The sequence below is a fragment of the Leclercia sp. Colony189 genome (genome assembly GCF_009740165.1).
Lineage (GTDB): Bacteria > Pseudomonadota > Gammaproteobacteria > Enterobacterales > Enterobacteriaceae > Enterobacter.
In genome coordinates this window covers 630,634-688,304 of record NZ_CP046557.1, presented here as the reverse complement: position 1 = coordinate 688,304, position 57,671 = coordinate 630,634, and the positions used below count along the sequence as shown (strand labels likewise).

At 52.5% G+C, this 57,671-nt stretch carries 51 protein-coding genes and 5 pseudogenes (2 of these 56 only partly in view); 46 read left to right on the top strand and 10 right to left on the bottom strand.

Annotation, left to right across the window (positions count from 1 at the left end; translation table 11 throughout):
• Together GNG29_RS03280 and GNG29_RS03275 are read left to right on the top strand one after the other, a co-directional pair.
• Nucleotides 1–602 carry the 3' portion of a GntR family transcriptional regulator gene (locus GNG29_RS03280; protein WP_103178151.1) on the top strand. It extends 313 nt beyond the left edge of the window, so only the last 602 of its 915 coding nucleotides appear in the window; the start codon falls outside the window, past its left edge; its stop codon occupies nucleotides 600–602.
• Between the two features lie 207 nt (nucleotides 603–809).
• Nucleotides 810–2,171 (top strand): MFS transporter, encoded by a 1,362-nt coding sequence (locus GNG29_RS03275; RefSeq protein ID WP_156653881.1) that lies wholly within the window; start codon nucleotides 810–812, stop codon nucleotides 2,169–2,171.
• A gap of 112 nt (nucleotides 2,172–2,283) precedes the next feature.
• On the opposite strand, the gene tsr is transcribed toward GNG29_RS03275, so the two are convergent.
• A complete protein-coding gene (gene tsr / locus GNG29_RS03270) occupies nucleotides 2,284–3,948 on the bottom strand; it encodes a methyl-accepting chemotaxis protein (protein WP_103178149.1) in 1,665 nt (554 codons plus the stop codon).
• An 85-nt stretch (nucleotides 3,949–4,033) separates the two neighbouring features.
• On the bottom strand, nucleotides 4,034–4,474 hold the full coding sequence (gene hpaR / locus GNG29_RS03265) for a homoprotocatechuate degradation operon regulator HpaR (protein ID WP_103178148.1): 441 nt from the start codon (nucleotides 4,472–4,474) through the stop codon (nucleotides 4,034–4,036).
• A 272-nt stretch (nucleotides 4,475–4,746) separates the two neighbouring features.
• On the opposite strand from hpaR, the gene hpaG reads away from it, so the two are divergent.
• The 8 genes and pseudogenes from hpaG to hpaA all read left to right on the top strand — a co-directional run bounded on the left by hpaG (nucleotide 4,747) and on the right by hpaA (nucleotide 12,784).
• Nucleotides 4,747–6,021, top strand: a complete 1,275-nt coding sequence (gene hpaG / locus GNG29_RS03260; protein WP_156653880.1) for a 4-hydroxyphenylacetate degradation bifunctional isomerase/decarboxylase — start codon at nucleotides 4,747–4,749, stop codon at nucleotides 6,019–6,021.
• The gene (gene hpaE / locus GNG29_RS03255; protein WP_156653879.1) at nucleotides 6,021–7,487 is read left to right on the top strand and encodes a 5-carboxymethyl-2-hydroxymuconate semialdehyde dehydrogenase; all 1,467 of its coding nucleotides are present in this window, start codon (nucleotides 6,021–6,023) and stop codon (nucleotides 7,485–7,487) included. Before hpaG ends, hpaE begins: the two co-directional genes overlap by 1 nt.
• 1 nt (nucleotide 7,488) lies before the next feature.
• The gene (gene hpaD, locus GNG29_RS03250) at nucleotides 7,489–8,340 is read left to right on the top strand and encodes a 3,4-dihydroxyphenylacetate 2,3-dioxygenase (RefSeq protein ID WP_156653878.1); all 852 of its coding nucleotides are present in this window, start codon (nucleotides 7,489–7,491) and stop codon (nucleotides 8,338–8,340) included.
• 9 nt (nucleotides 8,341–8,349) lie between these two features.
• The gene (locus tag GNG29_RS03245) at nucleotides 8,350–8,730 is read left to right on the top strand and encodes a 5-carboxymethyl-2-hydroxymuconate Delta-isomerase (RefSeq protein WP_156653877.1); all 381 of its coding nucleotides are present in this window, start codon (nucleotides 8,350–8,352) and stop codon (nucleotides 8,728–8,730) included.
• 156 nt (nucleotides 8,731–8,886) lie between these two features.
• Entirely contained in the window at nucleotides 8,887–9,690 is an 804-nt protein-coding gene (gene hpaH / locus GNG29_RS03240; RefSeq protein WP_197431843.1) for a 2-oxo-hept-4-ene-1,7-dioate hydratase, read from the top strand.
• 10 nt (nucleotides 9,691–9,700) lie between these two features.
• Nucleotides 9,701–10,498: a 4-hydroxy-2-oxoheptanedioate aldolase gene (gene hpaI, locus GNG29_RS03235; protein WP_156653875.1), complete on the top strand. Its 798-nt coding sequence runs from the start codon at nucleotides 9,701–9,703 to the stop codon at nucleotides 10,496–10,498.
• A 21-nt stretch (nucleotides 10,499–10,519) separates the two neighbouring features.
• A pseudogene (gene hpaX / locus GNG29_RS03230) lies at nucleotides 10,520–11,872 on the top strand (4-hydroxyphenylacetate permease).
• A 9-nt stretch (nucleotides 11,873–11,881) separates the two neighbouring features.
• Nucleotides 11,882–12,784 carry a 4-hydroxyphenylacetate catabolism regulatory protein HpaA gene (gene hpaA / locus GNG29_RS03225; RefSeq protein WP_156653874.1) on the top strand — a complete coding sequence of 301 codons (903 nt, stop codon included), beginning with the start codon at nucleotides 11,882–11,884 and terminating at the stop codon, nucleotides 12,782–12,784.
• Nucleotides 12,785–12,813: 29 nt separating this feature from the next.
• Here hpaA and GNG29_RS03220 read toward each other — a convergent pair.
• Nucleotides 12,814–13,884, bottom strand: a pseudogene (locus tag GNG29_RS03220) (IS630 family transposase).
• A 431-nt stretch (nucleotides 13,885–14,315) separates the two neighbouring features.
• On the bottom strand, nucleotides 14,316–14,897 hold the full coding sequence (locus tag GNG29_RS03215) for an inovirus-type Gp2 protein (RefSeq protein ID WP_164529639.1): 582 nt from the start codon (nucleotides 14,895–14,897) through the stop codon (nucleotides 14,316–14,318).
• 450 nt (nucleotides 14,898–15,347) lie between these two features.
• Here GNG29_RS03215 and GNG29_RS03210 point away from each other — a divergent pair, with 450 nt between their 5' ends.
• The 3 genes and pseudogenes from GNG29_RS03210 to GNG29_RS03200 all read left to right on the top strand — a co-directional run bounded on the left by GNG29_RS03210 (nucleotide 15,348) and on the right by GNG29_RS03200 (nucleotide 18,054).
• Entirely contained in the window at nucleotides 15,348–16,205 is an 858-nt protein-coding gene (locus tag GNG29_RS03210) for a hypothetical protein (protein WP_156653873.1), read from the top strand.
• A gap of 87 nt (nucleotides 16,206–16,292) precedes the next feature.
• The gene (locus tag GNG29_RS03205; RefSeq protein WP_156653872.1) at nucleotides 16,293–17,177 is read left to right on the top strand and encodes a GTPase family protein; all 885 of its coding nucleotides are present in this window, start codon (nucleotides 16,293–16,295) and stop codon (nucleotides 17,175–17,177) included.
• 57 nt (nucleotides 17,178–17,234) lie between these two features.
• Nucleotides 17,235–18,054 (top strand): annotated as a pseudogene (locus GNG29_RS03200) (DUF932 domain-containing protein).
• Here GNG29_RS03200 and GNG29_RS03195 read toward each other — a convergent pair.
• Nucleotides 18,002–18,280, bottom strand: coding sequence for a hypothetical protein (locus tag GNG29_RS03195; RefSeq protein WP_156653871.1), 279 nt, complete (start codon nucleotides 18,278–18,280; stop codon nucleotides 18,002–18,004). The pseudogene GNG29_RS03200 and the gene GNG29_RS03195 sit on opposite strands and share 53 nt — an antisense overlap.
• Nucleotides 18,281–18,328: 48 nt before the next feature.
• Here GNG29_RS03195 and GNG29_RS03190 point away from each other — a divergent pair, with 48 nt between their 5' ends.
• The 29 genes and pseudogenes from GNG29_RS03190 (at nucleotide 18,329) to yjiA (ending at nucleotide 51,023) form a co-directional block, all read left to right on the top strand.
• A complete protein-coding gene (locus tag GNG29_RS03190; protein WP_156653870.1) occupies nucleotides 18,329–18,607 on the top strand; it encodes a hypothetical protein in 279 nt (92 codons plus the stop codon).
• 66 nt (nucleotides 18,608–18,673) lie between these two features.
• Complete coding sequence (gene radC / locus GNG29_RS03185) at nucleotides 18,674–19,144, top strand: RadC family protein (protein ID WP_114315966.1); 471 nt, start codon at nucleotides 18,674–18,676, stop codon at nucleotides 19,142–19,144.
• 30 nt (nucleotides 19,145–19,174) lie between these two features.
• Nucleotides 19,175–19,505: pseudogene (locus GNG29_RS03180) on the top strand (type IV toxin-antitoxin system YeeU family antitoxin).
• Nucleotides 19,506–19,917: 412 nt separating this feature from the next.
• A pseudogene (locus GNG29_RS03175) lies at nucleotides 19,918–20,950 on the top strand (IS630 family transposase).
• 244 nt (nucleotides 20,951–21,194) lie between these two features.
• Nucleotides 21,195–22,757 carry a 4-hydroxyphenylacetate 3-monooxygenase, oxygenase component gene (gene hpaB, locus GNG29_RS03170; protein ID WP_156653869.1) on the top strand — a complete coding sequence of 521 codons (1,563 nt, stop codon included), beginning with the start codon at nucleotides 21,195–21,197 and terminating at the stop codon, nucleotides 22,755–22,757.
• A gap of 17 nt (nucleotides 22,758–22,774) precedes the next feature.
• Nucleotides 22,775–23,287 (top strand): 4-hydroxyphenylacetate 3-monooxygenase reductase subunit, encoded by a 513-nt coding sequence (locus GNG29_RS03165; RefSeq protein ID WP_156653868.1) that lies wholly within the window; start codon nucleotides 22,775–22,777, stop codon nucleotides 23,285–23,287.
• A 488-nt stretch (nucleotides 23,288–23,775) separates the two neighbouring features.
• A complete protein-coding gene (locus GNG29_RS03160; RefSeq protein WP_156653867.1) occupies nucleotides 23,776–24,150 on the top strand; it encodes a hypothetical protein in 375 nt (124 codons plus the stop codon).
• A 17-nt stretch (nucleotides 24,151–24,167) separates the two neighbouring features.
• Nucleotides 24,168–25,931 (top strand): polysaccharide biosynthesis/export family protein, encoded by a 1,764-nt coding sequence (locus tag GNG29_RS03155; protein WP_156653866.1) that lies wholly within the window; start codon nucleotides 24,168–24,170, stop codon nucleotides 25,929–25,931.
• Nucleotides 25,932–25,985: 54 nt separating this feature from the next.
• A complete protein-coding gene (locus GNG29_RS03150) occupies nucleotides 25,986–26,786 on the top strand; it encodes an ABC transporter permease (protein ID WP_156653865.1) in 801 nt (266 codons plus the stop codon).
• A 10-nt stretch (nucleotides 26,787–26,796) separates the two neighbouring features.
• Nucleotides 26,797–27,447, top strand: a complete 651-nt coding sequence (locus GNG29_RS03145; protein ID WP_156653864.1) for an ABC transporter ATP-binding protein — start codon at nucleotides 26,797–26,799, stop codon at nucleotides 27,445–27,447.
• 13 nt (nucleotides 27,448–27,460) lie between these two features.
• Nucleotides 27,461–28,663: a sugar transporter gene (locus tag GNG29_RS03140; protein WP_156653863.1), complete on the top strand. Its 1,203-nt coding sequence runs from the start codon at nucleotides 27,461–27,463 to the stop codon at nucleotides 28,661–28,663.
• A gap of 244 nt (nucleotides 28,664–28,907) precedes the next feature.
• Nucleotides 28,908–31,223, top strand: coding sequence for a glycoside hydrolase family 99-like domain-containing protein (locus GNG29_RS03135; RefSeq protein WP_156653862.1), 2,316 nt, complete (start codon nucleotides 28,908–28,910; stop codon nucleotides 31,221–31,223).
• A 14-nt stretch (nucleotides 31,224–31,237) separates the two neighbouring features.
• Nucleotides 31,238–32,077 carry a glycosyltransferase family 92 protein gene (locus GNG29_RS03130; RefSeq protein ID WP_197431830.1) on the top strand — a complete coding sequence of 280 codons (840 nt, stop codon included), beginning with the start codon at nucleotides 31,238–31,240 and terminating at the stop codon, nucleotides 32,075–32,077.
• Between the two features lie 624 nt (nucleotides 32,078–32,701).
• On the top strand, nucleotides 32,702–33,121 hold the full coding sequence (locus GNG29_RS03125; RefSeq protein WP_156653860.1) for a hypothetical protein: 420 nt from the start codon (nucleotides 32,702–32,704) through the stop codon (nucleotides 33,119–33,121).
• Nucleotides 33,096–33,617 (top strand): hypothetical protein, encoded by a 522-nt coding sequence (locus tag GNG29_RS03120; RefSeq protein ID WP_156653859.1) that lies wholly within the window; start codon nucleotides 33,096–33,098, stop codon nucleotides 33,615–33,617. Before GNG29_RS03125 ends, GNG29_RS03120 begins: the two co-directional genes overlap by 26 nt.
• A gap of 376 nt (nucleotides 33,618–33,993) precedes the next feature.
• Complete coding sequence (locus GNG29_RS03115; RefSeq protein WP_156653858.1) at nucleotides 33,994–35,160, top strand: nucleotide sugar dehydrogenase; 1,167 nt, start codon at nucleotides 33,994–33,996, stop codon at nucleotides 35,158–35,160.
• A gap of 87 nt (nucleotides 35,161–35,247) precedes the next feature.
• Nucleotides 35,248–36,156, top strand: coding sequence for a glycosyltransferase family 2 protein (locus tag GNG29_RS03110; RefSeq protein WP_156653857.1), 909 nt, complete (start codon nucleotides 35,248–35,250; stop codon nucleotides 36,154–36,156).
• A gap of 69 nt (nucleotides 36,157–36,225) precedes the next feature.
• Complete coding sequence (locus GNG29_RS03105; protein ID WP_156653856.1) at nucleotides 36,226–38,235, top strand: glycosyltransferase; 2,010 nt, start codon at nucleotides 36,226–36,228, stop codon at nucleotides 38,233–38,235.
• Entirely contained in the window at nucleotides 38,223–39,248 is a 1,026-nt protein-coding gene (locus GNG29_RS03100) for a glycosyltransferase family 1 protein (protein ID WP_156653855.1), read from the top strand. The genes GNG29_RS03105 and GNG29_RS03100 overlap by 13 nt, the downstream gene beginning before the upstream one ends.
• 66 nt (nucleotides 39,249–39,314) lie before the next feature.
• Entirely contained in the window at nucleotides 39,315–40,400 is a 1,086-nt protein-coding gene (gene rfbB / locus GNG29_RS03095) for a dTDP-glucose 4,6-dehydratase (protein ID WP_156653854.1), read from the top strand.
• A complete protein-coding gene (gene rfbD / locus GNG29_RS03090) occupies nucleotides 40,400–41,287 on the top strand; it encodes a dTDP-4-dehydrorhamnose reductase (RefSeq protein WP_156653853.1) in 888 nt (295 codons plus the stop codon). Before rfbB ends, rfbD begins: the two co-directional genes overlap by 1 nt.
• Before the next feature lie 148 nt (nucleotides 41,288–41,435).
• Nucleotides 41,436–42,308: a glucose-1-phosphate thymidylyltransferase RfbA gene (rfbA, locus tag GNG29_RS03085; RefSeq protein WP_059308801.1), complete on the top strand. Its 873-nt coding sequence runs from the start codon at nucleotides 41,436–41,438 to the stop codon at nucleotides 42,306–42,308.
• Nucleotides 42,309–42,360: 52 nt separating this feature from the next.
• A complete protein-coding gene (rfbC, locus tag GNG29_RS03080; protein WP_032175613.1) occupies nucleotides 42,361–42,909 on the top strand; it encodes a dTDP-4-dehydrorhamnose 3,5-epimerase in 549 nt (182 codons plus the stop codon).
• Between the two features lie 50 nt (nucleotides 42,910–42,959).
• Nucleotides 42,960–44,963: a capsular polysaccharide biosynthesis protein gene (locus GNG29_RS03075; protein ID WP_156653852.1), complete on the top strand. Its 2,004-nt coding sequence runs from the start codon at nucleotides 42,960–42,962 to the stop codon at nucleotides 44,961–44,963.
• Nucleotides 44,964–45,048: 85 nt separating this feature from the next.
• The gene (locus GNG29_RS03070; protein ID WP_156653851.1) at nucleotides 45,049–46,296 is read left to right on the top strand and encodes a capsule biosynthesis protein; all 1,248 of its coding nucleotides are present in this window, start codon (nucleotides 45,049–45,051) and stop codon (nucleotides 46,294–46,296) included.
• A 204-nt stretch (nucleotides 46,297–46,500) separates the two neighbouring features.
• The gene (locus GNG29_RS03065; RefSeq protein WP_156653850.1) at nucleotides 46,501–47,388 is read left to right on the top strand and encodes a YafY family protein; all 888 of its coding nucleotides are present in this window, start codon (nucleotides 46,501–46,503) and stop codon (nucleotides 47,386–47,388) included.
• Nucleotides 47,389–47,605: 217 nt separating this feature from the next.
• Nucleotides 47,606–49,759, top strand: coding sequence for a carbon starvation CstA family protein (locus GNG29_RS03060; protein ID WP_156653849.1), 2,154 nt, complete (start codon nucleotides 47,606–47,608; stop codon nucleotides 49,757–49,759).
• Nucleotides 49,760–49,855: 96 nt separating this feature from the next.
• On the top strand, nucleotides 49,856–50,059 hold the full coding sequence (locus tag GNG29_RS03055) for a YbdD/YjiX family protein (RefSeq protein ID WP_032616354.1): 204 nt from the start codon (nucleotides 49,856–49,858) through the stop codon (nucleotides 50,057–50,059).
• A gap of 10 nt (nucleotides 50,060–50,069) precedes the next feature.
• Nucleotides 50,070–51,023, top strand: a complete 954-nt coding sequence (yjiA, locus tag GNG29_RS03050; protein WP_156653848.1) for a GTPase — start codon at nucleotides 50,070–50,072, stop codon at nucleotides 51,021–51,023.
• Nucleotides 51,024–51,058: 35 nt separating this feature from the next.
• Here the strand turns inward: yjiA and GNG29_RS03045 are convergent, their stop codons facing one another.
• A complete protein-coding gene (locus tag GNG29_RS03045) occupies nucleotides 51,059–51,823 on the bottom strand; it encodes a hypothetical protein (protein ID WP_156653847.1) in 765 nt (254 codons plus the stop codon).
• A 484-nt stretch (nucleotides 51,824–52,307) separates the two neighbouring features.
• Between GNG29_RS03045 and GNG29_RS03040 the strand changes: the two genes are divergently transcribed.
• Nucleotides 52,308–52,853 carry a YfaZ family outer membrane protein gene (locus GNG29_RS03040; protein ID WP_103823123.1) on the top strand — a complete coding sequence of 182 codons (546 nt, stop codon included), beginning with the start codon at nucleotides 52,308–52,310 and terminating at the stop codon, nucleotides 52,851–52,853.
• A 99-nt stretch (nucleotides 52,854–52,952) separates the two neighbouring features.
• Here GNG29_RS03040 and GNG29_RS03035 read toward each other — a convergent pair whose 3' ends face one another.
• The 4 genes from GNG29_RS03035 to GNG29_RS03020 all read right to left on the bottom strand — a co-directional run bounded on the left by GNG29_RS03035 (nucleotide 52,953) and on the right by GNG29_RS03020 (nucleotide 55,866).
• The gene (locus tag GNG29_RS03035; RefSeq protein ID WP_156653846.1) at nucleotides 52,953–54,323 is read right to left on the bottom strand and encodes an NAD-dependent succinate-semialdehyde dehydrogenase; all 1,371 of its coding nucleotides are present in this window, start codon (nucleotides 54,321–54,323) and stop codon (nucleotides 52,953–52,955) included.
• 565 nt (nucleotides 54,324–54,888) lie between these two features.
• Complete coding sequence (locus GNG29_RS03030; RefSeq protein WP_156653845.1) at nucleotides 54,889–55,068, bottom strand: hypothetical protein; 180 nt, start codon at nucleotides 55,066–55,068, stop codon at nucleotides 54,889–54,891.
• A gap of 5 nt (nucleotides 55,069–55,073) precedes the next feature.
• Nucleotides 55,074–55,496 carry a hypothetical protein gene (locus GNG29_RS03025; RefSeq protein WP_156653844.1) on the bottom strand — a complete coding sequence of 141 codons (423 nt, stop codon included), beginning with the start codon at nucleotides 55,494–55,496 and terminating at the stop codon, nucleotides 55,074–55,076.
• On the bottom strand, nucleotides 55,474–55,866 hold the full coding sequence (locus GNG29_RS03020) for a polymorphic toxin type 44 domain-containing protein (protein WP_103178111.1): 393 nt from the start codon (nucleotides 55,864–55,866) through the stop codon (nucleotides 55,474–55,476). Before GNG29_RS03020 ends, GNG29_RS03025 begins: the two co-directional genes overlap by 23 nt.
• Before the next feature lie 185 nt (nucleotides 55,867–56,051).
• Between GNG29_RS03020 and GNG29_RS03015 the strand changes: the two genes are divergently transcribed.
• From GNG29_RS03015 to GNG29_RS03005, 3 genes are all read left to right on the top strand, one after another.
• Nucleotides 56,052–56,795 carry an AraC family transcriptional regulator gene (locus GNG29_RS03015; RefSeq protein ID WP_156653843.1) on the top strand — a complete coding sequence of 248 codons (744 nt, stop codon included), beginning with the start codon at nucleotides 56,052–56,054 and terminating at the stop codon, nucleotides 56,793–56,795.
• Between the two features lie 47 nt (nucleotides 56,796–56,842).
• A complete protein-coding gene (locus GNG29_RS03010) occupies nucleotides 56,843–57,487 on the top strand; it encodes a LysE family translocator (protein WP_156653842.1) in 645 nt (214 codons plus the stop codon).
• A gap of 145 nt (nucleotides 57,488–57,632) precedes the next feature.
• Nucleotides 57,633–57,671 carry the beginning of a DUF445 domain-containing protein gene (locus tag GNG29_RS03005; protein ID WP_156653841.1) on the top strand. Its footprint extends 1,242 nt past the window's final position, so only the first 39 of its 1,281 coding nucleotides appear in the window; its start codon is at nucleotides 57,633–57,635; the stop codon falls past the right edge of the window.

Here is a 57,671-nt window from a genome sequence, read left to right as displayed (position 1 = left end):
GTGCCGGAGAGGCCTTTTCGGAGCTGGCGCTGGCGCGTAGCGCAGGCGTCAGCCCGGTGGTGGTAAGGGAGTACTTACTTAAATTTAGCCGCTACAACCTGATCGAGAGCGAAAAGCGCGGCCAGTGGCGAATGAAGCAGTTTGACCAGTCGTGGGCTGAGCAGCTATTCGAGCTGCGCGAAATGCTCGAAACCCACGCTCTGCAGCATTTCCTCAATCTGCCCGACAGCGACCCGCGCTGGCTCCAGGCCCGCACCCTGCTGGAGGAGCACCGCGCCCTGCGCGACAGCATCGGCGACAGCTTCCGCCAGTTCTCCCGGCTGGATCGCGACTTCCACTCCCTGCTGCTCTCCGCCGCCAACAACATCTTTTTCAACCAGTCGCTGGAGATCATCTCATTCATCTTCCATTTCCACTACCAGTGGGATGAGAGCGACCTGAAGCAGCGCAATATCATCGCCATCGATGAGCATATGACCATCCTTAGCGCGCTTATCTGCCGCAACGATCTGGATGCCAATCTGGCGATGCGTAATCACCTGCATACCGCGAAACAGTCGATGATCCGCTCCATTAACCAGAGCGCGACGGTCTTTTATTAAGTACCGATTAAAAACAGCAAATCTTTACGGACAGCACGCTTCCGCGATCGGACACACGCGGGAAAATAACGGCTGCCTATGCTCACCGGGAGTCGACTTAATTTTTTATTGCGCGGTGAGGAATGCGGATATTCCATCACTTATCGTTATAGATATTTCTCTAATAAAAGATCAGAGAATACCCCTACAATAATTCAGGAGTCCGGCGTGGAAAAAAGCAATATAACTCTCGACCCGCAGACCACCTTTGACAAAGAAAAGACAACAGATATTTCTCTGCCGCCAACAGGTGCTATTCAGCGTAGCGCGCGAATAAAGCGCATCCAGACGACAGCGATGCTGTTATTGTTTTTTGCCGCGGTCATTAATTATCTCGATCGCAGCTCGCTGTCGGTGGCAAATCTTACCATTCGCGAGGAGCTGGGTCTCAGCGCCACCGAGATCGGCGCCCTGCTATCGGTGTTCTCGCTGGCGTATGGTATCGCCCAGCTGCCCTGCGGCCCGCTGCTGGACCGCAAAGGCCCGCGCCTGATGCTGGGGCTGGGAATGTTCTTCTGGTCGCTGTTCCAGGCGATGTCCGGAATGGTTCACAGCTTTACCCAGTTCGTGCTGGTGCGCATCGGGATGGGGATTGGCGAAGCGCCGATGACCCCCTGTGGCGTAAAGGTAATTAACGACTGGTTCAACATCAAAGAGCGTGGCCGTCCGATGGGCTTTTTCAACGCCGCCTCGACCATCGGCGTGGCCATCAGCCCGCCGCTGCTGGCGGCAATGATGCTGGTGATGGGCTGGCGCGGGATGTTTATCACCATCGGCGTATTGGGTATTTTCCTCGCCATTGGCTGGTACATGCTCTATCGCAACCGCGAGGAGCTTGAGCTGAGCGGCGTCGAGCAGGCGTACCTCAACGCCGGTAGCGTTAACACCCGTCGCGATCCCTTAAGCTTTGCTGAATGGCGCAGCCTGTTCCGCAACCGCACCATGTGGGGAATGATGCTGGGCTTTAGCGGCATCAACTATACCGCCTGGCTCTATCTGGCCTGGCTGCCGGGCTATCTGCAAACGGCCTATAACCTGGATCTGAAAAGCACCGGCCTGATGGCGGCCATTCCGTTTCTGTTTGGTGCGGCGGGGATGTTAGTCAATGGCTTCACCACCGATGCGCTGGTGAAACGCGGCATGGCGCCGGTACGCAGCCGTAAGCTGTGCATTATCAGCGGGATGCTCTGTTCGGCGGCCTTCACCTTCGTGGTACCGGAAGCGACCACGGCGATGAGTGCGGTACTGCTAATTGGGATGGCGCTGTTCTGCATCCACTTTGCGGGGACGTCGTGCTGGGGATTGATCCATGTGGCCGTGGCATCACGAATGACCGCCTCGGTGGGCAGCATTCAAAACTTCGCCAGTTTCATCTGCGCCTCGTTTGCCCCGATTGTCACCGGGTTTATCGTCGACACCACCCACTCGTTCCGCCTGGCGCTGATCATCTGCGGCTGCGTCACGGCGCTGGGGGCGTTAGCCTATATCTTCCTGGTGCGTCAGCCGATCAGCGATCCGCGTCAGCAGTAATAGTGCCGGGTGGCGGCTTCGCCTTACCCGGCCTACAAAATCGTAGGCCCGTGCAAGCGCAGCGCCGCCGGGCACAAAAACAGCGCCCTGCCTGAACAGGGCGCTATTCACATCAGAAGGTTTCCCAGTTGTCACCGCTGTCGGTAACCGCCGCTTTGCGCGTCGTTACCGGCGACGTCACGGTTTTCACCGCCGCGTGTGCATGGGCTTTCTGCTGCTCCTGCTGAATGCGGAACACCGCCACTGCCTGAGTCAGACGGCTCGCCTGCTCTTCCAGTGCCGCTGCCGCAGCCGCAGATTCCTGCACCAGCGAGGCGTTCTGCTGGGTGACGCGATCCATCTCGGCCACCGCCAGACCCACCTGGTCGATACCGCGGCTCTGCTCATCAGAGGCAGAGGCGATCTCACCCATAATGTCGGTTACGCGGGTCACCGCGCTGACGATTTCACCCATGGTCTCACCGGCGCTTTCCACCAGCGTGGAACCCACTTCGACGCGACCCACGGAGTCCTCAATCAGGCTCTTGATCTCGCGTGCGGCCTGGGCGCTGCGCTGGGCCAGGTTACGGACTTCACCCGCGACCACCGCAAAACCACGCCCCTGCTCACCGGCACGCGCCGCTTCTACCGCCGCGTTCAGCGCCAGGATGTTGGTCTGGAAGGCAATACCGTCGATGACGCTGATGATGTCAGCAATCTTCTGCGAACTTCCGGCGATGTCACGCATGGTTTGCACCACGTTATCCACCACTTTGCCGCCTTTCTGCGCGGTTTCGGATGCGCTCAGCGCCAGATGGCTCGCCTGACGGGCGTTCTCGGCGTTCTGCTTCACGGTGGCGGTCAGCTCTTCCATGCTGGCTGCGGTCTCTTCCAGCGAGGCCGCCTGCTGCTCGGTACGGGAGGAGAGATCGTTGTTACCCATGGAGATTTCGCTCGCGCCGCTGTAGATGGCGTTAGCGCCATTACGCACGTCGCCGACGGTACGCATCAGTTCAGCCTGCATGTGACGCAGCGTATCGGCCAGCTGCCCCATCTCGTTAGAACCTTCCACTTCGATGCGTTTCACCAGATCGCCGCCGGCGATATGACGAATGCTGTCAGTCAGACGGTTCAGCGGAGAGATCAGGGAGTGACGGATACCCAGCCACACGCCGACAATCACCACCAGCACCAGGATCAGCACGCTGAGCAGGATCCAGAGGGCCTGGCTGTAAGAACTGTTGCTGTCGTCCACGGCGGTCTGATACAGATGATCGTTCTGCTGCAGATAGTTAACGTACTGCTTCTCAAAGCCATCCTGGTAGCTCTGGGTCGGCTGATCGAAGAACTCATTGATCTTGCCTGCGCCCAGCAGCTGGATCAGTTCGGCCAGCGCACCATGATAGATATCGTAGTTACGTTTGATTTCCAGCGCGGCGCCTTCACTCTGACGCGGGTCACGCGGCAGGGCTTCGTACTCCGCCCAGCTTTTTTCCGCCTGCTTCAGTGAAGCAGCAGCAATCTGCATCAGATCGTTCACGGTGGCACCGCTACCGATGTTGTTCTGATCCATCATGTAGCGGATGCCCGCGCGGTTCAGGGTGTTACGGGTTTGCAGCAACGCTACCCAGCTGCTGTTAAGCGTGGATTGTTGCTGACGAATGGTTTGCAGGACGGTGAAGTTTTCTTTGTCATGCTTCAGGGCATTAAAGAAAAGACCACCGGATGTGAGCTGTAATAGGCCAAAAATAACCAAAACCAGCAATAAGCTGGTAACAATCTTGATACGATTTAACATGATTTCTCATTCCACCAGACAGGTACAGAATTTTCGGCCTGGAATGGGAAAACTTTACGGAAATTGTGTTGATGACCGAAGCGATCTACTCCTCTTCCTGGCTGTTAACCTGCCCATCGCCCAGCGCAATAAACTCCTGTAGCAGCGCCGTCAGCTGCTGCATTTTTTCCGGCGTGTACCGCGCCTCAATCTGCTGATAGGCCTCTTCCACCTGCGCCTGGGCGCGTTCATACAGGGCGTTCCCCTCTTTGGTGAGGGAGACATAGAGCTTGCGCTGGTCGTTGAGCGGCTTTAAGCGCAGCACCAGCCCGTCGCGCTCCATACGCGTCAGGATCCCGGTCAGGCTCGGGCGCAGAATACAGGTGCGGAAGGCCAGGTCATGAAAATCCATCGACGGATGCTCCGCCAGCACGCGCACGATCCGCCACTGCTGCTCCGTCAGATTCTGCTGCTTGATAATCGGGCGAAAAAAGGTCATCGCGGTTTCCCGCGCCTGGAGTAGTGCGATAGTTAACGAATCGTGCATGGCGCTCCCACCTCAACATCATTAATAACGAAACAATCAATGCATAACGCTCTCTCTGCGCACCAGCGGCGCGACTGAAAAGTCTAACAGATATCACATTAAAATATTAACTCACTGATATATATAATAAATAAAACGTAAATGTAAATTTATTGTTATCACTATCACAAAATATTCACTTTTGTTTGCCAAACAGACAGCGAGGGACTAAAAACTAATCATTAACATATTAATGAACTCAAAACCCGCGACCCGGGCCCGAGGAGAAAGTAATGAAAGGTACTGTTTTTGCGGTGGCACTCAATCACCGCAGCCAGCTCGACGCCTGGCGCGACGCGTTTAACCAGCCCCCGTACAACACGCCACCGAAAACCGCCGTCTGGTTTATCAAACCGCGCAACACTCTGATCCGCGCCGGCGATGCTATTCCGCATCCTGAAGGGGAACAGGTGCTGAGCGGCGCCACGGTGGCGCTGATTGTCGGCAAAACCGCGAGCAAAGTCAGCCCGGAAGAGGCCGCCGACTACATTGCCGGGTACGCGCTGGCAAACGAGGTGAGCCTGCCGGAAGAGAGCTTCTACCGCCCGGCAATCAAAGCCAAATCCCGGGATGGATTTTGCCCGCTGGGTGAACTCGCCGCCGTCGACAACGTGGATAACCTGACCATCATCACCGAGATCAACGGTCGCGAAGCAGACCGCTGGAACACCGCCGATTTGCAGCGTAACGCCGCTGAACTGCTGAGCGCCCTGAGTGAGTTTGCAACGCTCAACCCCGGCGACGCGATTCTGCTCGGCACTCCGCACTCGCGCGTGCCGCTCCAGCCAGGCGACCGCGTGCGCATTCTGGCAGAAGGCTTCCCGGCGCTGGAAAACCCGGTGGTCAATGAACGCGATGTCGCCATCGCTCAGGGTGCAAACCCTCACCCCACGCTGTTTGCCCTCGGCCTGAACTACGCCGATCACGCCAGCGAGCTGGACTTCAAGCCCCCCACCGAGCCACTGGTGTTTATCAAAGCGCCGAACACCTTTAACGGTGACAACCAGACTTCGGTGCGTCCGGACAACGTTGAGTACATGCACTACGAAGCGGAGCTGGTGGTGGTGATCGGCAAAACCGCGCGTAAGGTCAGCGAAGCCGAGGCGATGGACTATGTCGCGGGCTATACGGTCTGCAACGACTACGCCATCCGCGACTACCTGGAAAACTACTATCGCCCCAACCTGCGGGTCAAAAGCCGCGACGGGTTAACCCCCATCAGCCCCAACATCGTGCCAAAAGCAGCCATTCCCGATCCGCATAACCTCACCCTGCGCACTTTCGTCAACGGTGAATTACGTCAGGAAGGGACCACGGCGGATCTGATCTTCAGCATCCCGTTCCTGATTGCTTACTTAAGTGAATTTATGACCCTGCAGCCGGGGGACATGATCGCTACCGGCACGCCGAAAGGGCTCGCCGACGTGCGCCCGGGGGATGAAGTGGTGGTGGAAGTGGAAGGCGTTGGCCGTCTGGTCAACCGGATTGTCAGCGAGGAGGCCAAATAATGAAAAAGATTAACCACTGGATCAACGGTAAGAACGTCGCGGGTAACGACTATTTCCACACCACCAACCCGGCCTCCGGCGAGGTGCTGGCAGAAGTCGCCTCCGGCGGAGAAGCGGAAATTCATCAGGCCGTCGCCGCCGCCAAAGAAGCCTTCCCGAAATGGGCCAACCTGCCGATGAAGGAGCGCGCGCGCCTGATGCGTCGCCTGGGCGATCTGATCGACCAGAACGTGCCGGAAATTGCCGCGATGGAGACTGCCGACACCGGCCTGCCGATCCACCAGACTAAAAACGTGCTGATCCCGCGCGCCTCGCACAACTTCGAATTCTTCGCCGAGGTGTGCCAGCAGATGAACGGCAAAACCTACCCGGTCGACGACAAGATGCTCAATTACACCCTCGTGCAACCGGTGGGCGTCTGCGCCCTGGTCTCGCCATGGAACGTGCCCTTTATGACCGCCACCTGGAAGGTCGCCCCCTGCCTGGCCTTAGGCAATACCGCGGTACTGAAGATGTCTGAACTCTCCCCGCTGACCGCCGACCGTCTGGGCGAGCTGGCGCTGGAGGCGGGTATTCCGGCGGGGGTGCTGAACGTGGTGCAGGGCTACGGTGCCACGGCTGGCGATGCGCTGGTACGCCATCAGGACGTGCGGGCCGTGTCGTTCACCGGCGGCACCGCCACCGGACGGCGCATCATGCAGAGCGCCGGGCTGAAAAAATACTCCATGGAGCTGGGGGGCAAATCGCCGGTGCTGGTGTTTGAAGATGCCGACATCGAACGCGCCCTGGATGCCGCCCTGTTCACCATCTTCTCCATCAACGGCGAACGCTGCACCGCGGGCTCGCGCATCTTTATCCAGCAGAGCATCTACCCGGAATTCGTCAAACGCTTCGCCGAGCGCGCCAACCGCCTGCGGGTGGGCGATCCGACCGATCCGAACACCCAGATCGGGGCTCTCATCAGCCAGCAGCACTGGGAGAAAGTCTCCGGCTATATCCGCCTCGGCATTGAAGAGGGTGCAACCCTGCTGGCGGGCGGCCCGGACAAACCAACCGACCTGCCCGCCCACCTGAAAGGCGGCAATTTCCTGCGCCCGACCGTGCTGGCGGATGTTGATAACCGCATGCGCGTGGCGCAGGAGGAGATCTTTGGGCCGGTGGCCTGCCTGCTGCCGTTTAAGGACGAAGCGGAAGGGCTGCGCCTGGCGAACGACGTGGAGTACGGTCTGGCGTCCTACATCTGGACTCAGGATGTCAGCAAGGTGCTGCGTCTGGCACGCAATATCGAGGCGGGCATGGTGTTTGTGAACACCCAGAACGTGCGCGATCTGCGCCAGCCGTTTGGCGGCGTGAAGGCCTCCGGTACCGGACGCGAAGGGGGCGAGTACAGCTTTGAAGTCTTCGCCGAGATGAAAAACGTCTGTATCTCGATGGGCGACCATCCGATCCCGAAGTGGGGGGTATGAAATGGGCAAGTTAGCGTTAGCCGCAAAAATCACCCACGTGCCGTCGATGTATCTCTCTGAGATCCCGGGTAAAAACTTTGGCTGCCGACAAGGCGCCATCGACGGACATAAAGAGATCGGCAGACGCTGCCGCGAGATGGGCGTCGATACCATTATCGTCTTCGACACCCACTGGCTGGTGAACAGCGCCTATCACATCAACTGTGCGGACCATTTTTCAGGCGTCTACACCAGCAATGAGCTGCCGCACTTTATCCGCGACATGACCTACGACTACAACGGCAACCCGGCGCTGGGCCAGCTGATTGCCGACGAAGCGGTGAAGCTCGGCGTACGCGCCAAAGCGCACAACATCCCGAGCCTGAAGCTGGAGTACGGCACCCTGGTGCCGATGCGCTACATGAACGCGGATAAGCACTTCAAAGTGGTCTCCATCTCGGCATTCTGCACGGTTCACGACTTTGCCGACAGCCGCAAACTGGGCGAGGCGATCGTCAGCGCCATCGAAAAATATGACGGCACCGTGGCGGTGCTCGCCAGCGGCTCGCTGTCGCACCGCTTTATTGACGACCAGCGCGCCGAAGAGGGGATGAACAGCTACACCCGCGAGTTTGATCGCCAGATGGACGAGCGGGTGGTGAAGCTGTGGCGCGAAGGCCAGTTTAAAGAATTCTGCAGCATGCTGCCGGAGTACGCCGACTACTGCTACGGCGAAGGCAACATGCACGACACGGTGATGCTGCTGGGCATGCTCGGCTGGGACAAATACGACGGCAAGGTGGAGTTTCTCACCGAGCTGTTCCCCAGCTCCGGCACCGGCCAGGTTAACGCTGTTTTCCCTCTGCCCGCATAAGGATGTCCCATGCCGCACTTTATTGCTGAATGCACCGACAACATCCGCGACCAGGCCGACCTGCCGGGCCTGTTCGCCAAAGTCAACGAGGCGCTGGCCGCCACGGGGATCTTCCCCCTCGGCGGGATCCGCAGCCGCGCGCACTGGCTGGACACCTGGCAGATGGCAGACGGCAGGCACGACTACGCCTTTGTGCATATGACGCTGAAGATCGGCGCGGGCCGCAGCCTTGAGAGCCGTCAGCAGGTGGGGGAGATGCTGTTTACGTTGATTAAAGACCACTTCGCTGAGCTGATGGCCGCCCGCTACCTGGCGCTGTCGTTTGAGCTCGACGAGCTGCACCCGACGCTCAACTTCAAACAGAACAACGTGCACGCCTTGTTTAAGTAGCGCGCCCTCATGCCCGGTGGCGCTTCGCTTACCGGGCCTACAACGACCCTGAACCGTAGGCCGGGTAAGCGCAGCGCCACCCGGCAAACAGCAGCATCAACCGTAGGCCGGGTAAGCGTAGCGCCACCCGGCAATGCAATGCCACAGGATATCGCCATGCTCGACAAACAGACCCATACCCTGATTGCCCATCGCCTGCATCAGGCGGAACAGACCCGGGAGCAGATCCGTGCGATCTCGCTGGATTACCCCCAGATCACCATCGACGACGCCTATGCCGTCCAGCGCGAATGGGTGAGCCTGAAAATCGCCGAAGGCCGCACCCTGAAAGGCCACAAGATCGGCCTCACCTCGAAAGCGATGCAGGCCAGCTCGCAGATCAGCGAGCCGGACTACGGCGCCCTGCTGGACGACATGTTCTTCCACGACGGCAGCGATATCCCTACCGACCGCTTTATCGTCCCACGCATTGAGGTGGAGCTGGCCTTCGTGCTGGCAAAACCGCTGCGCGGCCCGAACTGCACGATGTTCGACGTCTACAACGCCACGGATTACGTCATCCCCGCGCTGGAGCTGATCGACGCCCGCTGCCACAACGTTGACCCGGAAACCCAGCGCCCGCGCAAGGTGTTCGACACCATCTCCGATAACGCCGCCAACGCCGGCGTGATCCTCGGCGGCCGCCCGATCCGCCCGGACGAGCTGGATCTGCGCTGGATCTCCGCCCTGCTCTATCGCAACGGCGTGATCGAAGAGACCGGCGTCGCCGCGGGCGTGCTCAACCACCCGGCTAACGGCGTGGCGTGGCTGGCTAACAAACTTGCCCCTTACGACGTTCAGCTTGAGCCGGGGCAGATTATCCTCGGCGGCTCCTTTACCCGCCCGGTGCCCGCCAGCAGAGGCGATACCTTCCACGTGGACTACGGCAACATGGGCTCCATCAGCTGCCGCTTTGTGTAAGGAGACGACCATGGAAAACGCATTCAAAGCGGCACTGCAAGCAGGCAAACCCCAGATCGGCTTATGGCTGGGGCTGACCAGCAGCTACAGCGCCGAACTGCTGGCGGGGGCAGGCTTCAACTGGCTGCTGATCGACGGCGAGCACGCCCCGAACAGCGTGCAGACCGTCCTCACCCAGCTCCAGGCCATCGCCCCCTACCCCAGCCAGCCGGTGGTGCGCCCGTCGTGGAACGATCCGGTGCAGATCAAACAGCTGCTGGATGTGGGGGCGCAAACCCTGCTGGTGCCGATGGTGCAGAACGCCGACGAAGCGCGGCTGGCGGTACGCGCAACCCGCTACCCGCCGGCGGGTATTCGCGGCGTCGGCAGTGCCCTGGCCCGCGCATCACGCTGGAACCGCATCCCGGATTACCTGCACCAGGCCAACGACGCCATGTGCGTGCTGGTACAGATTGAAACCCGCGAAGCGCTGAAAAACCTGCCGCAGATCCTGGATGTGGAGGGCGTCGACGGAGTGTTTATCGGCCCGGCGGACCTCAGCGCCGATATGGGCTTTGCTGGTAATCCACAGCATCCGGAGGTGCAGGCCGCCATCGAACAGGCGATCGCGCAGATCCGTGCTGCGGGCAAAGCGCCCGGCATCCTGATGGCGAACGAGCAGCTGGCGAAACGCTATCTCGAACTCGGGGCGCTGTTTGTCGCCGTCGGCGTCGACACCACCCTGCTCGCCCGCAGCGCCGAGGCGCTGGCGGCACGCTTTATCGATAACCCGGTTACGTCAGTTAATAACAATAAATCCGTCTATTGAACGGACACTGTGGAGCGCAACATGACGACCTCTACCCTGCACCCTGATAATAAAAAAGCTGTTGAACATCGCGTTATTAATAAGCTGTTCCGTCGTTTGATCGTGTTTCTCTTTATTCTCTTTGTCTTCTCGTTCCTTGACCGCATCAATATCGGCTTTGCCGGGCTGACGATGGGCAAAGATCTGGGCCTCACCTCCACCATGTTTGGCCTGGCCGCAACGCTCTTTTACGTCACCTACGTGCTGTGCGGGATCCCCAGCAATATCATGCTGGCGAAGATTGGCGCGCGCCGCTGGATCGCCGGGATCATGGTGGTGTGGGGGATCGCCTCCACCTGCACCATGTTCGCCACCAGCCCCGAAACCCTCTACGTGCTGCGTATGCTGGTGGGCATTGCCGAAGCCGGTTTCCTGCCAGGGATCCTGGTCTATCTCACCTGGTGGTTCCCCGCCTATCACCGCGCCCGCGCCAACGCGCTGTTTATGATCGCCATGCCGGTGACGATGATGCTGGGCTCGATCCTCTCCGGCTACATCCTGGCGATGGACGGCCTGTGGAACCTGAAGGGCTGGCAGTGGTTGTTCCTGCTGGAAGGGCTGCCGTCGGTGGTGCTTGGGGTGGTGACCTGGTTCTTCCTGAACGACACGCCGGATCAGGCCACCTGGCTGGACGACGAAGAGAAGCAGACCCTGAAAGCGATGATCGCCCGCGAGCAGGAGAACGCCATTGCCCATGCCGCCACGCCGCGCTCGACGCTGCGTGAAGTGCTGACCCCGGCAGTGCTGCTCTACACCCTGTCCTATTTCTGTCTGACCAATACGCTGAGCGCGATCAACATCTGGACGCCGCAGATCCTGTAAAGCTTCAACACCGGCAGCAGCAACATTGTGATCGGCCTGCTGGCGGCGATCCCGCAGTTTTGCACCATCCTCGGCATGATCTGGTGGAGCCGTCGCTCCGACAGGCTGAAAGAGCGAAAAAAGCACACCATCCTGCCGTATCTCTTCGCAGCGGCGGGATGGATGCTGGCCTCGGCCACCGATCACAGCCTGATCCAGCTGCTTGGCATCATCATGGCCTCAACCGGATCGTTTACCGCCATGGCGATCTTCTGGACCACGCCAGATCAGGTTATTAGCCTGCAGTCCCGGGCGGTGGCGCTGGCGGTGATCAACGCCATCGGCAACGTCGGCTCCGCCGTCAGTCCGCTGCTGATTGGCATCCTGCGCGATGCCACCGGCAGCTTCAGCTCCGGGCTGTGGTTCGTCGCCGGGCTGCTGGTCGTGGGTGCGCTGGTGCTGACGCGTATTCCGATGTCCCGGCAGGAGAGCCGTGCAAGCGTGCCAGACATGGCGACGCAGAAGATCCACTGAGGAGCGGTTATGTGCCAGAGCCCGATTACCAATATCGACATCAGCAAAGAGTACGACGAGAGCCTGGGTACGGACGATGTGCATTACCAGTCCTTTGCGCATATGGCGGCCTTTTTTGGCCGCGATATGCAGGCCCATCGCCACGACCGCTATTTTCAGATGCACTTTCTTGATACCGGGCAGATCGAGCTGCAGCTGGACGATCACCGCTACTCGGTGCAGGCCCCGCTGTTTGTCCGCACCCCGCCATCGGTGCCGCACGCGTTTTATACCGAATCAGACAGCGACGGACACGTACTGACGGAGCATGAAGATCTGATCTGGCCGCTGCTGGAAGTGCTCTACCCCGGCACCCGGGAGACCTTCGGGCTGCCGGGCATCTGCCTGTCGCTGGCGGATAAACCGGAGGAGCTGACGGCGCTCAGCCACTACTGGCGGCTGATTGAGCGGGAGTCCACCGCCCAGCTTCCCGGACGGGAGCACACCCTGGTGCTGCTGGCGCAGGCGGTGTTTACCCTGCTGCGCAACGCCCCGCTGGACGATCACGAGGCCTTCGGCATGCGCGGTGAACTGAAACTATTTCAGCGCTTTACTCAGCTGGTTGACGCGCACTTCCACCAGCACTGGACGGTGCCGGAGTGCGCCAGCGAGCTGCACCTCACTGAATCCCGGCTGAACGACATCTGCCGCCGCTTCGCCAACCGCCCGCCAAAGCGGCTTATCTTCGACCGCCAGCTGCGGGAAGCCAGGCTGCTGCTGGTCTTTTCCGACAGCGCGGTGAATGAGATCGCCTGGCAGCTGGGCTTTAAGGATCCGGCCTATTTTGCGCGCTTTTTTAACCACTTAGTGGGCTGTTCGCCGAGCAGGTACCGGGCGCAGAAGGTGCCGGTGTCTCAATTTTCATTCTCCTGAAACAGCCTAAATAGCTGCGCCTAATACCGCTACACTTTTGCCAGACCATGTTTACCTCCCGGGAATGGACTGACAGTTTTCATAAAATGGTGAACCTTTCTCAGTAACTGCCACATCGAACGGCACTGATGGTTACGGGTTATCGTGTCGTGAAGCGCCTGCCATAGACACTCTGCGTGGTTCACCCACGGCGAGTAGACCGGCTGATAAATCACCCTGAACTTTGGGTTACCTTTCAGCCAGCGCTGTGTTTCCCGGCTCTTGTGAATGATGTAGTTATCCACGATAAGTGTGATGGTTTTTGCCCGTCGATAAGTGGATTTCAGGTGCTTCAGCAGGCCGATGAACAGTGCCGAACTCTTGCTATTGCCACCGACGTAACTGACTTTACCCGTACCACTGTGCAGCGCTCCGGCCAGGTAGTATTTTTCATTCTGCTCGGTGTAACAACACGCTTTTGTTGACCACGCCACTGCCAGTCGGCACCGATTTTGGGATTAAGGTGGATATCCACTTCATCTTCATAAAATACCGGATGCTCTGTGCTGCATTCGTCCAGCGCTTTGCGGATTGTCACCATCTTTTCATCTTTGTGCGAGTCACGGATGCGCAGAGTCGGTGCCGCTATGCGCCATACAAGCCCCGCTGATGGCAGCCAGTGACGGATGGTTCCGGCATGTAACCGGCACCCGATTATCTCATTGATTTTTATTGCCGGAAGTTCGCTACTGTAGCGTGAACGCTGATAGCCAAAATCAGTGGGAGAATGCTTTATCAGTTCACGGAACAATGTGCAGATATGCTAATACGGTCAGCGGGGGACGCGTCCTGCGGGTAAAGAGACGAGACCGTCGGCTCCCGACAGCGTAAGCCAGTGAATCCAGCAACCGACGGAGGAACGGGCACAGAAGAGCGTTCTGGCCACACCACTGACACGGTCACCCCGGTGCAACATCAGCATGGCGGTGAGCCTGCGGGCATGGCGGTGAGCCTGCGGGCATGGCGGTGAGCCTGCGGGCATGGTTCTTGCCACGCGTTTTATGGATAGTTTTCTGCATCAGACGTCGTTCGGTACGGGATATGGGTGCTATGATCGGCATCGCTCAGTCCGGTTGGTGGTTTGTTTTGATTTAGCGATTGCTCAGATCGCGCAATCCGGGCTGAATTCCCTCAAAGTGATCGACTATTCCACGCAGCTATTTAGCCTATACGGTCTGTCGAGTGATTTGTAATTATCCGTATAATTAAGCTATTTGCTATTGAAGTTATTTCCAAAAATGAGAGAGAGCATCTCTTCAGGTTGAGTGTTTTAGGAAACAGACCGCCTTGAATCATTTTGTGGATATATTTTTCGACCGGGCCGACAAAGCATTCTTTAATCTCATATTGCCAGTTGGTCAGCAGTCAGGAAGGTAATATCGGATATCATGATACGACCTGTCCAGTTATACTAAGTAATAGCAGTACACAGAATGCCATTATGCTCACTGTCACTCCTCATCAGATATCATCTCACCGGAATTAATGACTTTCAATCGTGTTTTCTTGGCCTCCCTCTGCGGGGTTTATCGGGTATTGAACTGAATCGGCTATGAATCCCATCAGGCTTTTGCTCAGTCTTTGCCATATAGCTGAGAATATATTTCATAGCATTCACACCCATTTCATTATCATGCTTCGTCATCTCTTCACTTCTGACTCTATAATGGCGGTGAGGAATACATCGATGGGCATATCCTTCATTTTCAGTGACTCTCTCCCATTCTTTCTGTACCTCTTCAAACACTACCCAGGCTTTATTACGTAACTGCCCATTGATAAATATTGCGCAGTGAGCATGATAGCGATGGTCCGTTCCGTACTCTGCCACCCAAGTATAACCGGCAATTCCGTTAATATCGGCTAATCGACTTTCCAGCTGAACCATATCGGCGCACAGCCCATGAATATCCTGATGAATGAATTCAGATAAATGACTCAGATAAGCAAAGTCAATTCTCAAGAGAATAAGCTTTGAATATCGCCTGAATAGATTATCGACATGATGGTGTAATTGACATTCCAGTTCAGGATAAGTCGGGTGATTAGGGTTTGTGATACTGTGTGTACTCATGCTGTATTCCTCATAATGTCGTTTCATGAACATGTGAGGAGGGCGTGATTTTTAATTTGACCGATATTGTTATCGGTTTGAATGGGTTTGTTTATGTGGATTAAAATTTATCGCGGGACAAGCAATTATCACAATAAAAGTAATAACCTTATTTAATCATAACGGCCCCGCACTTTGTATTGTGGTATTCCGGTATATGTTTTTTATCCTTTGTTTATTAGGTACCAATGGCAAAGCAGCTCGCACTGTAGAAGCGAAGGGCTGTGTGGTTAAATGGTACTGTTTATCCTCATTGAGACCGGTTCTTCATAGCGATGTATTGCTCAAATATTCAGATTAGTTACGATAAAAATTCGGCATAATCGCGATAATTTTGTGACAAAACAACTATAAAGCCATAAAAATTTACGGTAAAGTCACGGTGTGATTGCTTACATTGGATGAATACTAATGAACCGTTATAATTACTTCTCGGAAAGAGATGTCAGAAAATGCCAGTTTTATGTTCGTTATATGGAAAGAAAGGCTCGTACAGAAATAAGACTTCTTCATGACTTTGAATGGCTCGATAAATCAGGTAACGTGGAGGAAATGTGTTACTGGATTAATAAAGAACTCGGTTATTATTTCAGAAAGGATGAAAAGGATATAGAGGAGTTCGTAACTAGAATGACAGCGGCCTGCAATGATGAGATATTACCATTGGTGGAATTCGACTGGGTAAAACATGACAGCCGAATTTGTTTGTGGTTATGGCATCAAATTATTCGTTATAGTTATAGACGTGGTGATGCATTTCCAGAACACAGAGGGAGATTCGAAGCTCTGGTAGAACATTTTGATTCTCTGAATGAATCAGGCAACCAAAAAAGAAAATTACTGAACAAATTCAGAGGTGACTGGCAAAGAAAAGGGAATACACCTGACCCCTTTGTTAGTGAAAGTACAGAGGTAATAAATTATCTTTGGCGTTACTCGATAAAACTACATGCTAATATCACTCGGAACTTTTCGCCGATTAGTGATGGAGACAGGAAGATATGCCTGACCGGTTTTTATGACTGTATCTTGGATACGCCGGAGAAAAAAGAGTTGTTTCTGAGAAAGATAAAAAGCGCACTATCTTCTTATAAACACCGAATAAAGGCAGGCAAGGGAAATATTAATAAGAAATTTTTGCTATCCCTGAAAAATAACGAAAAACTGGATGAGATGATTATGCACGCTGGTATCAAACGTGATGATTTTATCAATCGCCTTATTGCTGAGGAATATGAACGGCGTAAAAGTACAAAAGGACAATATTAAATAATTTTCAGTTATATATTACTCAAGTGAATTTTGAGGAATACGTCTGTATTCCTCTTCTTTTAGCTATTCACAAAGGTGATATCTATGGACGAAAAATCGGCACTTAAATTATTACACTCCCCCCTTGAACTCCTGCCCTCTGCTGTAGCCCGAGGAATTATACAGCGTCTGGACAGCGTCATTAATTACCAGCCTGTTATTGGTATTATGGGTAAAACAGGTGCGGGCAAATCCAGCCTGTGTAATGCCTTGTTTCAGAAACCGGTATCGGCAGTCGGTCATTCCCGGGCATGTACTCGTGAACCCCAGAGTTTTCACTTAAAGGCGGGTAACCGAATTGTGACGCTTATTGATCTGCCTGGTGTGGGAGAAAGTCAGGAATATGATGAAGAATATCGCGCACTTTATCAGTCTGTGTTGCCTGAGCTGGATTTGATACTCTGGCTGATTAAGGCAGATGACCGGGCGCTGTCGGTCGATGGGGAGTTCTGGCATAACGTCTTACGACCCGGAACACAGCATAACGATAAGGTTCTGGTCATCGTTTCGCAGGGAGACAAAACAGAACCCTGTCGTGAATGGAATGGTGCGTTGAATACGCCTTCAGCTGCTCAGTTAGTTAACATGCAGGATAAAACTGACGTTATTCGCCGCTTATTCCGTGCCCCGTCACTCCCTGTCGTGGCAGTCTCTGCGGACACAGGATGGCAAATGCAGACACTGGTAGAAACAATGTTTAACTCTCTTCCAGCCCGCTCCAGCAGTGCGGTCAGTTCCCTGGTTAACCCTCTTTACCGTAACGAAACCGTATTAAAAAAAGCCCGTCAGGATTTCGGTGATGTACTTGATGAAACGCTGAGTGCCTGCGTTGACGAGTATCCGCTTCCCCGCGCGGTCACCCATATTGTCCGTAAAGTCATTGATACCGTAGTCAGCACAGCCCGTAGCATCTGGAATTTCTTCTTTTGACTCTCTTAAAGCTTCTGCCAGTTGGCAGAAGCTATACCCGCTATCAGAGAGCCCATTATGTCACGATTAGCATCCCGCTTTGAGACGGTGAATCTCGTTCGCCGTGACCGTCCGTTAACCCATGAGGAACTCATGATTGTGTGCCGAGTGTATTCTGTGAAGAAAAACATGAATACTTTAATGAACGTTACACATATATTCCTACCATTATATTGCTGGATAATCTGAAGAGTGAAGGGTTTCAGTCCTTCTGCGCATGGCAGACCCGTGTTCGGAACCCGGACAAACGCGAGCATAACAAACATATGCTTCGCCTGCATCGTGAAGGATATATTCCCAGTAAACAAGTTCCAGAGATCATATTGCTGAACAGCCATGATGGCGTCAGCCCCCCACCAGATGTTGTCGGGTTTATTCAAGCCATTTTGTCAGAATAGTTTGATTTGCGACGAGAACTTTGGCGAGGTACGTGTGCCCCACAAAGGCAACGTGGTGCAGAAAGTCATTTAGGGGCGTATGAAGTGCTGGGTATCTTTGACCGTGTGGAGGAGGAAAGCGATGTCATGGAATCTTTGCTCTTATTACCGCCCGCCCATCAAGCGTTAGCAAAGCGGCATTAACCTGGCGTTTTGAAGAAGAACACCAGTCAGTGATCGAATCACAAATCCTTTCCCCGCGTCACTGGAAGGATGAAAGTAACGATTTGTGGACGACGTTCCAGCACATTCAGAAAAACCTGGCTAAGGGTGGATTGTTGGGACGTACAGCTAAAGGTGGCTGCGCTCATAGCCGGGCAGTTAAAGGCATCGATGGAGACGTGAAGTTCAATCGCGCCCTGTGGATAATGGCCGAGAATATGCTGCAACTGGCTTCCTGAAGTGCAAATAATGATTGACTGCGCCAGTCAATAACTGAAAACCGGTCAACAGTAACGCCTTGGCTACCTTCTGCACATTGTTGGCATTGTTGGCATTGTTGGCATTGTTGGCATTGCTGGCATTGTTGGCATTGTTGGCATTGTTGGCATTGTTGGCATTGTTGGCATTGTTGGCATTGTTGGCATTGTTGGCATTGTTGGCATTGTTGTGACTTAAACACGACAATTTATCGCGATCCTGCTACTTAACACATTTAATCCGGAAATTAAGAATATGAAAAATAAAACCACTTCATTGCGTGTATTATCGGGCGTTACTCTGGTTACAAGATCATTATTAATCCCAGTTGCCGATCATGCTGGAAGTTACGGCGATTATATTACATACAGTCTTATTAATCATTGCAGTAATGCAGTGAACCAAGGCTTACACGCCTGCACTTACCAAAGCCTGTTAAAACAGCAGAACATAGATCTGTCTGGACAGTATGCACGCTCGGATGCAGCTTTTCAGAGCCGTGTTGAGGAACAGTTCTACGAACATACCTCATGATTCTTTCTTCCCTTATACAGGCCGCTGTTGTAACCAACAGCGGTTTTTTTAATTAAAGGAGCTGCTATGCCTCAACTGACTTTCGTGTCGAGCCTGCCGATCAGTGAACAACGCCTTATCCATCGCGCGCTGCGTCTGCTGGAGAAATACCTGCGCCAACCGGGGCAGTCATTTACTTCCGCCTGCATGGCTAAAGTCTGGCTGCAATTAAAAATGGTCAGCCAAGAGCGGGAGGTTTTTATCGTGATGTATCTCGATAACCAGCATTGCTTACTGGAGCAAGAAACGCTGTTTGCAGGCACACTCAGTCATACCGAAGTGCATCCCCGGGAAGTCGTGAAAGCTGCCCTGCGCCACAATGCGGCGGCAGTCATTCTCGCGCACAATCATCCTTCGGGAACGACCGACATCAGCCCGGCTGACCGTCATATTACTCAGCGGTTAGTGAAGGCGCTGGCTCTGGTAGATGTACGCGTACTGGATCACATCGTAGTAGGGAGTGAAGTTATTTCTTTTGCCGAACAAGGCTGGTTATAAGCATACCGGCTTATGAATGAAGGAGGGATTATGTCGTTTTCAATCTTTCAGGAATGGGGTCTGCAAAGTGATGTCATCCTGCGCTTTGGGGCAAGGCTGGTTCAGGAAGGGAACCTGCTGCATTACTTGGCTGATAGGGCCGGTTTAAAAGGAAATTTTAACCCGGAGCCACTTCAGAAAATTGACCAGACTTTTTCGCCTTTATAGAAAACTGGAAGCAATTCTGCATTCCGGTGAGTTAAATCCACGCAAACAGCAGCAGGTAACGGTTCATTTTGCCAGACTGACCTGCATAGCGGATACTCAAGCCAGTTACGGCTACGTTTATATCGCTATTTATCCTCAGGTTTCAGGCTATTGAGGCAGAAATTACTCTTACTGATGCGGTACATTACACGATGGAACGCTAAGAACAGGTTTGCACTGACCTCAAGGGGTCCACGAGGCAGGAACAAGCTCTGTTAATGACTCTCACCGATGTCCTCAGTGCCAAGCGAGCGACCGGATTAATAAATAATTAAATGATTCAAGCCCTTTTTCTGGTTTTTACCCCAGCGTCTTTCTCTCTTTATTCCTCGCCTATCTCGCCTGCCATTTCTGGCAGTTTTTTTGTAGTGATTAACTAAAACGTAACTACCACCGCAGCGACATAATCCTTCCCCTTGGCCCCCTAAATAGCTGTTCCAAATAGTAGATCACCGTGAGGGAACTCACTCCGGATTGTGCGATCTGATCAATCGCCATACATCACAAATCACCAACCGGACCGAGCGATGCCGATCATAGCACCAATACCCCGTAACGAACGACGCCTGATGCGGAAATCCATCCATAAAACACGTGATAAAAATCATGCACGCAGACTTAACGCCATGTTGATGCTTCACGATGGAAACAGCGTCAACCATGTCGCCACAACACTTTGCTGTGCCCGCTCTTCTATAGGTCGCTGGATTAACTGGCTGACTCAATATGGTCTGGAAGGCCTGAAATCACTGCCTTCAGGACGACAACGGCGATGGCCATTTGAACAAATATGTGCATTGTTACGCCAACTGGTCCAGCGCACGCCTGGCGATTTTGGCTACCAGCGCTCGCGCTGGAGCACAGAACAGCTGACGATAAAAATCCGCGAGATAACAGGCTGTCAGCTTCATGCCTCTACGGTAAGAAGATGGTTACCAGCAGCCGGGCTTGTCTGGCGCAGAGCAGCGCCTACCTTTCGTATACGGGATCCACACAAGGAAGAAAAAATGGCGACAATCCATGAAGCACTACAAAAATGCAGCGTGGACCATCCGGTATTTTACGAGGACGAAGTGGATATCCACCTCAACCCCAAAATCGGTGCAGATTGGCAAGTGCGTGGTCAGCAGAAGCGCGTTGTAACACCGGGCCAGAACGAAAAATATTATCTGGCGGGGGCCTTACACAGTGGAACAGGCAAAGTCAGCTACGTCGGGGGTAGCAGCAAAAGCTCAGCACTGTTTATCAGTGCTGCTGGAACACCTGAAAACGACATACCGGCGGGCGAAAACGATCACGCTTATCGTCGATAACTACATCACCCATAAAAGTCAGCAGACCCTAAAATGGCTGAAACAGAACCCGAAGTTCAGGGTCATTTACCAGCCCGTGTACTCACCGTGGGTGAATCACGTTGAACGGCTGTGGCAGGCGCTGCACGACACGATAACCCGGAACCACCAGTGCCGCGTCATGTAGCAACTGCTGAAAAAGGTTCGCCATTTTATGGAAACCGTCAGCCCGTTCCCGGGAGGAAAACATGGGCAGGCCAAAGTGTAGCGGTATTAGGAACAGCTATTTAGCCGAGAATTTCTCTTCGTGCTAACTATCTCTCAAAGGAATAAATGACAAAAGTTCAGACCGGAGTCCCCGGTAAAAACCACCCCGATCACAAATCTCAAACCCGCCTGAAAAGTACCCGTCGTTGTCCTAATCGTCCCTTCACGAACCCTCCCATAACGCTTCAATTGAGCAACAAAAACAACACATAAATTTAACAACCATATTCCGATATGAGGTCCCTATGAAACCTGAAGATTTCCGCGCCAGCACTACCCGCCCGTTAACCGGCGAAGAGTACCTTAAGAGCCTGCAGGATGGCCGGGAGATCTACATCTACGGCGAGCGCGTGAAAGATGTGACCACCCATCCGGCGTTTCGCAATGCGGCGGCCTCGGTCGCACAGCTGTACGATGCGCTGCACAAACCTGATATGCAGGACGCCCTGTGCTGGAACACCGATACCGGCAGCGGCGGCTACACCCATAAGTTCTTCCGCGTCGCGAAAAGTGCCAACGACCTGCGTCAGCAGCGCGATGCCATCGCCGAGTGGTCACGTCTGAGCTACGGCTGGATGGGACGCACCCCGGATTACAAAGCAGCCTTCGGCTGTGCCCTGGGCGCCAACCCCGCCTTTTATGGTCAGTTCGAGCAGAACGCCCGCAACTGGTACACCCGCATTCAGGAGAGCGGCCTCTACTTTAACCACGCCATCGTCAACCCACCGATCGATCGCCACAAACCGGCTGACGAAGTGAAAGACGTCTACATCAAGCTGGAAAAAGAGACCGACGCCGGGATCATCGTCAGCGGCGCGAAAGTGGTCGCCACCAACTCGGCGCTGACCCACTACAACATGATCGGCTTTGGCTCGGCGCAGGTGATGGGCGATAACCCGGACTTCGCCCTGATGTTTGTCGCCCCGATGGATGCCGAGGGCGTGAAGCTGATCTCCCGCGCCTCCTACGAGCTGGTGGCCGGCGCGACCGGCTCCCCTTACGACTACCCGCTCACCAGCCGCTTCGACGAGAACGATGCGATTCTGGTAATGGATAACGTGCTCATTCCGTGGGAGAACGTACTGATCTACCGCGATTTCGACCGCTGTCGTCGCTGGACCATGGAGGGTGGTTTCGCCCGCATGTATCCGCTGCAGGCCTGCGTGCGCCTGGCGGTGAAGCTCGACTTCATCACCGCCCTGCTGAAAAAATCGCTCGAGTGTACCGGCACCTCTGAGTTCCGCGGCGTGCAGGCCGATCTCGGTGAAGTGGTGGCCTGGCGCAACATGTTCTGGGCGCTGAGCGACTCCATGTGCTCGGAAGCCACTCCCTGGGTGAACGGCGCGTACCTGCCGGACCACGCGGCGCTGCAAACCTACCGCGTGATGGCCCCGATGGCCTACGCCAAAATCAAAAACATCATCGAGCGCAACGTGACCAGCGGCCTGATCTACCTCCCGTCCAGCGCCCGGGATTTGAACAACCCGCAGATCGACAAATACCTGGCGAAATACGTGCGCGGCTCCAACGGCATGGACCACGTGGAGCGCATCAAAATTTTAAAACTGATGTGGGATGCCATCGGCAGCGAGTTCGGCGGCCGCCACGAGCTGTATGAGATCAACTACTCCGGTAGCCAGGATGAAATCCGCCTGCAGTGCCTGCGTCAGGCGCAGTCCTCCGGCAACATGGACAAGATGATGGCGATGGTTGACCGCTGCCTGTCTGAGTACGACCAGAACGGCTGGACGGTTCCGCACCTGCACAACAACACCGATATCAACCTGCTGGACAAGCTGCTGAAATAACGCAGCGGGAGGTCAAAATGCAACATGATGAACAACGCCTGCGTTTTCGCGACGCGATGGCCAGCCTCTCTGCGGCGGTCAATGTGATTACCACCGATGGCGACGCCGGACGCTGCGGCATCACCGCCACCGCGGTCTGCTCGGTCACGGATACCCCGCCGTCTGTGATGGTCTGCCTGAACGCCAACAGCGCCATGAACCCGGTATTTCAGGGCAACGGCAAGCTGTGCATTAATGTGCTCAACCATGAGCAGGAGTTAATGGCGCGTCATTTTACCGGAATGACCGGTATGGCCATGGATGAGCGGTTTACCCTCTCCTGCTGGCAAAAAGGCCAGCTGGACCAGCCGCTACTGAAAGGAGCACTGGCCAGCCTGGAAGGTGAGATAAGCCAGGTGCAGACCATCGGCACCCATCTGGTCTACCTGGTGGCGATCAAAAATATCGTTCTGAGCCAGGAGGGACACGGCCTGATTTACTTTAAGCGCAGATTTCATCCGGTGCTCATTGAACAAGAAGTGACCGCTTAATAAGCCCCCTCACGCCAGCCGCACCCGCAGCTGGCGTTTTTTTATCCAATTTAATTTCGCTTAGAAATAATCACCAGCAGGAATACTGCTTTAGCTAACCGTGCTTTTCTTACCCCCACCAGATTTAATAGTTGTGCGCTTTCGGATGATGCTTAATGACAAATTTGAATGAAATTCAAATGACAGATACCACGTAATTATGTAATCTTCGGCACACAAACATTTTAGTGAATAATAAAATCCATATTAGTTGTTTACTGAATAGTCCCCCTGCGACATTACAGTAACTCCTGCGCATCTTTTGACCGGAATCGTCCATTTCCGTGCGGTAGCCTACCCTTTTTTCTGGCTTTCCTTGCTTCATTTCTGCGTTTTTTGCTTTTCCTGCGCCTGCATGACATTTCAACTGCCTGGCTATTAATCGCGGTTGATCACCATCGACATTTTATTTCGCATTCCAGTTACTGATTGTTGGAAAATATTGATCTATGAAGAACGCAACTCGCCTTCTGGTGATTTCGCTCGCCCTCATGCTGAGTGGCTGTGCATATTCACCGAAGCAGGTTGAAGCCTCCCGACCGCTTGTTAATCCGGCCGCTTCTACCGACCTCCAGACCATGTCCGCCAACCTGCAACAACCTCTGAACACCCTGCCTCAGGGCGCTGCTCTTAGCGCCAATGGCTACACGTATATCCTGGGCCAGCGCTACATCTCCGCCCTGGGTCTGCAATGCATTGAACTGCTGCGTAACCGGAACTACAACCAGTCACAGCGCGGCGTGACCTGCAAGAACGGTGATACCTGGTATCTGGTACCGCAACTGGAACAGGCCTCCGCCAGCAACCTGCTTGCCGTGCAATAATTTTGAAGAGAAATGTTGTGAAAATTACGAAATTTCGGCAATTGAGTGCCATTCTGCTGCTGGCCTGCGCCTCTTGTGCGGCCTTTGCAGCACCCACTAAGGAAGATGCTCAGGCCTTTGGCATGAACACCCCGGCAGATACCGGCGATGGCCGACTGCAACTCGGCGGCGAACAGGCGATGAGCGGCCAGGCGAACACCTCCTCCACGACCGGAACCTTTGCGCAGCAAAACCGCCAGGGCATGTTACTGCCGGGCGAGTCCGACGTGCGTAAACTCCTCCCGCAATCCGAGTCCGGATTGCCCCCGCCTTACGGTGCCAACCTGTTTGCCGGCGGCTATGAAACCGAGCGCAGCGACGGGTTAAACGATAATTATCTGATCGCACCCGGCGATAAGCTGAATATCTGGATCTGGGGTGCCGTCAATTTCTCCAACGTGGTCACCGTGGATAATCAGGGCAATATTTTTATTCCTGACGTCGGCCCAATAAATGTCAAAAACGTGGCGGCAAGTAAAGTCAATAACTTAGTCACCAGCCACATCAGCGAAGTATTCACCAATAACGTTAACGTTTACGTAAATTTACTTACCTCGACCCCGGTGAGCGTATTTGTGACCGGCCCGGTGATCCGTCCGGGACAATATGCCGGCCAGTCTTCCGATAGCGTTTTATATTTCCTGAAACGCGCAGGCGGTATTGACTCCGATCGCGGCAGCTACCGCCATATTAAGGTGTTACGTCAGAACCACGTCATCCAGCAGATCGACCTGTACGAGTTTATGCAGCAGGGCAAAATGCCGAAGCTGTCCCTGAAGGATCAGGACGTGATCCTGGTTGAACCCCAGGGCCCGATGATCAACGTGGCCGGTAAAGTGCGCAACCCGTTCCGCTTCGAGTTAAAGAACAGCACCGCGCTGGGCTCTGAGCTGATCAACTACGCCCTGCCGCTCGCCAAGGTGAGCCACGTGGGGGTGATTGGCGATCGCTCTAACGGTCCGTTCTCGGTCTATATGCCGTACAAAGATTTTGACCGCATTCAGCTGAGCGACGGCGACAAGGTGCTGTTTAACGACGATATGCATGCGCAGGTTTACGACGTGCAGGTGATGGGCAGCTACCGCGGGCCGTCTTACTTCACCGTGCGTAAAGAGACCCGTCTGCACGATCTGCTGAACCATATTCCGATTGACCCGAACATGGCGGATTACGGCTCGATCTACATCATGCGTAAGAGCGTGGCCGCGCGGCAGAAAGAGATGCTGGAAGATTCCCTCAACCGCCTGGAGCGCAGCGTGTTTACCGCGCCAGCCAGTTCCGACGGTGAAGCCTCCATTCGCACCAAAGAAGCCGAGCTGGTGATGCGCTTTGTGGAAAAAGCCCGCAAGATCCAGCCGCTGGGAAAAGTGGTGGTGTCGGATAAAGGCGTGATTGCCAACATCCTGCTGGAACAGGGCGACCAGATTGTGATCCCGAACAAGACCGACCTGATTCAGGTGGGTGGCGAAGTGATGATGCCGCAGGCGGTGGTCTTCAACAAAAGCGCCACCCTGGAAGACTACGTGGCCTGGGCGGGCGGCTTTACCGATCGTGCGAACGACAAGCGTATTGCCGTGGTACATGCCAACGGGCTGATGGAGTTTAAAGACGGCGGTGATGTGATGCCTGGCGATCAGATTCTGGTCATGCCGAAAGTCGACAGCAAAATGATGCAGTCCATCAAGGACATTACCCAGGTCATCTATCAGGTTGCCGTGGCGGCCAACGTGGTTCTGAACTAACCCTCCTGACGGGCTCGCTTAAGGGCGGGCTCGTTCTGTTATATCGGCCTACTTATGCTTAAACCTGTTCTCAACCAAACGCCCCGCAGCTCGTTTCAGGTGCTGCGCGATGTAACGTTTGGCCTGCTTATCCGTGAACTGAAGACACGATTTGGGAGTTACCGGCTGGGGTATGCCTGGGCTTTAATTGACCCAATGTTGATGATTAGCCTGTTTAGTGTTGTTTTTGGGATGCGTAGCCAGAGTGGTTTTGGTGACGTTCCAGCTCAGGTTTTCATTACTGCAGGCTATCTGCCCTTCATGTTTTTTAATAAAGTGGTTACCCAGCTTAAATCTGCTGTTAGTGCCAATATGGGACTGTTCTGTTACAGACAGGTCACACCATTTGCCACCTTTATTGCGCGCTTTATTCTGGAGGCTATTATAGGTTTGGTGGTAGGTTGCGTTTTAGTATTAGGATTATTGTGGTTTGGCTTTGATGCCATCCCCAGCGATCCATTACAGGTTATTCTTGGCTATTTCGTACTAATGATATTTTCATTTTCGCTGGGGATTATGTTTTGCGTTTTAGGTAATTTATTCAAAGAAGCCGATAAATTCCTCAACCTAATGATGATGCCAATAATGTTTGTATCCTGCGTAATGTACCCCCTTGCAAGTATTCCTGTACAATATCAACATTGGTTTTTATGGAATCCACTTGTACATTCTGTTGAGTTGATTCGTTCAGGTTGGATCGCAGGCTATGAGAGTCCGAATGCCAGTTGGACTTATTTCACCGGTGTAACTTTAGTGATACTAACGTTTGCGATGAGCTGTTATCGTCTGAGTCATCGCCGCCTTATCGCCAGTTAAGTAAATTAAAATGATCATTTTAGATAATGTATCGAAGTATTATCCTACAAGATTTGGCCGTAACTATGTTTTACGTGACGTGAGCATCACGTTACCCCGTGATCGTAATATCGGTATTTTGGGTGCTAATGGTGCGGGTAAATCTACCCTGCTGCGCCTGCTGGGCGGTATGGATACGCCTAGCAAGGGCAAGCTTAGTCGTCATTGTCGAGTATCTTGGCCTCTAGCTCTTAACGGTGGTTTTCAAGGTAGCATGACTGGACGCGAAAATACTCGCTTTGTCTGCCGTATCCATGGCGTTCGCGATACGCTGGCTATTGAAGAGTGGGTGAAAGAGTTCTCAGAAATCGGCCAACATTTCGAACTCCCCATTAAAGCTTATTCCAGCGGAATGAAATCTAAATTTTCTTTTGCGGTCAGTATGGCTTTTGATTTTGATATCTATCTTACCGATGAAATTACCTCGGTAGGTGATGCACGCTTTAAACAAAAATGTATTGATGTATTTACGCAAAAACGCGAGACCGCTAGTCTCATAATGGTGTCGCACGACATGAAGAACTTACGCCAACAATGCGATATGGGGATTGTGCTGCGTAACAGCACACTTGAGATGTTTGACAATATCGAAGATGCCATCCGCATTTATCAAAATCTATAATAAGCCTAAAAACATGACTCAACCAATTCGCTCCAACAAATCATCCGGCTTGATGCGCAAATTGCAAAAATTAAAAACTAAGCCCAAAAATTTTATTGTTGACTCCAGCGGCTACCGTTTGGCCCATCGTTCCTGGAAGCAAAGCCTTAAACTTGGCAGTTTTCAATGGGTATTGGCTTGTTTTGCCATCGCCGTTATCTATTTTGGATTGATTGCCTCTGATCGCTATGTGAGCCGAGCAGAATTAGTAGTAAAGCAGGCTGACCAGATAAAAATGCTGCCAGATGCTCTATCGATGCTGGGCCTTGGTGGTAACAATCATCAAGATGCGCTATTAATACAAGATTACCTTAAGTCTGCTGACCTACTTAATAAACTTGATAAACAACTTGGTCTCAAGGCTCATTATCAGAGTCATAAAGTTGACTACTTTTCTCGCCTTTCATCTGATACCAGCCAAGAGGAATTTCTTAATTATTACCGCGAGCATCTGACATTACGTCTAGATGATATCTCTGGTGTTTTAACAATTGAATTACAGGCGTTCGAGCCTGCGTATGGCCAGCGCGTGGTTGGCCTAATGTTGAAAGAATCAGAAGCTTTTATAAATAAACTAGGTCATCAGGTTGCAGTTGAACAACTGGCTTTTGTCGAGAAAGAGGTTGACCGAGCTTATCAACGATTACAGGCCGAAAAAGCCAAAGTATTGGAATTTCAAAACACCCATCACCTTATTAGTCCAGAATCGAGCAGTACGGCCCGCATGGGTGTTGTAAGCCAGATCGAAGGCCAACTTGCACAGCAACAAGCCCAGTTGAAACAGTTGCAAAGTTACATGAAGGAAACCGCGCCTGCTGTAGTTTCTGTACAAGCAAGAATTGATGCTTTAACCCAGCAGTTAGCCCAAGAACAAAGCCGATTGACCGGTGCGAATAAAAATTCGATGAACGAAGTGACTGCAAGTTATATGGATGTTCAAACTCAGGCAACACTTGCAGCAGACCTTTACAAAACTGGTCTTATAAGCCTGGAGCAAGCCAGAATAGAGGCTTACCGTAAACTCAAACATCTGCTGATCATTAGTCAGCCTTCAATGGCTGAAGATGCTGAATACCCACGCCGTCTCTATAACTTGGCTACCATTGGCGTACTTCTCTGTCTTTTGTATGGCCTGGTAGTGATGGGTGTTGCAACGTTACGAGAGCACCAGGACTAATTCAAATAAAACGCACTACCTTTGCTACTTTTAATTTTTATAGCAATTAATATATCTCATATTACTCAGCTAAAAATCAACGAATACCTTTGTCGAAAGATGATTATACTTACTGGAGAGGGCATCTAACTTAATTAGCATCCATCACTATCATTCTATAAAATTTTAATTCATAAAATCTCCAGAGACACATAGCTCCCTTTATTAGGGTTTCCATTCCTACTTTTACTAGAAATAATAAAGTATGTTAAATAAATTCTACAAAAAAATAGTTTCACGAAAGAAAGTTGCTGAACTGCAGAACTCATATCATAAATTTAATGACGAGGAGTTAATAAAGCTATATTTCAGCGAATCTTTTTATCTTGAAACGTACAAAGATGTTGCTGAAGCCGGAATTGACGCTTTCGAGCATTATATGAACTATGGGTGGAAGGAAATGCGCGATCCATCACCTGTATTCAATACATCATTTTATCTCCTCGAGCATGAGGATGTAAGTAAATCTAATATAAATCCATTGAAACACTATGCTTTATGGGGAAGAAATGAAAATAGAAAAATTAAATACAGTAATTCTGTTAATCGGCCTCTAGAAACTCCAAGTGGTCTCTACGAAGATAGCTATTTTGAACAATTCTCTACTGCTAGCGGGGGACGATCACCACTATATGCTCCAATAATGCAGCGAAATGTAAATATTGCAGAACGTGATACTCGATTTATTGCTTTTTATTTACCACAATTCCATCCATTTGAAGAGAATAATAATTGGTGGGGTAAAGGATTCACAGAGTGGACAAATGTATCTAAAGCCACTCCGCAATTCAGTGGGCATTATCAGCCAAGGCTGCCAGGTGAATTAGGGTTTTATGATTTACGGCTAACATCTAATATGCATAGGCAGGTCGAATTAGCGAAAAAATATGGTGTAAGTGCATTTTGCTTCCATTATTACTGGTTTGATGGCAAGAAATTGATGGATGAGCCTATAGATAATTATTTAAACGACTCTAGCATCGATTTCCCATTTTGCTTATGTTGGGCTAATGAGAATTGGACAAGACGCTGGGATGGAGCAGAGCATGATGTTCTGATCGGGCAAAACCATAGTGACGAAGATAATATTGCTGTCTTTTATGATTTGCTCCGATATTTTAAGGACTCTCGGTATGTGACGGTGAATGGCAAGCCAATGATCGTTTTATATCGCCCCGCAATTATTCCAAATGTAGAGAAATTAGTCGCCACATGGCGTGAACTAGCTGTTGAGAATGGATTGTCTGGCTTGCATATTGTAGCCACTAACGCCTTTGGATTTGATGATTTCAGATCTATTAACTTTGATGCTATAGTCGAATTCCCACCACATGGCGTTGTAGTTAATAATATTAAAGACACCCTTAAACTGCTTAATAACAATTATAAAGGCAATGTTTATGACTACTCAGAAACTGTCGATTTTTGTCTTGATAGATTAAACACCTCAGTATCTAAAAGCATATCAAATAACTATTACCCATGCGTAATGACCGGTTGGGATAATGAGGCTAGAAAACCTGGTAATGGCAATGTTTTCTTTAATGCAACTCCACTTGAATTCAATCGCTGGTTGAAAGGAGTCGATGAGTGGTCGAAAAAAAATCACACCAGCGATGAGAATTTTGTTTTCATAAATGCATGGAATGAATGGGCGGAAGGTACATATCTCGAGCCAGACAGAAAGTTTGGTTACGCTTACCTTAATGCAATATCAAACGTTAGAGAGTCTAACATAGACTTTCGAGAAATAAAGCGAATTACTGACAAGCATAATTCATCCATGAATAAACAAGGGTTAAATGCTGTTTATATTCACATTTTCTACGAAGATATGCTTGACGAGATTAATTCCGCAGTTCATGATATAAGAAAAAAACACAACCTTGATATTATAATATCTGTGCCACACATTTGGAGTGTGGGAAGTGTTAAAAAAGCGATAAAGGTTATCAAGCCTAACCTTATTTATGTATTTAATAATAAAGGTCGCGATATCCTTCCCTTTATAAAAACGATAAAAGAAATAAACAATTTAAATTATAATTGGATATGTAAACTACATTCTAAAAAATCACCTCATATGAATAATGGGAAGTTGTGGAGAGAGCAACTTTTCCAATCATTATTATCTGACAATATTGTAAGCCAAACATTGTCACTTTCTCCATCATCAAAATTTGGTATTGTCGCACCAGTTCATAGTGTACATTATACGAATGAATTCAATACAATGTTACATACTTTAGAAGCCTGCAAAAAAGTGATTGCCGAGAAGCAAATTAGAGAGGAGCATTTCACCGATTTTATTGGAGGGACAATGTTCTGGTTCCACTTCCCAACAATGAAAAATATCATCGCAGAAGATCTTATTCCAGAGGATTTATTTGAAGAAGATTTAGGTGCTATTGATGGTACTTTCGCTCATACAACTGAGAGACTTTTTTCTACGCTATTTAAGCAAAAGGGAATGCTTCCGTTTTACTTTGAATGCGAAAACGACTTTAACCCTTACAAATAACTATGGATAATGAAATGAAAAAAGCCGTTTGCGCGATTGCCAGGGATGAATCGATTTATATTACAGAATGGATTGCGCACAATAAATTGATAGGTTTCGATACAATTATCATTTATGATAATGGTAGCATAGATGGAATGAGTGAAATAATTTTTGAGATTTCTAAAAAAATTGACATAAAGCATATACCATGGCCCACTACTGATGGAGCATCTCCACAGCTTTCAGCATATAATGACTGTTTGCAAAGATTTAAAAACGATTTCGATTTTATTGCTTTCATTGATATTGATGAGTTCCTTTATCCTAAGAATTTAAATATCACTTCATACCTTAATGAAGCGCCTACGGATATAGCAGCTATTGCAGTTAATCAACTAACATTTGGTTCTGCAAATCATGACCATTATTTTGATGACTATGTAACAAGGAGATTTAATAAATGCTCCAGTTTAGATTACAGTGAAAGATTATGGTTTAAAAGTATAGTTAATCCGGCTAAGGTTACTTCTTTTGTTTCAGCTCATAAAGTATCAATATCATCAGGTAAATATGTATACTCTGATTTTTCAGAAGTCGAGTTTGATGAGAGATATAATGGAGCAACAAAATTAATAATTTCTGATGAAATTCAAGTAAATCATTATATATTAAAATCAAGGCAGGAGTTTTTTGAAACCAAAATGAAAAGAGGTGGTGTTTGTGCTGTAGATGCTCAAGATCGAGCGCAACGCTACAATACGGAATTTTTCGAATATAGAAACCAGTTAATAAATAGAGAAACTTTCACGTATCCAGAATCATATTACACTGAAATGGACAAACTTATGCTAGATCTAAAAGTAACCATTTAATACACTAAAGAATCATTAAATAACAAACCATCAAAGCCAGCACTGATAAATCTATTTTAAAATACCGTCTCCTAAATATTTATCGAGACATGATTTAAAATTGTATGACGCAGAATTGTAATAACAATGATATATCAGGTCTAATAGCAAATAATTAACTGCTTAACAATTTATAGTTTTTTGTATGAATTAATAATTAAGCATGCTGGCTATTTTTGACGTTTACCAATTAACAGCATTGTAAATATAATCACAAACGAACCGGATACGCATCGCTTTATTAATAGCACAGCATATCCAAAGGATATATTACATTCTTCAACAAAAACAGTTATATATAAAAAGAGTATTTCAAACACTTTGATACCGAATAATAAACCATAGCTGGACAATTTTAAATCATTAGTAATAGCAACCTTAATTATTTTGTAATGATAACTCGCTTTATATTTAATTTTCTCGTAATTACTGTTAGCAACATATTGAAATGCATTGATTTAATGAAATAAAAGTGCATACAATTCCAACATTACAAATTAACATTTATAACAAATATCTATTGCATGATTTTTTTGCAGATCATGTTTAGATGTTTAAATATAAATAGTAGCGGTGCACATATTCATGCATAACTTAGATGAAACATCGTATAATCAACGAAAAATAAATTGTCAGCCGTGGCTACGTGGCAGCGAGCATAACAGCCAGCAGGAATTAATCAGAAATATCCTCAAAAAAAATGCAAATGCGGTAATAGACAATACGGCTTTTGTAGCTGCAGATGCTAATGTTTTCACTTCAAAACTATATTTAGGAAGAAACTCCTGGATCGCATCTGGCGCAGTTATTCGTGGAGATGTTCATATAAATGATAATTGTTCTGTAAACATCAATGCTCATCTGGCCGGAAAAATATTTTTAGGTAACGGTTGCCGTATTGCTTCAATGGCATCTATTTATGGTTTTAATCACGGGCATGAAAGAATAGATATACACATCAAAGATCAGCCTATAACAAGTGAAGGATGTTTGGGTCGGCGCTAGCGCCATCATTTTAGACGGCGTTAAAATTGGGGACCATAGTATTATGGTAGCAGGATCAGTAGTTACTAAATCTTTCCCTTCATATTCAATTATTGCAGGCAACCCTGCAAAAAGGATAAAAGATCGTCGAAAATATCCTCTAGCTCTTTTCAAGCTGGAAGACAAGCAATCAGAAGTTAAATATAATTTTGACATGACCTTTAATTCATATATCTCATGCCACGATGGTTTATGTATAAAAGGATGGATGTTATACTCAGATGTGAACAATATAATAATTAAAACACAGACGATTTCATATATTTTAGCTATGAATAATAAAGAAAAGGATATAGTTAAAAAAAACACCCCCGATGAAACTGACCAAATAATTCACAATAAATACGATTTTCATTATAATATCGAACTAAGTAATAATTACTCTATATACGCTCAAACATCTTTTCATTTAATTCATGTTGCAGATATTACATTAGAAGAAATCATTGATGAATAAAGTATAGATAACTCGTGCAATTGGTTTATCGGTGATGCATTAAGCCATCATTTCCTTAAACAGAATAAATGTTAAATAGTTGCTATCAATATAATTAACCATTATAACATTATCGTTCTATTGAAAGCACGGCTAATAAAATTATATGGAAAGCTAGATTTTCGCTTTTATCAAATCTAGTTTGAATAAGACAGTAAATTTTCCATCCACTAATAACCCGCTATCAAGAATAGAACATTTCGGTTCATGGTTCATGAATCATGATTCATGATTCATGCGAATATGATAAATTATAAGTCACTCCTTCTGCTGACCTATTATTACGTTAGCGTTAATAATAGGTCATATATAATTACTTTATTTAAGCGATCAAAAGATGAATATTACTATTGCCGGTACCGGTTATGTTGGTCTATCAAATGCAGTACTTTTGGCACAACATCATCAAGTCATTGCTCTAGATGTCATCTCTTCGAAAGTTGAGCAAATTAACCAGCGTAAATCTCCAATAGCAGATAAAGAGCTTGAAGAATACTTAGCCAACAAGCCTCTTAATCTTCGGGCTACATTAGACAAAGTTGAAGCCTATAAGGACGCCAAGTTTGTCATTATTGCAACTCCTACAGACTATGATCCAAACACTAACTACTTCAATACCAACACCGTAGAAGCCGTCATTCGCGATGTGATGAGTATTAACCCGAAGGCAGTTATGGTCATTAAGTCCACCATTCCGGTGGGCTTTACCGAGCGGATGCGTCAGGAGTTCGGTACTGAGAATCTGATTTTCTCTCCTGAGTTTCTGCGAGAGGGGCGTGCTCTTTATGACAACCTTCATCCATCGCGCATCGTGGTGGGAGAGTGCAGCGAACGTGCGCAACGTTTTGCCGATCTGCTGAAAGAAGGTGCGATTAAAAAAGATGTGCAGGTGCTGTTAACGGGCAGTACCGAAGCCGAGGCCATCAAGTTGTTTGCAAATACCTACCTCGCCATGCGCGTTGCGTATTTCAACGAATTGGATACCTACGCTCAGTCCCATGGTTTGGACAGTCGTCAGATTATCGAAGGTATTGGTCTGGACCCGCGTATTGGCACGCACTACAACAATCCTTCGTTTGGTTATGGCGGCTACTGCCTGCCCAAAGATACTAAACAGTTACTTGCAAACTATAAGAAGGTTCCAAACAACCTGATCCGCGCAATTGTCGATGCTAATACCACCCGGAAGGATTTTATTGCCGACAGTGTGATCGCCCGCAAGCCTAAGGTTGTAGGGATCCACCGTCTGGTCATGAAAGCGGGTTCCGATAATTTCCGTTCCTCCGCTATTCAGGGAATTATGAAGCGGATAAAAGCTAAGGGGATCGAGGTAGTGGTCTTTGAACCAACCATCAAAGAAGACACTTTCTTTAATTCCCGCGTCATTCCTGACCTCGCAGAATTTAAGACCATCAGCGATGTTATCCTCTGCAATAGAATGGCCAGTGAATTAGCTGACGTGCCCGAAAAGGTCTACACCCGCGATCTATTTGGTTCGGATTAAGATGTACTAACAAAGAAGGGCTTATTCCTTTTAATTCACAATGAACACGAGTAATGCTATTACTCGCTATTTGACTGAGAATGCATTTTGAAATTATTTGTTGCCGCAATCATTAAAAACGAAATGGATGCCCTGCTGGAATGGATTGCTTATCATAGGGTTGTAGGAGTAAACGGGTTTATTATTGCGGATAACGGCAGTAATGATGGTTCGCGCGCTTTTCTCAACGGACTTGCGAAACTGGGTATCGTAACCGTAGTCGACTTCCCAACTGTCGGAGAACAAAAGCCGCAGTTACCTGCTTATGAACGTATTTTACGCAGCTGCAGCCCAGATATCGATTTATTAGCATTTATTGATGCCGACGAATTCTTAGTGCCACTTGAGCCTGAGCAAAGTATAACAACCAGTCTTAGCGAATGGTTTAGCGACCCTTCAATAAACGCTGTTGCTATGAACTGGGCAAATTTCGGTTCGAATGGCGAGTTGTTTACTGAGGAAGGTTTAGTGATAGAGCGCTTTACTCAACGCGCCCCCCAAAAATTTCATGCAAACCATAATTTTAAAAGTATTGTAAGACCCAGCATCACCAGTAGATTTAGTAACCCTCATCATGCTGAACTAGTCCATGGTCGGTATATCGATGCATCAGGAAATGATCTGATTTTACATCCGAAATATGGAAAAGGGGTGAGCGCCGAAGTAGTCTGGAACGGCGTACGGGTGAACCACTATGTGGTCAAATCCCTGGAAGAGTTCTTGCTCGGAAAACACCTGCGCGGCAGCGCCGCCACAGCCAAGCGCGTAAAACACAAAGCCTATTTCAAAGCCCACGATCGCAACGACGAAACCTGCCTGCTGGCGGCCGCCCTGGCTCCAAAAGTCAAAGCAGAAATGGCAGCACTGCAGGCGCAACTGGATGCCTTGCCGGAAGAAGAGAGTCCGCAGAAGAGCGACTCCTGGCTGGCTTCCCGCGTTAAAAAGTTAATCGGTTAATCGACATTTTCCCCATATTCGACAGGAGTCAGAAGTGGCCTTCCCCACTTCCGGGTAGTGAATCCTCTAATGCATAGCGATTACCACTGGCACCCTCTGGCGCTGCCAGACACCTCTTTATCCCGCGCGGGCTGGTTCCTGATCCAGGGCACCCTGCGTGCCCGCCAGCCGCGGGGTGAAACCCGCCTGCGCTGGCAGTGTCAGGGCATCTGGCATGAACAGATCCTCCCGATCACCCGTCGCGGCACCCTGCAGGAGCTGGTCTGGCTGCCGGTGGGTGCCTGTCAGGTGGGGCTGCTCGCCAGTAGCGAAGGGGCGGAATGCGAACTGAATATTACCCGCTTTGCGCAGGTGTCCGCGGGCAACAGCCTCTGGCGCCGGTTGCGCCGGGTATGGCCTTTTTATCAGCGCCTGAATGCGCAAAAGCGCAAGCGTCTGGGGCTGTCCTGGCACCTGTGGTTTACCGATTTACAGCAGGCCTACGACCTGGTAGGCAAGATCCGCGACGACAGGCCGCTGCACGCCTACGAACACTGGCTGGCGAATTTCGATACCGTGCAGCCCGGTGAGCGTCGGCTGATCGATCGTCTGCTGTCCCGCTGGGGCAACCTGCCCCGCGTCTGTCTGCATCTGGTGAACGGCGGCGATGAAGCCGCACGCCAGCGCACGCTGGCCAGTATCGCGGCGCTCTGTTATCCGGCAACGCATATCACCGTGCTGGAACACCCGTCTGCCGCGGGCAGGCCTGAGGGCGAATGGCAATGGGCCATTCCCATAGGGGCCGAACTGGCCCCGGCCGCGTTAGTGTGGCTGGCGCACCAGCTGCGCCAGACCCCGGACGCACAATGGATCTACGGCGACCACGATCTGCTGGATGAAAAAGGCAAACGCCACTCGCCGGACTTTAAGCCGGACTGGAACGAAACCCTGCTGCACAGTCAGAACTATATCGGCTGGTGTGGCCTGTGGCGGGAACAGGGCACCTCTGCCTTCCCGCAGGATGGGGCCGGGTGCTATCGCGGGTGGTTGCAGCTGGCCCACCAGCTTGCCCCGAAAGATATCGCGCACATCCCTGCCCTGCTGATGCACGTCCCGGACACACTGCCGCAGCAGGACGGGTATGAAACGCTGGCCAGCCTGTTGCAGGACCTGCCCGTCGGGGTGACGCTGGAGTCGGCTCCGCACGGCATCTGCCGCTGGCGCTGGCCGCTTCCGGCAGAGCTGCCGCGGGTCTCGGTAATCATTCCCACCCGTAATGGTCTGGCGCATCTCAGGCCGTGCATTGAAAGCCTGGTGCAGCACACCCGTTATCCGAATATCGAAATCATAGTGATGGATAACCAGACCGACGACCCCGAAACCCTGGCCTATTTTGAACATATCACCCGGGAGTACGGAGTTCGGGTAATCGCCTGGGATCGTCCGTTCAACTACTCCGCCATCAACAATGCCGGGGTGCGCGAGGCCACGGGCGAGCTAATCTGCCTGCTCAATAACGACACCGAAGTGATCAACCCGCTGTGGCTGGATGAGATGGTCTCTCATGTGCTGCGCCCGGGCGTTGGGATCGTCGGGGCGAGGCTCTTTTACGGCGATGGCCGGGTGCAGCATGCGGGCGACGCTGTCGGGCCGGGTGGCTGTGCCGATCACTTTCACAGCGGGCTGGCCGCCGATGAACCTGGCTACCAGCGCCGGGCGGTGAGCGCCCAGGAGCTGTCGGCGGTGACGGCGGCCTGCCTGCTCACCCATCGCCAGCTCTTTTTGTCCCTGAACGGGCTGGATGAAGTGAATCTGCCGGTGGCCTTCAACGACGTGGACTACTGTCTGCGGGTCGGCGAGGCGGGCTGGCGGATCGTCTGGACCCCCTTTGCCGAGCTGTACCACCATGAGTCGGTCTCCCGCGGCAAAGATGTTACGCCAGAACAGCTGGCGCGTTCCCAGGGTGAACTGCGCTACATGAAAAAACGCTGGGCCCAGCGGCTTAAGCACGATCCCGCATACAATCCCAACCTGAGCTACGACCGACCCGATTTCTCGTTAAGTCATACTCCTAATGTGGTGTTGCCATGGACGAACTGATCAGAAAGGCACTGTTTAAACCGTATCTGAAGTTGAATAAGCAAAACAGCGAGACGCAGTCGGACAGCTGGCCCGAGTGCCGCTCGCTGCTGATCCTGCATGAGGGAAATTCACCGACGCTGGCCTATTTTGAAGCGGCGATCAGAAGTCGTTTTCCCGGCGCCCAATGTCAGCTGGTGGATACCTTAACCACACCCTCTATCGAAGTGGATAAAGGGACCGCCATCGTGGTCATTCGCTTTATCTCCTCCGAGTGGCAGCGCGAAATTGTGCGCAATATCGATGACCTCTCCCATGTGGTCTACTTTATGGACGACGATCTGTTCGATCCGTCTGCCTTAACGGCGTTGCCCAAAGCCTACCGGACGAAAATCATCCGGCGCTCGGCGGCGCAGCACCGCTGGATCACCACCCATTGCGACACCATCTGGGTCTCAACGCCTTATCTGGCCAACAAATATGCGCACCTGAATCCCGATGTGGTGCCCGCCCAGCCCACGCCGCGGCTGCTGGCCGTGACCCGGCCGGTAAAAATTGCCTACCACGGCTCCAGCTCGCACCAGGCCGAAAAGTACTGGCTGCGGCAAGTGGTGGAAGGCGTGCTGAAGCAGTGCCCCCAGGCCAGCTTCGAAATCTTTGGCGAACATGAAATCTATAAGCTTTACCGCGACTTACCGCGCGTGACGGTATTACACCCGATGAGCTGGCAGAACTATCTGGATTACACTCAGCATCACCGGGTAGATATTGGTCTGGCCCCGCTGCTGGAGTCGGAATTTAATATGGCGCGCGGGCCTGTAAAATTTTATGATTTCGTGCGCATGGGCGCGGTGGGGGTTTACAGCAATTGCGCCCCGTACAGTGACTTTATCGAACAAAATATCAATGGCGTGCTGCTGAACAACGATCCGCAAAAATGGATCGACACGTTGTCGCTGCTGGTTAATTCCGGGCAAAAACGCCAGTCTCTGGCGAAGAATGCGAAGGAATATACGTATTCGTTAATGCATTAACACAGGACGGAGCAGAGACTGTGTTCTGGTGACCCTTTCATTCAATAGAAAAAGTAAAAAACGCTTATGAAAATCCTTGTAACCGGTGGAGCCGGTTTTATCGGTTCTGCTGTTGTTCGCCATATCATCCGTGACACACAGGATGCGGTGATCAACCTTGATAAGCTCACCTATGCGGGCAACCTCGAATCGCTGGCCGACGTGGCCACAAGTGACCGCTACGCCTTTGAGCAGGTGGACATCTGCAACCGCGCCGAGCTGGATCGGGTCTTTGCCACCCATCAACCGGATGCGGTGATGCATCTGGCCGCCGAAAGCCACGTGGATCGCTCCATTACCGGCCCGGCCGATTTTATCGAAACCAATATCGTTGGCACTTACACGCTGCTGGAAGCGGCTCGCGCTTACTGGAGCGAGCTGGATGAATCCCGCAAGCAGGCGTTCCGTTTCCACCACATCTCCACCGACGAAGTGTATGGCGACCTGCCGCACCCGGATGAAGTGAGTGCGGGTAGTGAGCTGCCGCTCTTTACCGAGACCACGCCGTACGCGCCAAGCAGCCCGTACTCCGCGTCAAAAGCCTCCAGCGACCATCTGGTACGCGCATGGCGTCGTACCTATGGCCTGCCAACCATCGTGACCAACTGCTCCAACAACTACGGCCCGTATCACTTCCCTGAGAAGCTGATCCCACTGGTGATCCTCAATGCGCTGGACGGCAAAGCGCTGCCGATCTACGGCAAAGGCGATCAGATCCGCGACTGGCTGTACGTTGAAGATCACGCCCGGGCGCTCTACACCGTAGTGACCACCGGCGTGGTGGGCGAGACCTACAACATCGGCGGCCATAACGAGAAGCAGAACCTCGACGTGGTGCACACCATCTGCGATCTGCTCGACGAGATGGTGCCAAAAACCGGTTCCTACCGCGACCAGATCACCTACGTGACTGACCGCCCGGGCCACGACCGCCGCTACGCCATCGATGCCAGCAAAATGAGCCGCGAGCTGAACTGGCAGCCGCAGGAGACCTTCGAGTCCGGCATCCGTAAAACCGTGCAGTGGTATCTGGATAACCAGCAGTGGGTCAACAACGTGAAAAGCGGCAGTTATCAGGACTGGATCGCGAAGAACTACCAGGAGCGTAACTGATGCATATTCTGCTGTTCGGCAAAAATGGCCAGGTGGGCTGGGAGCTGCAGCGCGCGCTGCTGCCGCTGGGTCGCATCACCGCGGTGGATTTTGACTCCACCGATTACTGCGGTGATTTCAGCAACCCGGAAGGCGTGGCTGAGACCGTGCGTCTGCTGAAGCCGGACGTGATCGTCAATGCCGCCGCCCATACCGCGGTGGATAAAGCCGAGAGCGAGCGCGACTTTGCCGAGCTGCTCAACGCCACAAGCGTAGCCGCCATCGCCAAAGAAGCGGAGGCGCTGGGCGCCTGGCTGGTGCACTACTCCACCGACTACGTCTTCGATGGCAGCGGTGAAAAACCCTGGGTCGAGACAGACCAGACTGCACCGCTGAACGTCTACGGTGAAACCAAGCTGGCGGGCGAGCAGGCTGCTGCGCTCTGCTCCCGTCACCTGATCTTCCGCACCAGCTGGGTCTATGCCGCCCGTGGCGCTAACTTCGCCAAAACCATGCTGCGCTTTGGCAAAGAGCGCAGCGAAATGTCGGTGATCAACGATCAGTTTGGCGCGCCGACCGGAGCAGAGCTGCTGGCCGACTGTACGGCGCATGCGATCCGTATCGCGCAGGACAAACCTGAGGTTGCCGGGCTGTATCACCTGATCGCCTCAGGCACCACCACCTGGTTCGACTATGCCCAGCGGGTATTCGCGACCGCTCGTGCGGCGGGCGTTGAGCTGGCTGTCACCCAGGTGAACGCAGTTCCAACCAGCGCCTTCCCGACACCGGCTAAGCGTCCACATAACTCACGCCTCGATACCAGCAAGTTCCAGCGCACCTTCGGGATGACGCTGCCGGACTGGACGATCGGCGTTGATCGCATGCTGGCTGAAATTCTTGGAAAGTAAACGCATCAAGGTATGCTATGCGTGCCTTGTTTTAGCGACACGGACCTTTGTCAGGGAGCGGCTTTTTTAGCTTCCCTTTACAGCAATCAAACAGATGGTAGTGAGGGCGTTGCGCCCCTCTACAGCAAAACAGAAGAATTGAAGGATTATGAACAAGCGTAAAGGTATTATTCTGGCCGGTGGGTCAGGGACTCGTCTCTATCCGGTCACCATGGCGGTGAGTAAACAGCTGCTGCCCATCTACGACAAACCGATGATCTACTACCCGCTGAGCACCCTGATGCTGGCAGGTATCCGCGATATCCTGATCATCAGCACCCCGCAGGATACGCCGCGCTTCGAGCAACTGCTGGGCGACGGCAGCCAGTGGGGCCTGAATCTGCAGTATAAAGTGCAGCCAAGCCCGGACGGCCTGGCCCAGGCCTTTATCCTCGGCGAAGAGTTTATCGGCGGCGACGATTGCGCGCTGGTGCTGGGCGATAACATCTTCTACGGCCACGATCTGCAGAAACAACTGGAAGCCGCCGCAGCCAAACCTGCGGGCGCCACCGTCTTTGCCTATCATGTACACGATCCTGAGCGTTATGGCGTGGTGGAGTTCGACCATGAGGGCACCGCCATCTCTCTGGAAGAGAAACCGCTGGAACCGAAGAGCAACTATGCGGTAACCGGTCTCTACTTCTATGACAACCGCGTGGTTGAGATTGCCAAAAGCCTGAAACCGTCCCCGCGCGGCGAGCTGGAAATCACTGACGTGAACCGTATCTACCTTGAGCAGGGCGATCTGTCGGTCGCCATGATGGGTCGTGGTTATGCCTGGCTTGATACCGGCACCCACGAGAGCCTGATTGAGGCCAGCAACTTCATTCAGACCATTGAAACCCGTCAGGGGCTGAAAGTGGCCTGTCCTGAAGAGATTGCCTACCGTCTGAAGTTTATCGATGCCGACCAGGTGCGCAAGTTAGCTGCACCGCTGGCGAAGAATGCTTACGGGCAATATCTGCTGAAAATGCTCAAGTAGTCACCATTAACACCAGGGGCGTCATGCCCCATTTATCAATCAGGCCGTAATCATGAACGTAATTCAGACCGCAATCCCCGACGTGTTTATCTTTGAGCCAAAAGTGTTTGGCGATGACCGTGGCTTTTTCTTCGAAAGCTTTAACCACCAGCAGTTCGAAGCTGCCATTGGCCGCAGCGTCAACTTCGTGCAGGACAACCACTCTAAATCCTCAAAAGGCGTTCTGCGTGGCCTGCACTACCAGCTGGCGCCACATGCGCAGGGCAAACTGGTGCGTTGCGTGGCGGGTGAAGTCTTCGACGTGGCGGTGGATATCCGTAAAAGCTCCCCGACCTTCGGTCAGTGGGTGGGTGTGCATCTGTCTGGCGAGAACAAGCGCCAGCTGTGGATCCCGGAAGGTTTCGCCCACGGCTTTATGACCCTGAGCGACTCCGCAGAGTTCCTGTATAAAACCACCAACTACTACGCGCCGGAGAGCGACCGCGGCATCCGCTGGAACGATGAGACCATTGGTATTACCTGGCCAGAAATCGACAGCGAGATCCTCACCTCCGCCAAAGACAGCGTTGCCAAATCCTTCCCTGACGCAGAGTACTTCTGAGTCCCACGCCCCGCAGTGACGCGGGGCGTTTTCTGATGCACAGAGCGCACATGACATTCTATACAGGTTCAGCCGGGATCCTGGCGCGAAAAGCGCAGCTTGAGCCGATGCTGGGCCACCCGTTACACGCCTTTAAAACCAACACAGCACTGGCGCAAGACGATGTCCTGGTCGGCTGGGGCCAAAAAACCAATACCCGCCAAATCAGACAAAAAGCCCACGATCTAGGCCTGCCGTACTGGCAGCTTGAGGATGGCTTTATCGGGTATATTGGCCATCCCGCCAGGGGGGGCAAAGCCGTCTCCCTGATCGCCGATCCTGTGGGAATTTACTACGATGCCCGCCAGCCGAGCCGCCTTGAAGAGCTGATCGCGACCCCCTGCGATGACAAGATGCTGGCGCGTGCCGAAGCGCTCACAGCTAAACTGCTGCGTCTTGGCATCACCAAGTACAACTGCTATGCCGCAGGCAGCGGCCTGCCGGATACGCTGGCGGCCCGTCTGCATAACGACCCGCGCCCGAAAGTGCTGCTGATTGACCAGGTGGCGGGGGATCTCTCCATTCCTGGTGCGCTGGCAAGCGAAGACGATTTTGTTGCAATGGTGGTGGCGGCCCGCCGTAACCACCCCGATGCCCGCCTGCTGCTGCGCACTCACCCGGATACCCGGCTGGGTAAAAAAAGCGGCGTGCTGGCGCGGCTGGCGCTGGACGACGTGGAGGTAGTGGCCGAACACTGCCATCCCCATGCCCTGCTGAATAGCGTAGAGGCAGTCTACACCGTCTCTTCCCAGATGGGGTTTGAAGCCCTGCTGCTGGGCAAAGCGGTCCACTGCTTCGGCATGCCGTTTTACGCGGGCTGGGGGCTGACCCACGACAGCAAAACCTGCCCGCGCCGCCAGGGGCCGATCGCCCTGCCCCAGCTGGTGGCGGCGGCGCTGATCCTCTACCCGCGCTATCTGGACCCGATCCTGGGCCAGCGCTGCGAAGTGGAACAGGTGCTCGACATTATTGCCGGTCAGCAGCATCCTGCCCCGCGCTATCGCCGTCTCTATATGGTGGGCTTCTCGCTGTGGAAGCGCGCCTTTATGCGCGCCTTCTGCCAGCCGCTGGCCGAAGAGCTGCGCTTTGTGCGCAAGCTGCCTGAAACGCTGGCCGCCGACGAGCAGGTGCTGGTCTGGGGCAGCCGCCATCCTGAACTTAAAAGCGCCATCCGGGTGGAAGATGGTTTTATCCGCTCCCGGGGGCTGGGCTCGAACCTGTGCCGCCCTTCCTCGCTCTCCATCGACCCGGTGGGGATCTACTTCGACAGTCGCCGTCCAAGCGGGCTGGAGCAGTTGCTAAATCAGCATGAGCTTACCGACCAGGAGCTGGCTCGCGGCGAGACGCTGGTGGATCTGCTCCGCCAGCACGGGGTGAGCAAATATAACGTCGGCACCGTGCAGCCCTTCACCCCACCCGGTGATGGCCGTTCTCTGGTGCTGGTGGTGGGCCAGGTGGATGGCGATGCCTCGATCCTCACCGGCAGCCCGGTCATCCGCAGCAACGAAGCGCTGCTGTGGGCGGTACGTGACGCCAGACCAGAGGCGCATATCCTGTTTAAACCGCACCCGGACGTGGTGGCGGGCAACCGGGCCGGGGCTATCTCTGCCGAATGCCTGGCAAGCTGCGTCGACAGCCAGGTGCTGGATCTGGGCCTCACCAGTCTCTATCCCCATGTGGATGAGCTGCACACCATGACGTCGCTGAGCGGCTTTGAAGCACTGGTGCAGGGGGTGAAGGTCACCACCTGGGGCCAGCCGTTCTACAGCGGCTGGGGGCTCACCGAAGACAGACATCCCGCCCCGCGTCGTCAGCGCCCTCTTTCGCTGGCGGCGCTGGTCTATCTGACGCTGGTGGCCTACCCGCGCTATATCGACTGGCAGAGCGGGCTGTGGATGAGCCCGGAGCAGTTGATCCGCCAACTGGCCGCGCAGGGGCACTCCTCATCGCAAAAAGCCAGCCGCTGGCAGCGCTGGCAGCTCAAACTGAGCTATCTCGTTCAGACACTTCGCTAGCAAACTATTTATCCTGATTTACTAAAGAAAAGCGGTCATCAAGCCGTTACTCACTCTTCATCAACGGACCGATCTGGGAAAAATAATGGAAGAGCAAGCTATCCGCCACCTGCTAAATGGCCGTCGATATCTTTTACTACAAGGACCGATGGGCCCCTGCTTTTCACGTCTGGCGATCTGGCTGCAGCACAGCCACCGCGAAGTAAAGCAGGTCTGCTTTAACGCCGGAGACGCCTGGTATGCCGCGAAAGAGACGTCGCTGCACTACACCGGCCCGGTGAAAAATTTTGCCTTCTGGCTGCGCGATCTGCATAAAACCTACCCCTTCGACACCATCGTCTGCTTCGGGGATTGCCGCCCGATGCATGTCGAAGCGAAGAAGTGGGCGCGCGGCAAAGCCATCGACTTCCTCGCGTTTGAGGAGGGGTATTTCCGGCCGTTTTATATCACCCTGGAAAAAGGGGGCGTGAACGCCTTCTCCTCAATGCCCATCGATGCGAAATATTATCGCGAGCAGCCGCTGCCGGAGCTGAAAACCCCGACGCCGTGGAAGCCCAGCGCCTTTAACCGTGCCGCCCACGCCATGCTCTACTACGCGGCGGGCTGGTTTGGTCGCCATCGCTATCGCGGCTACCGCCACCACAAGTCGTTCTCCCCGTGGTATGAGATGCGCTGCTGGTTCCGTGCCGGCCGCCGTAAGCTGTGGTATCGCTGGAAGCAGCGCCACATGCTGCGACATATCACCGAAACGCTGGACAACGCGTACTACCTGGCGATTTTGCAGGTCTACAACGACAGCCAGATCATTCATCACAGCCCGTATAAAGACGTGCGTGACTATATCGAAACCGTGATCCGCTCGTTCGCCCGCCATGCGCCGAAAGAACGCCATCTGGTGTTCAAGCACCACCCGATGGATCGGGGTCACCGCTATTATGGCGTGCTGATTAATACGCTGTGCGAGAAGTACGGCATTACGGCTGACCGGGTGATCTATATCCACGATCTCTCCCTGCCCGCCCTGCTGACCCACACCCGGGGCGTGATCACCGTCAACAGCACCGCGGGGCTGTCGGCGCTTATCCACAACAAGCCGCTCAAGGTGATGGGCAAAGCGCTGTACGACATCGAAGGCTTAACCTGGCAGGGGCCGTTGAACCAGTTCTGGCGAGCGGATTTCGCGCCTGACAAGCAGCTGTTCCAGCGTTTTCGTACCCACCTGCTCTACAACACGCAGATCAACGCCGTGTTTTACGGTAAGTCCGACTGGCTTAACGTTCCGACCGAACTCCCCTTGCCGGGTTCCATTACCGATTCCGAACTCGAACGCTAATTCACCCCTACGCCGGGGGGATTGCCCCGGCGGATCCGATCTGCCCCTCGCTTTTATCCCCTCGTTGTAAAAATAACTAATGTTTATCCCTAATCTGGCCGTTATAACCTAAGACAAATTTTCACGCCGCTTTTTGCACTGACATATTTTGTCAGCACGCACCGGCGTAATTCACAGCAATGTTTTAAATCACGGGAAAGCTATATGACAATTCCGACCAGGAGTCGCTCGGCTGAAAGGTTGGTAGATATTCTGCTGGAGCTTCATTTACACGGCGTGGTTAACCGCCAGGCATTGATGCATAAATTTAATATTACTGAGCGCACCGTCTATCGCGATCTGAATGCACTCTCGCCAATTGTGGAGTACGCCGGAAACGGGCTGTACCGGCTTATTCATTCCCCGCAAGGACACACCGGACCGGGGCTGCATCACGTCATTGCTAACCTCCTGAATGTGGATGACTATTTTCCTGATAAAGGGCGTGAATTCTGGCAGAAACTGGAGTCACGGGTGGAGGAAAACCATATTATGATCCTCGGTAACGAGGCCGAGCGGAAAGAAAAATGGGATATTCACGCGCAGCTTGCGGCCTTTGAGAAGGCGATTAAGGGCCAGCAGATTTGCCAGATCCTCTATAAAGGAAAATCGCGCCAGGTTAACCCTTATAAAATAATTAACAAAAAAAATATATGGTATTTACAAGCCACCGAAAATGGCAGATTGAAATCGTTTTCTTTAAGCCTTATTCAGTGGCTGGATATTCGCAGCGAAACCTTCTCGCCAGATAATGACACCCTCGAATTGCTGGAAAAAAATCCCGACCCGTGGGTCAGCGAAGAGACATTCGAAGTGGATGTGCTTATTCCCGCCACCATTGCGCACTATTTTAAACGCCGCGATCTGCTGCCCGGCCAGGAAATTCTGGCGGAAGATAAAAACGGCATCACCCTGCGCTGCCATGCCGCACATGAAAACCAGATCCTGCCGCTGCTCTTCTACTGGCTGCCTAACATCGAGGTGCTGGAACCGGTATGGCTGAAGCAGAAGTTCGTTGCCATCCTGGAGAACTATCTGGCTGACGTGGAGTGATCCGCCCCTGACATCGTGATCCCCTTCACACAATTCCCTCCTCTGACGGCGAGCCTGAACCACTCGCCCTCTCCTTTGACCGCTCACCCCGCCATATAACCACTCACCGATTTACCTTCCTTTACACGCGCAAGGCTCTGGCAAGATCGCCGTAGCATTAATCACTCTCTCTACAGCGAACCCTGACGCTTTTTTCATCTAAAAACCAGGTCTTATTATGGATATCAAAAAACTACTTAAGCACGTCCCCTGGCTGCTGCTTGGGATACTCGGGGCATGTTGCCTTGCTGTCGTCGCCCTGCGTCGCGGCGAGCACATCAGCGCCCTGTGGATCGTCGTGGCCTCCGTGTCGGTCTATCTGGTGGCGTACCGCTACTACAGCCTCTACATCGCGCAAAAGGTCATGAAGCTCGACCCGACGCGCGCCACCCCGGCGGTCATTAACAATGACGGCCTGAACTACGTGCCAACCAACCGCTACGTGCTGTTTGGTCACCACTTTGCGGCTATCGCAGGCGCGGGTCCGCTGGTTGGGCCAGTCCTGGCGGCGCAGATGGGCTACCTGCCGGGTACCCTGTGGCTGCTGGCGGGCGTGGTGCTGGCGGGTGCGGTGCAGGACTTTATGGTGCTGTTTATCTCTTCTCGCCGTAACGGCGCCTCTCTGGGTGAGATGATCAAAGAAGAGATGGGCCGCGTCCCAGGCACCATCGCCCTGTTCGGCTGCTTCCTGATCATGATCATCATCCTTGCGGTGCTGGCGCTGATCGTGGTGAAAGCGCTGGCGGAAAGTCCGTGGGGCGTCTTCACCGTCTGCTCTACCGTGCCGATTGCGCTGTTCATGGGGATCTATATGCGATTCCTGCGTCCGGGCCGCGTGGGTGAAGTGTCAGTGATCGGTATTGTGCTGCTGGTGGCCTCCATCTACTTCGGCGGCGTGATTGCCCACGACCCGTACTGGGGCCCGGCGCTGACCTTTAAAGACACCACCATCACCTTTGCGCTGATTGGTTACGCCTTTATCTCCGCCCTGCTGCCGGTATGGCTGATTCTGGCGCCGCGCGATTACCTGGCGACCTTCCTGAAAATCGGCGTGATCGTCGGTCTGGCGATCGGCATCGTGATCATCAACCCTGAGCTGAAAATGCCTGCGGTGACCCAGTACATCGACGGTACCGGTCCACTGTGGAAAGGCGCGCTGTTCCCGTTCCTGTTTATCACCATTGCCTGTGGTGCGGTCTCTGGCTTCCACGCCCTGATCGCCTCCGGCACCACGCCGAAACTGCTGGCGAACGAAACCGACGCGCGCTTTATCGGTTACGGCGCAATGCTGATGGAATCCTTCGTGGCGGTCATGGCCCTGGTGGCGGCCTCCATCATCGAGCCGGGTCTCTACTTCGCGATGAACACCCCACCAGCGGGCCTGGGCATTACCATGCCGAACCTGCATGAGATGGGCGGTGACAACGCGGCGCTGATCATGGCGCAGCTGAAAGACGTAAGCGCCCACGCGGCGGCGACCGTCAGCTCCTGGGGCTTTGTGATCTCCCCTGAGCAGATCATGCAGACAGCCAAAGACATCGGTGAACCGTCTGTTCTGAACCGTGCCGGTGGCGCACCAACCCTGGCGGTCGGTATCGCCCACGTGTTCCACAAAGTGCTGCCATGGGCGGACATGGGCTTCTGGTACCACTTCGGTATTCTGTTCGAAGCGCTGTTCATCCTTACCGCGCTGGATGCCGGTACCCGTGCAGGCCGCTTTATGCTCCAGGATCTGCTGGGTAACTTCGTGCCGTTCCTGAAGAAGACCGACTCGCTGGTGGCGGGCGTACTGGGAACCGCGGGCTGCGTAGGTCTGTGGGGCTATCTGCTGTATCAGGGCGTAGTCGACCCACTGGGCGGCGTGAAGAGCCTGTGGCCGCTGTTCGGTATCTCTAACCAGATGCTGGCGGCTGTCGCTCTGGTGCTCGGCACCGTGGTACTGGTGAAGATGAAGCGCACCAAATATATCTGGGTGACCGTAGTACCTGCTCTGTGGCTGCTGCTCTGCACCACCTGGGCGCTGGGTCTGAAACTGTTCAGCTCCAACCCGCAGCTGGAAGGCTTCTTCTTTATGGCTAACCAGTACAAAGAGAAGATTGCCGCAGGCGGCGGTGAGCTGACTGCCCAGCAGATTGCCAACATGAACCATATCGTGGTGAACAACTACACCAACGCGGGTCTGAGCATTCTGTTCCTGGTGGTGGTCTACAGCATCATCTTCTACGGCATCAAAACCTGGATGAAAGTGCGTAACGCCGAGGGTCGTACCGATAAAGAGACGCCGTACGTACCGGTGCCGGAAGGCGGCGTGAAGACCTCTTCACACCACTAAAACAATGGCGGGTGGCGCTGCGCTGACCCGCCCTACAACGGTACTGTAGGCCCGGATCGCTGCGCGCCACCGGGCTTTTTCTATCTGGATGGCACAATGTTTGGTAACTTAGGCGAAGCAAAAAAATACCTCGGTCAGGCGGCGAAGATGCTGATTGGCATTCCGGACTATGACAACTACGTTGAGCATATGAAGACCAACCATCCGGATAAGCCCTACATGACCTACAACGAATTCTTCCGCGAGCGTCAGGAAGCGCGCTACGGCGGAGGAGGAGAAGGCGGCGTACGCTGCTGCTGAAGGAGAAACCATGACACCGATTGCAGTTACCCTACTCACCGGCTTTCTCGGCGCGGGCAAAACCACCCTGCTGCGTCACATCCTCAACGAACAGCACGGCTTTAAAATCGCCGTTATCGAAAACGAGTTCGGTGAAGTCTCGGTGGACGACCAGCTGATTGGCGATCGCGCCACTCAGATCAAAACCCTGACCAATGGCTGCATCTGCTGCACCCGCTCCAACGAACTCGAAGATGCCCTGCTCGACCTGCTCGACAGCCGCGATCGGGGTGAGATCGACTTCGACCGCCTGGTGATTGAGTGCACCGGCATGGCCGACCCCGGCCCGATTATTCAGACCTTTTTCTCCCATGAGATCCTCTGCCAGCGCTATCTGCTGGACGGCGTGATCGCCCTGGTCGACGCGGTACACGCCGACGACCAGATGAACCAGTTCACCATCGCCCAGTCACAGGTGGGCTACGCCGACCGCATTCTGCTGACCAAAACCGATGTGGCGGGCGAGAGTGAAAAACTGCGCGAGCGCCTGATGCGCATCAACTCCCGGGCCCCTATCTATACCGTCACCCATGGCGATATCGACCTGTCTCAGCTGTTCAACACCAGCGGCTTTATGCTGGAAGAGAATGTCACCTCAAAACCGCGCTTCCACTTTATGGCGGACAAGCAGAACGACGTGGCGTCGATTGTGGTGGAGCTGGATTACCCGGTGGATATCAGCGAAGTCTCCCGGGTAATGGAGAACCTGCTGCTGTCGTTTGCCGACAAACTGCTGCGCTACAAAGGGATGCTGTGGATCGACGGCGAACCGAACCGCCTGCTGTTCCAGGGCGTGCAGCGCCTCTACAGCGCCGACTGGGATCGCCCCTGGGGCGACGAGCAGCCGCACAGCGTGATGGTGTTTATTGGCATTGAACTGCCAGAAGAAGAGATTCGCGCAGGGTTTGCGGGATTGCGGAAGTAACGCCTGATGGCGCCCTCTCCTGCGGAGAGGGTCTGCTATCCGCTACGGAAATGACAGATGTCGCCCTCTGCCCGTAACCTGCTCGACTGGGGATAAAGCCAATTTGCGATAAACCAGTCGTGCTGCAAACCGCCGCTTTTATCATATATATCTTTCCCGTTAGCCAGAGGAAAATGGAAAACCTGAGAGCCGCTGTCTTGCCCAAAATGCACAACTGCCTCAATTTCCGCATCAGCGCCATAATGCTCGGCCATTTTTTTATTAAAGACGGGCAGATAATCGTGCTGCGCGATGGTAAAAGCATTTTCAGGCGTGGCGACAAAAATATTCTTCAGCTCATCGTTATTTAACCAGTCGGTCAGCCCGGGCAGCGTTACCGCCTGTGACACCATTATCCATGAAGTCTCTCCGGGCCGAAGCAAAATGGGCGTGTTGCGATTCGCATCGTCGGTTAATGCGCAGCGGGAAAAGGAACCGGCCTTACCCTTTGATGCCACCCGGCTCTTTTTGATATCAATCTCAGCGGACGTCAACATCATGGTCTTTTCACCATAATTCCTCACCTCCATCATTAAAAAAAGATCGTTCACCGAGTGGGTTACGAGCGGGCTGGTACGAAACGGCTGCAGTCGCGCCTGAATCACAGCCAACTTCTCCTGCGGCTTTGGGCCTATCATATCCCAGAGGCCAAACAGATCGTTTGCGAAGCCAACGACGCCGGCCGTAACGATGCAGAAGGCAATAATCCGCGTCTTTTTCGTTGCGAATAAACATCGTGCGCGCGTAATCAGGGCGCTCATTTTTTTTCCTTTTTTATTACCACTCAAAATATTCCTACTTCCGTTCTGGCTCTTTTAAGGAGATTACCTTCTCCCCTGCGACATTTTCGGCCGCCTGCCGGCCAGGAACAAGGGGCAATTTATCCCGGCCGCTTTTTCCCGCCGGCAAAATCGCCTGTTCAGGATTTCAGCTTATCTGCAAAAATGTAAATTCACATATTTATCTGTTACATCAGAAACATTTTCGGAAATTATAAGAAATTCAATTAATACTTAACTAATTACTTTTCCCGCCCCGTTCAGTTTCTGTTTAGGCGCTAATCTAAACCTCCGCTCAACATGAAAAATTTAACGATTGACCCGGCACCATTTACACCTTTCGCTCACATTATCTGAACAAAATACACACAAAATCAGCATAAAACCGCGCTCATGAGCACATTTGCAGCCATAAACCTCGCCTGTTAGGGTGTGCGCAGACAAATTAGATGACGAGGCATAAAACATGAAAAAGCTTAATATCTTCATCCTTGCTGCACTGACCGCGATTTCCGGCTCCGCGATGGCCATGGGCGGCAGCATTGAGCAGAGCAAAAACTTCACCAATCTGAACCTTGAGATGGGTAAATCCTCCTCAGGTCTGTATGCCGAAGGTAACTGGCTGAAAAACACCGATGACGGCACCCAGACCGGCGGTGTTGGCGCGGGTTATAACCTGGAAGTGGGGCCGGTGATGCTCAATGCCGGTGCGAAAGCCATCTACCTCGGACCGAAGAAAGGCGATAACGGCGTGGCATTCCCTATCGGTGGTGGCGTCAACCTGGCCCTGACCGACAGCATCCACGTTTACGGTGAAGGCTATGTCGCGCCGGAAGGACTGAACAACAGCGTGAAAAACTACGTTGAAGCCAACGGCGGCGTGAGCTGGACGCCGGTTACCCCCGTAACCCTGAAGGTGGGTTACCGTCACGTCAGCGTTGACGGCAAAGATGGCCGTCCGGGCCACACCCTGATTGACGGCGCCTACGTTGGCGGCGGCGTCACCTTCTGATAAAGCCAGGCCTGTAGCAGCGCCGCCATGCGGATATTGCTCCAGGCCAAAGCATAAAAAAGGCGGCATCCGCTGCCGCCTTTGTACCGGTAAAGACATTTACCGGCGGATCACCACCAGCTTCTGGTTCACAAACTCTTTGATCCCCAGATCCGACAGCTCACGCCCGTAACCAGAACGCTTCACCCCGCCAAACGGCAGCTCTGCCGCGGTATCGGTGAGCCAGTTGATCCACACCATCCCGGTTTCGATCTTCGAGGCCATCTTTCTGGCACGATCGGTATCTTTACTGAAGATCGCGCCGCCCAGACCGTAGTGCGAGTCGTTGGCGAGCTTCACCGCCTCCTCGTCATTTTTCACCACATAAATCTGCGCCACCGGGCCGAAGAACTCTTCGAAGTACGCAGGGTTATCGCGGGTGATATTGGTCAGGATGGTCGGCTCAAAGAAGCTGCCCTCGCGCTGCACCGGTTTGCCGCCGTAATGCAGCGTGGCGCCATTTTTCACCGCCTCATCGACCTGCTTTGTCAGGGTTTCCAGCGCGTCTTTCGAGGAGAGCGGCCCAAGCGTGGTGCTCTCGTCCAGCGGATCGCCAATCTTCACCTGCTTAAAGGCTTCGGTGTACTTCGCCAGGAACTCCTCCGCCACTTTCTCGTGGATAATAAAGCGTTTGGCTGCGGTACAGACCTGTCCGGCATTGGCCAGGCGCGCATTGACGCCAATTTTTACCGCCTTCTCCAGATCGGCATCGTCCAGCACCACAAAGACGTCGTTACCGCCCAGCTCAAGGGTCGATTTTTTGATGTGCTTCGCCGCCTGGGCCGCCACGATGCTACCGGCTTTCTCAGACCCGGTCAGCGCCGCACCCTGCACGCGATCGTCAGCGATGATATTGGCTACCTGATCTGAAGAGATAAACAGGTTGGTCCATGCCCCATCCGGGGCACCGGCTTCACGCACCAGATGGGCGAAAGCCTCGGCACAGTGCGGCACGATGCTGGCATGTTTGGCGATAACCGGGTTACCCGCCGCGAGGTTCGGCGCCAGCACGCGCATCAGCTGGTAGTAAGGGAAGTTCCACGGCTCTACGGCCATCACCACGCCGATGGGGTGATGCTCCACCCACGCCTCGCCGAGCTCCGAGGGGTATTTCACCGGCGCAAGGAACTGTTTCGCATTGTCGGCGTAGTAGCGGGCGATCTGGGCGCAGAGTTTTACCTCGCCACGGCTCTGGGCTATGAGTTTCCCCATCTCCTCGCTGGCGATTTTTGCCAGCTCTTCAGTGCGGGAATCAATAAGGTCCGCCAGCTTATGCAGCACCGCCAGGCGCTTGTCGATACTGCCCTTTGACCAGTCGGAATGGTAGAGCGCATCAGCCGTATTCAGCGCCGCTTCGACGTCAGCATCAGTATGAGAAGGATATTCTTTGATGAGTTTGTTGTTGGCAGGATTCACTGTCTGATAGGCCATTGTTGCCTCCTTTTTTTACCGCTTGGGGTATTAAGAGTAGTCAAAATAGCTGGTTTCGCAGGTAAAGTTAGGTATACAGGGTGTGCCACCCGGCGGGTGGCGTGAGATATAATTGCTCCATTCAGGCGACGCAGCGTTCGTTCCAGCTGTCTTTGAAGACAATCTTTTCCTATTCGCTTTTTTTTCTGGCAAGAGATTTTTCTAATACACCAATAACGTTTAAACATACGTAGAATACAACAAGCCATAACGCGGCATAAACGAACTTCATTGGCCACACGACAGGCAACATAAGGCAAACTATAAACCCGCCTACAAATAATACGGCTTCAAACAAACTCCAGATCTGAACCGTCAAGAATATCAAAGCCTTTAAAATATGCTTATACATACAGGAGAAAAAATTGCTATTTTTCATTTAATTTACTGTCACGATTTCTATTTTTCTAAATAGAGCCACCATCGTTGGCTTGCTATAAAAACCGCTTCCACAAAGGGTTTTACGAGGGTGAAGCCAATTATATCGAGCGCGCCACCTTCAGGTGGCATCTGTTATTTTAGATCACTAAAATTTCCCGCGAACCGCATTACCCCACTGTTCATCGGTAGTTTCTGGAATATCGCTATAATCCATTTCCTTATCAGACTTTTCTGCCAATGCTAACAGTTCATTAGTATGCAGGATAATATGTAGTGGCATATCATCGCGTTTGAGTCTCACCACTGCATGCTTTTTCATGTCCATATGAATTAACGTACTCCTGTGGCAGTAAGATTAATCACAGGGATAACCAGATTTTCCTGAGCGTAGAACATTGTAAGATTACTGAAAGAGTAGATACGCCCTGATAACTTAACATTGATAGTATTTCCGTAGCCGCTAATTATGGCACTGCCATTATCTGAAACAAGAAAAGGCTCACTTTCCCTGAGCTGCTCTATCGTCTGATTTTTTTTATCCAGGTAGTAACGATAGACATCAGGCACGGTTGCCCCACCCCCATACTGCGTGACGTAAAGCGTCACGTTTTCTGAAATATCCTTTTGCATCACTAAACGATCGTCGCTTCGACTCTCCATGAAGTATTCATAAGAAAAATAGCCTGCAACGATAATAAGTAACAGGATGGTGATCAGCCGATGTAACCATTTAATAGCCGTGCTGACGTGCATAGTTTATTCCCTGTTTAATCCAAAACTGATCGCGCGGGTCGTCACCATAGGGAAATTCGCCATGCCATGCACCCCATTGTGGACGCGACGTCTTAGCATGTGACTGCGCAAAACCCGCTCCCATATAGAGCGTTTTCTCAGGTATACCCGCGGCAAATCCTGTTGCACCATAATTAAAATTGCCAAAATTTGCCAGTTTTCTGTCTTGCTGTTTGTAATCCCAGGGCCCTCGATTCCGGACTTTTTGATAGAACCAGTAATAAGTTTGCGGCAAGGCCATATTTCTCGACATTCCATTTATACGCGCCTCGCGCATATTCTTATGAATAAGATCCAAACCCTCTTTGGGTAATAATGGTATAACGGCCATATATTCATTCCTTTGATAATTTCACCTATAAGTCCATGATGCGTCGTCGCTATTTTATTTAACCCTGAATTTTATACCACTATTCTAATCACATAACGACCTCTCCCAAATTATTCCAGGCGACACCTTTGTCCGCTCATGCTATAAGCACCTAAACCCCTTTATCCCTCACACCGGTGACCGCTATGCCCCATACCCGCCAAGTCAATCAGACCTTCATACGCCAGCCCGGTATTGAGCTGCGCAGCACCTGGCAGAGCACCCAGGCCTATAAGCGTCACAGCCATGCTCAGCTCTCCATTGGCGCCATCCTCGAGGGGCAAACCTGCTGCACCTGCAACGGCGAGCCATTCACCCTCCATCCTGGCGACCTGATTGTCATCCCCGCGCATCTGCCGCACAGCTGTAACCCCGTTGCGGGACAACCCCGCAGCTACCACATGCTCTATCTGGAGACTGACCTTCAGCCCGCCATGCAGGTGATCCGCAGCGAAGCGCTTTTCCGCCAGTATCTGGCTGTGGTTGACACGCTGCCGCCCGAAGCTATCGATGCCCTACTGGCAGCGTTGAAAGAAAACCCCTCTCCGCCTGAAACGCTACGCCCCTCCAGCCTTGCACTGTTACAGACCTTACGCCACAGCCTGCAGGAACCGCCCTCGCTGGATGTCTTAGCCCAACGCTTTTCACTGCGCAAAGAGACGTTAATCAGAACCTTTAAGCAGGATACCGGCCTGACGCCCGGCACCTTTCTGGCCATCTCCAGGGTAGAGTTCGCCAAAGCCCGCCTGCGCGCCGGGGACAACATCGCCGACGTCAGCTACCAGAGCGGCTTTGCCGATCAGAGCCACTTCCATAAAACCTTCGTCAGCTACACCGCCGCCACGCCGCGCCAGTACGCCACCGGGCGATCAATATCCGACAATAATTAGCGCTCGCACCGGCGTAGCCTGACCTCAGTTTTATTGATGAGGTCACTATGGAACTGACTCCCGCTCTCTTCCCGCCCGCTTTTCTGGCGCTCGCGCTGGCGCACTTCGTCGCCCTGCTCAGCCCCGGCCCGGATTTCTTTTTGCTGATGGGGTTTGCCGCCCGGCATCGCCTGCGCGGCAGCGCCGGGCTGTGCGTGGGGATAGCCCTGGGCAACGGGCTTTATATCCTGCTGGTGATCGTTGGCGCCAGCGCGTTGCGTCAGTACACGCTGCTGTTTAACGCCATTGAACTCCTGGGCGGGCTGTATCTGCTGTGGATAGGCTGGCATCTGATCCACAGCCGCGCCCGCACTCTGACGCTGGATAATGCGGAGCCGGAACGCCCAGGCTGGCGCAGGCAGCTTCTGCTCGGCCTGGGGTCGGCGGTATTAAATCCGAAAAATGCCCTCTTTTATCTGGCGCTGATGACCGCCCTGCTCGGGCCGAATGTGACGCTGCTCCAGCAGTCGGTGAGCGGCATCTGGATGGTCACGGTGGTGCTGGTGTGGGATCTGGCGGTGGTGTCGTTCATCGCCCTGCCCGCCGTTCAACGTCGGCTGAGCGACCACATCTGGAAAATGGAGCGCGTGGCGGGGGTAGTGCTAATTGCGTTTGGCGTAGGGATTTTATGGCGATTCTTCTTACCCTTGTGAATGCAGAGAAAACGCCTGATGGCGCTACGCTTATCAGGCCTACAACCCCCCCGCGCACTCCTCGTAGCCCCGGTAAGCGCAGCGCCACCGGGGAAAATGCCCGCTCCCTTGCCCCTTCGCCTTTTCTCCCTCTATCCTTAATCCTATGGAAAAACTCGCTGAACTCAAACGCGCCAAGCTGCTG

Excerpts from the sequence above, each read along its gene's own strand:
- GNG29_RS03075 (WP_156653852.1), top strand. The coding sequence starts at position 42,960 with ATGACATTCTATACAGGTTCAGCCGGGATCCTGGCGCGAAAAGCGCAG.
- GNG29_RS03040 (WP_103823123.1), top strand. The coding sequence starts at position 52,308 with ATGAAAAAGCTTAATATCTTCATCCTTGCTGCACTGACCGCGATTTCC.
- GNG29_RS03125 (WP_156653860.1), top strand. The coding sequence starts at position 32,702 with ATGCATAACTTAGATGAAACATCGTATAATCAACGAAAAATAAATTGT.
- GNG29_RS03135 (WP_156653862.1), top strand. The coding sequence starts at position 28,908 with ATGTTAAATAAATTCTACAAAAAAATAGTTTCACGAAAGAAAGTTGCT.
- GNG29_RS03055 (WP_032616354.1), top strand. The coding sequence starts at position 49,856 with ATGTTTGGTAACTTAGGCGAAGCAAAAAAATACCTCGGTCAGGCGGCG.
- rfbA (WP_059308801.1), top strand. The coding sequence starts at position 41,436 with ATGAACAAGCGTAAAGGTATTATTCTGGCCGGTGGGTCAGGGACTCGT.
- hpaG (WP_156653880.1), top strand. The coding sequence starts at position 4,747 with ATGAAAGGTACTGTTTTTGCGGTGGCACTCAATCACCGCAGCCAGCTC.
- GNG29_RS03215 (WP_164529639.1), bottom strand. The coding sequence starts at position 14,897 with ATGAGTACACACAGTATCACAAACCCTAATCACCCGACTTATCCTGAA.
- hpaD (WP_156653878.1), top strand. The coding sequence starts at position 7,489 with ATGGGCAAGTTAGCGTTAGCCGCAAAAATCACCCACGTGCCGTCGATG.
- rfbC (WP_032175613.1), top strand. The coding sequence starts at position 42,361 with ATGAACGTAATTCAGACCGCAATCCCCGACGTGTTTATCTTTGAGCCA.
- GNG29_RS03205 (WP_156653872.1), top strand. The coding sequence starts at position 16,293 with ATGGACGAAAAATCGGCACTTAAATTATTACACTCCCCCCTTGAACTC.
- GNG29_RS03100 (WP_156653855.1), top strand. The coding sequence starts at position 38,223 with ATGGACGAACTGATCAGAAAGGCACTGTTTAAACCGTATCTGAAGTTG.
- hpaI (WP_156653875.1), top strand. The coding sequence starts at position 9,701 with ATGGAAAACGCATTCAAAGCGGCACTGCAAGCAGGCAAACCCCAGATC.
- GNG29_RS03165 (WP_156653868.1), top strand. The coding sequence starts at position 22,775 with ATGCAACATGATGAACAACGCCTGCGTTTTCGCGACGCGATGGCCAGC.
- GNG29_RS03145 (WP_156653864.1), top strand. The coding sequence starts at position 26,797 with ATGATCATTTTAGATAATGTATCGAAGTATTATCCTACAAGATTTGGC.
- hpaB (WP_156653869.1), top strand. The coding sequence starts at position 21,195 with ATGAAACCTGAAGATTTCCGCGCCAGCACTACCCGCCCGTTAACCGGC.
- GNG29_RS03140 (WP_156653863.1), top strand. The coding sequence starts at position 27,461 with ATGACTCAACCAATTCGCTCCAACAAATCATCCGGCTTGATGCGCAAA.
- GNG29_RS03070 (WP_156653851.1), top strand. The coding sequence starts at position 45,049 with ATGGAAGAGCAAGCTATCCGCCACCTGCTAAATGGCCGTCGATATCTT.
- GNG29_RS03025 (WP_156653844.1), bottom strand. The coding sequence starts at position 55,496 with ATGCACGTCAGCACGGCTATTAAATGGTTACATCGGCTGATCACCATC.
- GNG29_RS03245 (WP_156653877.1), top strand. The coding sequence starts at position 8,350 with ATGCCGCACTTTATTGCTGAATGCACCGACAACATCCGCGACCAGGCC.
- hpaH (WP_197431843.1), top strand. The coding sequence starts at position 8,887 with ATGCTCGACAAACAGACCCATACCCTGATTGCCCATCGCCTGCATCAG.
- GNG29_RS03010 (WP_156653842.1), top strand. The coding sequence starts at position 56,843 with ATGGAACTGACTCCCGCTCTCTTCCCGCCCGCTTTTCTGGCGCTCGCG.
- GNG29_RS03020 (WP_103178111.1), bottom strand. The coding sequence starts at position 55,866 with ATGGCCGTTATACCATTATTACCCAAAGAGGGTTTGGATCTTATTCAT.
- yjiA (WP_156653848.1), top strand. The coding sequence starts at position 50,070 with ATGACACCGATTGCAGTTACCCTACTCACCGGCTTTCTCGGCGCGGGC.
- hpaR (WP_103178148.1), bottom strand. The coding sequence starts at position 4,474 with ATGCACGATTCGTTAACTATCGCACTACTCCAGGCGCGGGAAACCGCG.
- GNG29_RS03045 (WP_156653847.1), bottom strand. The coding sequence starts at position 51,823 with ATGAGCGCCCTGATTACGCGCGCACGATGTTTATTCGCAACGAAAAAG.
- GNG29_RS03060 (WP_156653849.1), top strand. The coding sequence starts at position 47,606 with ATGGATATCAAAAAACTACTTAAGCACGTCCCCTGGCTGCTGCTTGGG.
- rfbB (WP_156653854.1), top strand. The coding sequence starts at position 39,315 with ATGAAAATCCTTGTAACCGGTGGAGCCGGTTTTATCGGTTCTGCTGTT.
- GNG29_RS03210 (WP_156653873.1), top strand. The coding sequence starts at position 15,348 with ATGAACCGTTATAATTACTTCTCGGAAAGAGATGTCAGAAAATGCCAG.
- GNG29_RS03190 (WP_156653870.1), top strand. The coding sequence starts at position 18,329 with ATGAAAAATAAAACCACTTCATTGCGTGTATTATCGGGCGTTACTCTG.
- tsr (WP_103178149.1), bottom strand. The coding sequence starts at position 3,948 with ATGTTAAATCGTATCAAGATTGTTACCAGCTTATTGCTGGTTTTGGTT.
- GNG29_RS03105 (WP_156653856.1), top strand. The coding sequence starts at position 36,226 with ATGCATAGCGATTACCACTGGCACCCTCTGGCGCTGCCAGACACCTCT.
- GNG29_RS03160 (WP_156653867.1), top strand. The coding sequence starts at position 23,776 with ATGAAGAACGCAACTCGCCTTCTGGTGATTTCGCTCGCCCTCATGCTG.
- GNG29_RS03130 (WP_197431830.1), top strand. The coding sequence starts at position 31,238 with ATGAAAAAAGCCGTTTGCGCGATTGCCAGGGATGAATCGATTTATATT.
- hpaA (WP_156653874.1), top strand. The coding sequence starts at position 11,882 with ATGTGCCAGAGCCCGATTACCAATATCGACATCAGCAAAGAGTACGAC.
- GNG29_RS03015 (WP_156653843.1), top strand. The coding sequence starts at position 56,052 with ATGCCCCATACCCGCCAAGTCAATCAGACCTTCATACGCCAGCCCGGT.
- GNG29_RS03065 (WP_156653850.1), top strand. The coding sequence starts at position 46,501 with ATGACAATTCCGACCAGGAGTCGCTCGGCTGAAAGGTTGGTAGATATT.
- GNG29_RS03150 (WP_156653865.1), top strand. The coding sequence starts at position 25,986 with ATGCTTAAACCTGTTCTCAACCAAACGCCCCGCAGCTCGTTTCAGGTG.
- GNG29_RS03115 (WP_156653858.1), top strand. The coding sequence starts at position 33,994 with ATGAATATTACTATTGCCGGTACCGGTTATGTTGGTCTATCAAATGCA.
- radC (WP_114315966.1), top strand. The coding sequence starts at position 18,674 with ATGCCTCAACTGACTTTCGTGTCGAGCCTGCCGATCAGTGAACAACGC.
- hpaE (WP_156653879.1), top strand. The coding sequence starts at position 6,021 with ATGAAAAAGATTAACCACTGGATCAACGGTAAGAACGTCGCGGGTAAC.
- rfbD (WP_156653853.1), top strand. The coding sequence starts at position 40,400 with ATGCATATTCTGCTGTTCGGCAAAAATGGCCAGGTGGGCTGGGAGCTG.
- GNG29_RS03035 (WP_156653846.1), bottom strand. The coding sequence starts at position 54,323 with ATGGCCTATCAGACAGTGAATCCTGCCAACAACAAACTCATCAAAGAA.
- GNG29_RS03030 (WP_156653845.1), bottom strand. The coding sequence starts at position 55,068 with ATGGACATGAAAAAGCATGCAGTGGTGAGACTCAAACGCGATGATATG.